The organism is Streptomyces sp. LaBMicrA B280 (assembly GCF_049222185.1).
Classification (GTDB): domain Bacteria; phylum Actinomycetota; class Actinomycetes; order Streptomycetales; family Streptomycetaceae; genus Streptomyces; species Streptomyces murinus.
Genome location: NZ_JBMJCT010000032.1, coordinates 1 through 56,804, shown reverse-complemented (window position 1 = coordinate 56,804; position 56,804 = coordinate 1). Strand labels below are relative to the sequence as shown.

Annotated in this window: 44 protein-coding genes and 3 pseudogenes; 25 read left to right on the top strand and 22 right to left on the bottom strand. The window is 72.0% G+C overall.

Annotated elements, in window-relative coordinates:
- The first annotated feature begins 241 nt into the window (after positions 1 to 241).
- Positions 242 to 784 carry an NUDIX domain-containing protein gene (locus ACLF5H_RS24960; RefSeq protein ID WP_421678262.1) on the top strand — a complete coding sequence of 181 codons (543 nt, stop codon included), beginning with the start codon at positions 242 to 244 and terminating at the stop codon, positions 782 to 784.
- Positions 785 to 796: 12 nt separating this feature from the next.
- Here ACLF5H_RS24960 and ACLF5H_RS24955 read toward each other — a convergent pair whose 3' ends face one another.
- Positions 797 to 1,069, bottom strand: a complete 273-nt coding sequence (locus tag ACLF5H_RS24955) for a hypothetical protein (protein ID WP_421678261.1) — start codon at positions 1,067 to 1,069, stop codon at positions 797 to 799.
- A gap of 129 nt (positions 1,070 to 1,198) precedes the next feature.
- On the opposite strand from ACLF5H_RS24955, the gene ACLF5H_RS24950 reads away from it, so the two are divergent.
- Positions 1,199 to 3,079 (top strand): propionyl-CoA synthetase, encoded by a 1,881-nt coding sequence (locus ACLF5H_RS24950; protein WP_421678260.1) that lies wholly within the window; start codon positions 1,199 to 1,201, stop codon positions 3,077 to 3,079.
- A 200-nt stretch (positions 3,080 to 3,279) separates the two neighbouring features.
- Positions 3,280 to 3,990, top strand: coding sequence for an adenosylcobinamide amidohydrolase (locus ACLF5H_RS24945; RefSeq protein ID WP_421678266.1), 711 nt, complete (start codon positions 3,280 to 3,282; stop codon positions 3,988 to 3,990).
- Here the strand turns inward: ACLF5H_RS24945 and ACLF5H_RS24940 are convergent.
- A complete protein-coding gene (locus tag ACLF5H_RS24940) occupies positions 3,964 to 5,463 on the bottom strand; it encodes an MFS transporter (RefSeq protein WP_421678259.1) in 1,500 nt (499 codons plus the stop codon). The genes ACLF5H_RS24945 and ACLF5H_RS24940 overlap by 27 nt on opposite strands.
- 225 nt (positions 5,464 to 5,688) lie before the next feature.
- On the opposite strand from ACLF5H_RS24940, the gene ACLF5H_RS24935 reads away from it, so the two are divergent.
- A complete protein-coding gene (locus ACLF5H_RS24935; RefSeq protein ID WP_421678258.1) occupies positions 5,689 to 6,597 on the top strand; it encodes a helix-turn-helix domain-containing protein in 909 nt (302 codons plus the stop codon).
- 13 nt (positions 6,598 to 6,610) lie between these two features.
- Here ACLF5H_RS24935 and ACLF5H_RS24930 read toward each other — a convergent pair whose 3' ends face one another.
- On the bottom strand, positions 6,611 to 7,024 hold the full coding sequence (locus tag ACLF5H_RS24930) for a hypothetical protein (RefSeq protein WP_421678257.1): 414 nt from the start codon (positions 7,022 to 7,024) through the stop codon (positions 6,611 to 6,613).
- A gap of 302 nt (positions 7,025 to 7,326) precedes the next feature.
- Here ACLF5H_RS24930 and ACLF5H_RS24925 point away from each other — a divergent pair, with 302 nt between their 5' ends.
- Entirely contained in the window at positions 7,327 to 7,830 is a 504-nt protein-coding gene (locus tag ACLF5H_RS24925) for a DUF4232 domain-containing protein (RefSeq protein WP_421678256.1), read from the top strand.
- A 63-nt stretch (positions 7,831 to 7,893) separates the two neighbouring features.
- On the opposite strand, the pseudogene ACLF5H_RS24920 reads toward ACLF5H_RS24925, so the two are convergent.
- The 4 genes and pseudogenes from ACLF5H_RS24920 to ACLF5H_RS24905 all read right to left on the bottom strand — a co-directional run bounded on the left by ACLF5H_RS24920 (position 7,894) and on the right by ACLF5H_RS24905 (position 11,634).
- Positions 7,894 to 7,988: pseudogene (locus tag ACLF5H_RS24920) on the bottom strand.
- A gap of 98 nt (positions 7,989 to 8,086) precedes the next feature.
- On the bottom strand, positions 8,087 to 9,097 hold the full coding sequence (locus tag ACLF5H_RS24915; RefSeq protein WP_421678255.1) for a DUF2804 domain-containing protein: 1,011 nt from the start codon (positions 9,095 to 9,097) through the stop codon (positions 8,087 to 8,089).
- Positions 9,098 to 9,197: 100 nt separating this feature from the next.
- Positions 9,198 to 10,703, bottom strand: coding sequence for an aldehyde dehydrogenase (NADP(+)) (locus ACLF5H_RS24910; RefSeq protein ID WP_421678254.1), 1,506 nt, complete (start codon positions 10,701 to 10,703; stop codon positions 9,198 to 9,200).
- A gap of 73 nt (positions 10,704 to 10,776) precedes the next feature.
- Entirely contained in the window at positions 10,777 to 11,634 is an 858-nt protein-coding gene (locus tag ACLF5H_RS24905) for an NAD-dependent epimerase/dehydratase family protein (protein ID WP_421678253.1), read from the bottom strand.
- 173 nt (positions 11,635 to 11,807) lie between these two features.
- Here ACLF5H_RS24905 and ACLF5H_RS24900 point away from each other — a divergent pair, with 173 nt between their 5' ends.
- Positions 11,808 to 12,728: a 5-dehydro-4-deoxyglucarate dehydratase gene (locus tag ACLF5H_RS24900; RefSeq protein WP_421678265.1), complete on the top strand. Its 921-nt coding sequence runs from the start codon at positions 11,808 to 11,810 to the stop codon at positions 12,726 to 12,728.
- A complete protein-coding gene (locus tag ACLF5H_RS24895; RefSeq protein ID WP_421678252.1) occupies positions 12,725 to 13,993 on the top strand; it encodes a glucarate dehydratase family protein in 1,269 nt (422 codons plus the stop codon). Before ACLF5H_RS24900 ends, ACLF5H_RS24895 begins: the two co-directional genes overlap by 4 nt.
- A gap of 50 nt (positions 13,994 to 14,043) precedes the next feature.
- Here the strand turns inward: ACLF5H_RS24895 and ACLF5H_RS24890 are convergent, their stop codons facing one another.
- A complete protein-coding gene (locus ACLF5H_RS24890; protein ID WP_421678251.1) occupies positions 14,044 to 14,835 on the bottom strand; it encodes an IclR family transcriptional regulator in 792 nt (263 codons plus the stop codon).
- Between the two features lie 326 nt (positions 14,836 to 15,161).
- Here ACLF5H_RS24890 and ACLF5H_RS24885 point away from each other — a divergent pair, with 326 nt between their 5' ends.
- Positions 15,162 to 16,682 (top strand): sodium:solute symporter family protein, encoded by a 1,521-nt coding sequence (locus ACLF5H_RS24885; RefSeq protein WP_421678250.1) that lies wholly within the window; start codon positions 15,162 to 15,164, stop codon positions 16,680 to 16,682.
- A gap of 112 nt (positions 16,683 to 16,794) precedes the next feature.
- Here ACLF5H_RS24885 and ACLF5H_RS24880 read toward each other — a convergent pair whose 3' ends face one another.
- On the bottom strand, positions 16,795 to 17,184 hold the full coding sequence (locus ACLF5H_RS24880) for a hypothetical protein (protein WP_421678249.1): 390 nt from the start codon (positions 17,182 to 17,184) through the stop codon (positions 16,795 to 16,797).
- An 85-nt stretch (positions 17,185 to 17,269) separates the two neighbouring features.
- Here ACLF5H_RS24880 and ACLF5H_RS24875 point away from each other — a divergent pair, with 85 nt between their 5' ends.
- Positions 17,270 to 17,872: a chloramphenicol phosphotransferase CPT family protein gene (locus tag ACLF5H_RS24875; protein ID WP_421678248.1), complete on the top strand. Its 603-nt coding sequence runs from the start codon at positions 17,270 to 17,272 to the stop codon at positions 17,870 to 17,872.
- A 76-nt stretch (positions 17,873 to 17,948) separates the two neighbouring features.
- Here the strand turns inward: ACLF5H_RS24875 and cpt are convergent, their stop codons facing one another.
- The 3 genes and pseudogenes from cpt to ACLF5H_RS24860 all read right to left on the bottom strand — a co-directional run bounded on the left by cpt (position 17,949) and on the right by ACLF5H_RS24860 (position 20,220).
- Positions 17,949 to 18,479, bottom strand: a complete 531-nt coding sequence (gene cpt, locus ACLF5H_RS24870) for a chloramphenicol phosphotransferase CPT (protein WP_421678264.1) — start codon at positions 18,477 to 18,479, stop codon at positions 17,949 to 17,951.
- 87 nt (positions 18,480 to 18,566) lie between these two features.
- Positions 18,567 to 18,662, bottom strand: a pseudogene (locus ACLF5H_RS24865).
- Between the two features lie 124 nt (positions 18,663 to 18,786).
- Positions 18,787 to 20,220, bottom strand: coding sequence for an NAD(P)/FAD-dependent oxidoreductase (locus tag ACLF5H_RS24860; protein WP_421678247.1), 1,434 nt, complete (start codon positions 20,218 to 20,220; stop codon positions 18,787 to 18,789).
- Between the two features lie 985 nt (positions 20,221 to 21,205).
- Here ACLF5H_RS24860 and ACLF5H_RS24855 point away from each other — a divergent pair.
- Entirely contained in the window at positions 21,206 to 21,694 is a 489-nt protein-coding gene (locus ACLF5H_RS24855) for a hypothetical protein (RefSeq protein WP_421678246.1), read from the top strand.
- Positions 21,695 to 21,965: 271 nt separating this feature from the next.
- Here ACLF5H_RS24855 and ACLF5H_RS24850 read toward each other — a convergent pair whose 3' ends face one another.
- The 5 genes and pseudogenes from ACLF5H_RS24850 to uppS all read right to left on the bottom strand — a co-directional run bounded on the left by ACLF5H_RS24850 (position 21,966) and on the right by uppS (position 28,133).
- Positions 21,966 to 24,404 (bottom strand): protein kinase domain-containing protein, encoded by a 2,439-nt coding sequence (locus tag ACLF5H_RS24850; RefSeq protein WP_421678245.1) that lies wholly within the window; start codon positions 24,402 to 24,404, stop codon positions 21,966 to 21,968.
- A 149-nt stretch (positions 24,405 to 24,553) separates the two neighbouring features.
- Positions 24,554 to 25,594 carry a LacI family DNA-binding transcriptional regulator gene (locus tag ACLF5H_RS24845; RefSeq protein WP_421678244.1) on the bottom strand — a complete coding sequence of 347 codons (1,041 nt, stop codon included), beginning with the start codon at positions 25,592 to 25,594 and terminating at the stop codon, positions 24,554 to 24,556.
- A 116-nt stretch (positions 25,595 to 25,710) separates the two neighbouring features.
- Positions 25,711 to 25,808: pseudogene (locus ACLF5H_RS24840) on the bottom strand.
- Between the two features lie 100 nt (positions 25,809 to 25,908).
- Positions 25,909 to 27,402, bottom strand: coding sequence for an oxygenase MpaB family protein (locus ACLF5H_RS24835; RefSeq protein ID WP_421678243.1), 1,494 nt, complete (start codon positions 27,400 to 27,402; stop codon positions 25,909 to 25,911).
- Positions 27,399 to 28,133: a polyprenyl diphosphate synthase gene (uppS, locus tag ACLF5H_RS24830; protein WP_421678263.1), complete on the bottom strand. Its 735-nt coding sequence runs from the start codon at positions 28,131 to 28,133 to the stop codon at positions 27,399 to 27,401. The genes ACLF5H_RS24835 and uppS overlap by 4 nt, the downstream gene beginning before the upstream one ends.
- On the opposite strand from uppS, the gene ACLF5H_RS24825 reads away from it, so the two are divergent.
- The gene (locus tag ACLF5H_RS24825) at positions 28,114 to 28,245 is read left to right on the top strand and encodes a hypothetical protein (RefSeq protein ID WP_421678267.1); all 132 of its coding nucleotides are present in this window, start codon (positions 28,114 to 28,116) and stop codon (positions 28,243 to 28,245) included. The two genes, uppS and ACLF5H_RS24825, sit on opposite strands and share 20 nt — an antisense overlap.
- 278 nt (positions 28,246 to 28,523) lie before the next feature.
- On the opposite strand, the gene ggt is transcribed toward ACLF5H_RS24825, so the two are convergent.
- The 3 genes from ggt to ACLF5H_RS24810 form a co-directional block, all read right to left on the bottom strand.
- The gene (gene ggt, locus ACLF5H_RS24820) at positions 28,524 to 30,371 is read right to left on the bottom strand and encodes a gamma-glutamyltransferase (protein ID WP_421678242.1); all 1,848 of its coding nucleotides are present in this window, start codon (positions 30,369 to 30,371) and stop codon (positions 28,524 to 28,526) included.
- Between the two features lie 219 nt (positions 30,372 to 30,590).
- Positions 30,591 to 31,598: a LacI family DNA-binding transcriptional regulator gene (locus tag ACLF5H_RS24815; RefSeq protein ID WP_421678241.1), complete on the bottom strand. Its 1,008-nt coding sequence runs from the start codon at positions 31,596 to 31,598 to the stop codon at positions 30,591 to 30,593.
- Positions 31,599 to 31,833: 235 nt separating this feature from the next.
- Complete coding sequence (locus tag ACLF5H_RS24810) at positions 31,834 to 33,726, bottom strand: arabinofuranosidase catalytic domain-containing protein (protein WP_421678240.1); 1,893 nt, start codon at positions 33,724 to 33,726, stop codon at positions 31,834 to 31,836.
- Between the two features lie 483 nt (positions 33,727 to 34,209).
- On the opposite strand from ACLF5H_RS24810, the gene ACLF5H_RS24805 reads away from it, so the two are divergent.
- The 12 genes from ACLF5H_RS24805 to ACLF5H_RS24750 all read left to right on the top strand — a co-directional run bounded on the left by ACLF5H_RS24805 (position 34,210) and on the right by ACLF5H_RS24750 (position 52,683).
- A complete protein-coding gene (locus ACLF5H_RS24805) occupies positions 34,210 to 35,328 on the top strand; it encodes an ABC transporter substrate-binding protein (protein ID WP_421678239.1) in 1,119 nt (372 codons plus the stop codon).
- 21 nt (positions 35,329 to 35,349) lie between these two features.
- Positions 35,350 to 37,128, top strand: a complete 1,779-nt coding sequence (locus ACLF5H_RS24800; RefSeq protein ID WP_421678238.1) for an ATP-binding cassette domain-containing protein — start codon at positions 35,350 to 35,352, stop codon at positions 37,126 to 37,128.
- The gene (locus ACLF5H_RS24795) at positions 37,125 to 38,093 is read left to right on the top strand and encodes an ABC transporter permease (protein WP_421678237.1); all 969 of its coding nucleotides are present in this window, start codon (positions 37,125 to 37,127) and stop codon (positions 38,091 to 38,093) included. The genes ACLF5H_RS24800 and ACLF5H_RS24795 overlap by 4 nt, the downstream gene beginning before the upstream one ends.
- Positions 38,090 to 39,109, top strand: coding sequence for an ABC transporter permease (locus ACLF5H_RS24790; RefSeq protein WP_421678236.1), 1,020 nt, complete (start codon positions 38,090 to 38,092; stop codon positions 39,107 to 39,109). The genes ACLF5H_RS24795 and ACLF5H_RS24790 overlap by 4 nt, the downstream gene beginning before the upstream one ends.
- A gap of 26 nt (positions 39,110 to 39,135) precedes the next feature.
- Positions 39,136 to 40,152 carry a LacI family DNA-binding transcriptional regulator gene (locus tag ACLF5H_RS24785; RefSeq protein WP_421678235.1) on the top strand — a complete coding sequence of 339 codons (1,017 nt, stop codon included), beginning with the start codon at positions 39,136 to 39,138 and terminating at the stop codon, positions 40,150 to 40,152.
- Between the two features lie 252 nt (positions 40,153 to 40,404).
- Positions 40,405 to 44,661 (top strand): HAMP domain-containing protein, encoded by a 4,257-nt coding sequence (locus tag ACLF5H_RS24780; protein WP_421678234.1) that lies wholly within the window; start codon positions 40,405 to 40,407, stop codon positions 44,659 to 44,661.
- On the top strand, positions 44,658 to 47,162 hold the full coding sequence (locus ACLF5H_RS24775; RefSeq protein WP_421678233.1) for a SpoIIE family protein phosphatase: 2,505 nt from the start codon (positions 44,658 to 44,660) through the stop codon (positions 47,160 to 47,162). Before ACLF5H_RS24780 ends, ACLF5H_RS24775 begins: the two co-directional genes overlap by 4 nt.
- Positions 47,163 to 47,457: 295 nt before the next feature.
- Positions 47,458 to 48,414 carry a GlxA family transcriptional regulator gene (locus ACLF5H_RS24770; protein ID WP_421678232.1) on the top strand — a complete coding sequence of 319 codons (957 nt, stop codon included), beginning with the start codon at positions 47,458 to 47,460 and terminating at the stop codon, positions 48,412 to 48,414.
- Between the two features lie 119 nt (positions 48,415 to 48,533).
- Complete coding sequence (gene gap / locus ACLF5H_RS24765) at positions 48,534 to 49,532, top strand: type I glyceraldehyde-3-phosphate dehydrogenase (protein ID WP_421678231.1); 999 nt, start codon at positions 48,534 to 48,536, stop codon at positions 49,530 to 49,532.
- A 193-nt stretch (positions 49,533 to 49,725) separates the two neighbouring features.
- Positions 49,726 to 50,079, top strand: coding sequence for a VOC family protein (locus tag ACLF5H_RS24760; RefSeq protein WP_421678230.1), 354 nt, complete (start codon positions 49,726 to 49,728; stop codon positions 50,077 to 50,079).
- Positions 50,080 to 50,135: 56 nt separating this feature from the next.
- Positions 50,136 to 51,719, top strand: coding sequence for an FMN-binding glutamate synthase family protein (locus ACLF5H_RS24755; protein WP_421678229.1), 1,584 nt, complete (start codon positions 50,136 to 50,138; stop codon positions 51,717 to 51,719).
- 235 nt (positions 51,720 to 51,954) lie between these two features.
- Positions 51,955 to 52,683, top strand: coding sequence for a restriction endonuclease (locus ACLF5H_RS24750; RefSeq protein WP_421678228.1), 729 nt, complete (start codon positions 51,955 to 51,957; stop codon positions 52,681 to 52,683).
- 13 nt (positions 52,684 to 52,696) lie between these two features.
- Here the strand turns inward: ACLF5H_RS24750 and ACLF5H_RS24745 are convergent, their stop codons facing one another.
- Positions 52,697 to 53,929 carry an FAD-dependent monooxygenase gene (locus tag ACLF5H_RS24745; protein ID WP_421678227.1) on the bottom strand — a complete coding sequence of 411 codons (1,233 nt, stop codon included), beginning with the start codon at positions 53,927 to 53,929 and terminating at the stop codon, positions 52,697 to 52,699.
- An 18-nt stretch (positions 53,930 to 53,947) separates the two neighbouring features.
- Positions 53,948 to 54,805, bottom strand: a complete 858-nt coding sequence (locus ACLF5H_RS24740; protein WP_421678226.1) for an alpha/beta fold hydrolase — start codon at positions 54,803 to 54,805, stop codon at positions 53,948 to 53,950.
- A gap of 76 nt (positions 54,806 to 54,881) precedes the next feature.
- Between ACLF5H_RS24740 and ACLF5H_RS24735 the strand changes: the two genes are divergently transcribed.
- Both ACLF5H_RS24735 and ACLF5H_RS24730 read left to right on the top strand, forming a co-directional pair.
- On the top strand, positions 54,882 to 55,754 hold the full coding sequence (locus ACLF5H_RS24735; protein ID WP_421678225.1) for a helix-turn-helix domain-containing protein: 873 nt from the start codon (positions 54,882 to 54,884) through the stop codon (positions 55,752 to 55,754).
- Positions 55,755 to 55,904: 150 nt separating this feature from the next.
- Positions 55,905 to 56,669, top strand: a complete 765-nt coding sequence (locus ACLF5H_RS24730; protein WP_421678224.1) for an alpha/beta hydrolase — start codon at positions 55,905 to 55,907, stop codon at positions 56,667 to 56,669.
- The last annotated feature ends 135 nt before the right edge of the window (positions 56,670 to 56,804 follow it).

The following is a 56,804-nucleotide window of genomic DNA, read 5'->3' as shown; positions in this document are numbered from 1 at the left end:
GGTCGTCGATGAACACGTACAGTGCCGCCAGAAGGGCGTCCAGGTTTGTCTTCACACACTGACCAACGGGCGCCCTTCGCCATGGTCGCGACCAGCACACACATCGGACTCACTCATCTAGGGCGGGCCGCCCGGGTCCGGATCCGGCGCCGGGTGGGGCCATGGGTCCTTTCCCGCGGTGTCATCGGCCCCCCTTGCGCTACCCGAAGGCGGCGCAGGGGGCGCTGCGATACTGCCCGCCATGACAGCCACCTCCGACGGGCCGACGGTCCCGTTCTCCCGCATCAAGGTCCGTACGGGTGCCCTCGTCTTCTGCGGCGACGAGGTCGCCCTCATCCGCCGGGACCGCGCCGACTCCGTCCACTACACCCCGCCCGGCGGTAACGTGGAGGAGGGCGAGGACCTGCGGCAGGCCCTGCGCAGGGAACTCGCCGAGGAACTCGACCTGGACATCGACCTCGCCGACGGCGGCGACCTGATGTGGGTGGTCGACCAACGGGTCACCCGCCCGGGCCCGACCCCGCCGCCGCGCAAGCTGCACCTGATCTACCGGCTCCACATCACCCCCGAACTCCGCGCCACCCTCGCCGAGCGGGAACTGGACGAACTCCCCGACGGCCGCCATGAGATCGGCATCGTCGAATGGGTCGACTACCGCAAGACCGCCGCCCTGCCCGTCTTCCCGCCCCTCGGACCCGCGCTGGCGGCGCTGGACCACCCCCGCGCCGCCGTCGGTGACGCCGCCCTGGACGCCGTCACCGACGAGAACTACACCTGGGTGTGAGCGAGGCCGCCGTCAGGGCAGTTCGACGGAACGACCCTCGCCCAGGATCCCGTACCCCACCCGGGCCCCCGCGGCCGTGATCTCCGCGACCGTCCAGTCCCCGGCGAGGGCGCGCCCCTTCGTCACGTGCTCCTTCGTCACGTGCTCCTTCGTCACGTGCTCCTTCGTCACGTGCTCCTTCGCCGCGGTCGCGCCGAGCCCAGCCGCCGGGTACGCCGCGACGAGCCGCCGTTCGGAGTCCTTCCGCCACGCCGTGCTGTCATCGAGAACGCTGAATTCTGTCACCCGGCGCACTCATCACGTTGCCAGACGCTCGAACGCCGTCGCACTCAAACTGGCGACAATATGAAGAGGTCTCCCTTCGCAGGACAGGCGGGCTGTCCGCGCGTGCTACCCCGAGGAGTGACGACGCAGATGGGCGTGTACAGCGAGCAGTACCAGCGCGGCATCAGCGACCCTGAGGGCTTCTGGGCCGCCGCCGCCACCGCGCTGACCTGGCACGAGGAGCCGTCACAGATCCTGGACGACACACGGGCGCCCTTCTACCGGTGGTTCCCGGACGGGAGGATCAACACCTGCTTCAACGCGCTGGACCGGCATGTGGACGCCGGCCACGGCGACCGTACGGCGCTGATCCACGACAGCCCCGTCACCGGCACCACGACCTCGTACACCTACGCCGAACTCCGGCGGCGCACCGCGCGGTTCGCGGGTGTGCTGCGCGCGCTGGGCGTCGGCCGGGGCGACCGCGTCGTCATCTACATGCCGATGGTCCCCGAGGCGGTCGTCGCCATGCTGGCCTGCGCCCGGCTGGGCGCGGTCCACTCCGTCGTCTTCGGCGGATTCGCGCCGCGTGAACTCGCCCTGCGCATCGACGACGCCCGCCCCAAGGCCGTGGTGTCCGCCTCCTGCGGCATCGAGGGCGGCCGCGCGATCCCCTACAAGCCGCTGCTCGACGAGGCGCTGCGCCTGGCCACGTACCGGCCCGACAACAGCGTGATCCTCCAGCGCCCCGAGGCCCGCGCCGAACTGTCCGAGCGCGACGTGGACTGGGACGAGGCGATGGCCGCCGCCGCACCGGCCGACTGTGTCCCGCTCGCCGCCACCGACCCGCTCTACATCCTGTACACCTCGGGCACCACGGGCCGCCCCAAGGGCGTGGTGCGCGACAACGGCGGCCACGCGGTCGCGCTCGCCTGGAGCATGGCCAACGTCTACGACATCGGACCGGGCGACGTCTGGTGGGCCGCCTCCGACGTGGGCTGGGTCGTCGGACACTCGTACATCGTCTACGCCCCGCTGCTCGTCGGCGCCACCAGCGTCCTCTACGAGGGCAAGCCGGTCGGCACCCCGGACGCGGGCGCCTTCTGGCGGGTCGTCGCCGAGCACCGTGTGAAGGCGCTGCTCACCGCCCCCACCGCGATGCGCGCGATCAAGAAGCTGGACCCGGCCGCCGAACTGATGGCCGGGTACGACATGACACCGTTCCGCTGCCTGTTCCTGGCCGGTGAGCGCCTCGACCCGGACACCTACGACTGGGCCCGTACGACGCTGGGCGTGCCCGTGATCGACAACTGGTGGCAGACCGAGACGGGCTGGCCGATCGCCGCGAACCCGCGTGGCCTGGAGCCGATGGAGGTCAAGCCGGGCTCCCCGAGCGTGCCCATGCCGGGCTACGACCTGCGGATCCTCGACTTCGAGGGACACGACCGCCCGGCGGGCCAGGAGGGCGCCATCGCGCTGCGGCTGCCGCTGCCGCCCGGGACGCTGACCACCCTGTGGGGGGACGACGACCGCTATGTGGACTCGTACCTGTCCCGCTATCCCGGCTTCTACCTCACCGGCGACGGCGGATACCGCGACGAGGACGGCTATGTGTTCGTCATGGGCCGCATGGACGACGTGATCAACATCGCCGGGCACCGGCTGTCCACGGGCGCCATGGAGGAGGTCGTCGCCGCCCACCCCGATGTCGCCGAGTGCGCGGTCATCGCGGTGTACGACGCCCTCAAGGGGCAGGTGCCGCGCGCCTTCGTGGTGCTGAAGGCCACGGCCGTCCGCGACGCCGAGGAACTGGAGGCGGAGATCATTCGCGAGGTCCGCGGCCGGATCGGCCCGATCGCCGCGCTCAGGGACGTCACGGTGGTGGCGGCCCTGCCGAAGACACGGTCCGGCAAGATCCTGCGCGCCTCCATGCGCTCGCTGGCCAACGGGGACGACGCCCCGGTGCCCGCCACCATCGACGACCCCGCCGTACTGGAATCACTGCGCCTCGCGCTGCGCAAGGAGAACTGATGCCGGATCATGGCCGCCGAGCAGGCCGCGGCACCGGTCCAGGCCGGTGCTGCTCCTGATGAAGCGGGCCACCCCCACGCCGTGCGCGGCCCCATGCCCTGAAGAACGCCCTCGGTACGATCATCAGCATCATCCGTTCCGAGGAGTCCGGCTCAGTGACCGTCGCCCCACCGCCCCGCGCCGCCACCGGCGTTCTTCCGATGCAGACGCTGACCCGCCTGGAGTGCGACGAGCAGTTGTCGGCCCTGCTCTGGCGGGCGGGAGCCGGCTGGCGGATGATCAGCAGCGCGGTGCTCGGCGGGGGCATCGGCGAGCGTTCCTGGGTCCTCAACGCCCAGGTCTCGCACGGCTACAGCCGCACCGACCCCGACGCCCATCTCGCGGGCCTCGCCCATGACGCCGGGACGCGGGGGCCCGGTGTCGGACTGATGACGGCCGCCGACGTCCTCCGGCACGGCCGCGCCCATGACGACGGCGTGGCGGCGGTGGTCACCGCGGGCCTCGGCGTCCACGGCTGGGCCGCCGCCCCCGCCCCCGGCACACCCCTGCCGCCCACCCCCGGCACCATCAACATCATCGCCGCCGTCCCCGCCGCACTGACCGACGCCGCCCTGGTCAACGCGGTCACCACCGTCACCGAGGCCAAGGTCCAGGCCCTCCTCGACTCCGGCTACGACTGCTCCGGCACCCCCACGGACGCGGTGTGCATCGCCGCCCGAACCCCCCGGCCCGGCGAGGAGCCACAGGCTTTCGCCGGTCCCCGCTCCCTGTGGGGCGCCCGGCTGGCCCGCGCGGTTCATGCCGCGGTGTGCGCGGCCGTGGAGCCGGTTCGCGGTGGATCCCGCGCGTCGGCCACCGCCGCGGCGGACCCCCGCCGACGCGGCTCAGTCCCGTGTCAGCAGCATCCGTGACATTCCCGCCGTGACCAGGAGCAGCGCGCCGACGGCCAGCAGCCCGACGCGCATGCCGGGGAGTGAGAAGCCGCCGTCGGAACCGGCGAGCAGGCCGCCGAAGAGGGCGACGGCCAGGGCGCCGCCCAGTTGCCGGAGGGAATTGAGCAGGCCCGAGGCCGTTCCCGCGCGTTCCGCCGGGACCGCGTCGATCAGCAGCGCGGTCAGCGCGGGCACCGCGACCGCGCCGCCCATGCTCAGCGGCAGCAGCAGGACCAGGACCAGCCACACCGGGGTGTCCCCGGCCAGCGGCAGCATGGCCAGCATCGCGGCGGTGAAGACCAGTTGGCCGACGACGATCACCGACCGCCGCCCGAACCGCTCCGCGAGACGCGGTGAGACCAGGTTCGTCGCCGTCACCACCGCCGACATCGGCACGAACATCAGCCCGGCCGCCGTCGCCGACATCCCCCGCAACTGCTGGTAGTACAGCCCGAGCAGGAAGATCCCGCCGTAGAAGGCGGCGTTGACGGCGAAACCGACCGCGAGCGGCACGGCCACCCGGCGCTCCCTCAGCAGCGCCGGTGGAATCATGGGCTGACGGTGCCGGGACTCCACCACGCGGAACACGGATCCGGCGCCGACGGCGAGCGCGCCCGCGCCCAGCACGGGCAGGCTGGTCCAGCCCAGATGACCGCCCTCGATCACCGCGACGGCAAGCCCGGCCAGGGCCAGCACGGCGGTCAACTGGCCGAACCCGTCCAGCGCGGCGGGCCGGCGCGGCGAGCGCGGCACCCGTATCAGCAGGCCGAGAATCACCGCGCCCACCGGGAGGTTGAGCAGGAACACCGCCCGCCAGCCCGCCGACTCGGTGAGCAGCCCGCCCAGTACCGGACCCGCGGCCATCGCCACCGAGCCGCCGACGGTCCACAGCGCGATGGCCCGCGCACGCTTCCTGCTGTCCTCGTGCGCCTGCCGGATCAGCGCCAGCGAGGCCGGCATCACGACCGCGGCGGCCCCGCCCTGCGCCACCCGCGCGGCGACCAGCACACCGATCCCGGGCGCCAGCGCGCAGCCGAGGGAGGCCAGGGTGAACAGGGCGACACCCCAGGCGTAGGCGCGCCGGGCACCCGCGCGGTCGGCGACGGCACCGGCCGAGAGCATCAGGGCGGCGAACATCAGCGTGTACGCGTCCACCACCCACTGGAGCCCCGCCATCCCGCCGTCGAGGGACTCCCGGATCGAGGGCAACGCGATGTTCACCGCCGACACATCGATGGTGATCACGGTGAACCCGAGCAGCGCGGCGACCAGCGCGACCCCGGCCCGCCGGGGACCCTCGGCACCGGCGCCCGCCTCGGCTGGTCGGGCCCGGTCCGGCTGTCGTCGTCGTACCTCGGGCAGCGGCGAGCCCGGCGCGTGCCCCTGGCCGGTGGTGGCGGTCGGGGACGGGGGAGGGGTGCCCGGCATGGTGGCCTCCTGGAGGTCAGGCACGGTCGACGGTGTCCGTCGGGGACGAATCGGCGGGCGGCCACGAACGCCGGGACCGCGGTCCGGTGTCACGCACCCCCTGGGTTCCACGCCGTCGGGCCGCCCGCTCCGGGATCAACTCTGCGCCTGTACGGCGGCGTTCGGCAGACCGCGCCGTACCCGGGGTGCGGCGTTCCAGGCCCTGACACGGCCCCCCAACACCCCCCTACCCCTGCCACAATTGATCGAATGGGAGCACCAACAGACGTACGGGGTACCGAACTCGGCAGATATCTGAAAGCCCGCAGGGCGCGGATCCGTCCGGAGGACGTCGGCCTCCCCAGCGGCGCGGGTCTGCGCCGCACCCCCGGACTGCGCCGGGAGGAACTGGCCGCGCTGGCAGGCGTGAGCGTGGACTACTACATCCGCCTCGAACGCGGCCGTGAGACCAACCCCTCGACCGCCGTCGTCGACGCCCTCGGCCGGGCCCTGCGGCTGCGCGGCGACGGCTACGAACGCCTCCATGAACTGGCCGAGTTGGCCTCCGGCCGTACCTCGGAGCTTCCGGCCTGCGCGGACCACACCGTCCGCGATTCCGTCCTGCGCCTGCTGGAATCGGTACGCCCGCTGCCCGCCTACGTCGTGAGCCGCTACAACCGCGTCCTGGCCGCCAACCCGCCGGGCCGACGGCTGCTGCCCGGCCTGTGGGACTGGCCGGAACACCAGCGCAACGTGACCCGTTACCTCTTCCTCCACCCGATGGGCAGGACGCTCTACGAACCCTGGGAGGACACCGTCGCCCTCTCGGTCGCGCATCTGCGGGCCGTCGCAGGAGCCGACCCGGACAACCCCGAACTGACCACTCTGGTCGGCGAACTGGTGCTGAAATCCCCGGAGTTCGCCCGGCTGTGGGAGCGGTACGACGTCTGCGAGCGGGGCGGCGGCCAGAAGAACTTCCGGCACCCCGAGGCCGGACCCATGACCCTGACCTACGAGGTCATGCGGATGGCACGGACGGGCGGTCAGCGGATGGTCGTCTACCAGGCGGCCCCCGGCACCGCCGACGAAGCGGCCATGCTCAGGCTGGAGGACCGGGAAGTCGCGGCCCCGGCCGGAGGGCGAACCCGAAGCCGAACGCCTGAACACCTGAACTGCTGAACACCTGAACCGGTCAGTGCCTGCCGCGGTGCATCCGCCGCGCCCAGCGCTGATGACGGCTGACCGGCGGGGCGGCGGGCGCGGGTTCCTCGGGGCCGGGTTCCGCGGCGGCGCGCGGCGGTGGCGCGCTGTCCTGGGGTGGGCGGAGTCCCTCGGTCGAGTAGCGGGTGGTCGCGATGCTGTCCACGATCTGCTGCTCGGTGAAGCTCTCCGAACCCGGTACATGGGGCACGAAACCTATGAGCACACCGTCACTGACGACCTCCGCGTCCAGCCCCGAGACCCCGTCGGTGTCCCACAGCGCCTCGATGCCCTCGTCCAGGACGACCCTGATCCCGAACTCGTAGACCCCGGCCTCGACGAGATGGGCCATGACCCCCCGGCCCCGCAACGCCGCCACCACGCGCTTGGCGCGATCCTCGTCCATAACGGCCGCATCCCTTCGAGATCGGGCCTTCTGTCTGTTGCTTGCCCGCGCTTTCCGGTCTAGCAAGGGCCGTGGCGATCCGAAACCGTCTTTAACGCGAATTTTGCAGAGAAATAGGGGGATTTTCGGCGGGGTGGCGCGGGGTCTGCCGCCCGTCGGCACGGAAAGCGGCCCCGTGACCGACCCGTGACGCTCGTACCGATACTGAGACATTCCGAACGCAAGATCGGGGGCAGGCTCAAGTCGACCATGGTCCTGGCGGAGAACACCCGCCGGGCCATTGCACGACAAGGAGTGTTCGTATGAGCAAGAAGCACGCATTCGCCGCCGTGGCCGCACTCGCGCTGGCGGTCACCGCGGGCGGGGGAATCGCCGTGGCCGCACCCACGACCGCCAAGAGCGTCGCGCCCTCGGCCTGTCGTCCGGCCAACCACACGGCGACGATCGCCCCGGCGCCCGCCAGCTCGGGGCACAGCCACTATCGCGTGACCCTGACCGCCCCGCGCGGGTACGAGTCGTGCGTGCTGGCCGGTTCGCCCACCGGCGTACGGTTCTCGAACCACGGCAAGCAGACCGGTGTCGCCGCCGGGCACTACGGCGACCAGACGACGAAGGTCACCTTCGGTCCGGGACACCCGGTGCACTTCGACATCCAGGTTCCGAACCTGCACCGGGGCACGGCCTCGGACGAGGCGTCGTTCACGCTCCGGGCCCCGGGCGGTGAGATCCCCGGCACGTCCTTCGCCGAGGGCAAGTTCTCCGTCGCCTCCGGCACCCTGATCGGCCCGGTCCAGCGCGGCGCCTGACCGACACCGCAGGAAAACCCCGAGTGTCCCGCGGCAGCACGGCCGCGGGACACTCGGGCGTTGCGGAGAGGGCAGGATTTGAACCTGCGTGGACCCTTGCGGATCCGACCTCGAGACGCGCTCGCCGGTCCCCGATAAGCCACTCCGGGCACCTCTCCTCGTTCCCGGTTCCCGGTCTGGCGGGCCCCGTTCACATGAAGAAGAGTGACAGACCCGGCTGACGCGGGACTGACGCGCACGGCTTGCGGGCGGGGGCTCACAGGCGGGCCTTCATGCTCTCGCAGACCCCGTGCACGTCCTTGATCTCGAAGTCGCCCTCGGCGCCGCGGAGTACACCGCGGTAGCGCCCGAAGAGCTGGAAGTAGTCGACCGCGAAGAGACCGAGGTTGTGCTTCACCTGCTTACGGCCCTCCGGCTCGAAGACGACATCGAGGCGGCCGTCCCGGGAGGCGATGCGCCAGACGGCCGACGGATCGGCCGACGCGGGCTCGAAGACGATGTCACCGAGCGGCTCGCACCGGCCCGGCGTCCACAGACAGGACTCCTCCGGCTCCCCGGCCAGTTCGGGCCGCGCCGCGAAGTTGGCCCCGACGACCGGCCCGGCGTCCGTCGACGTCGCGAACGTGCCCCAGACCCACGTGGTCCGGTACGGCAGCAGCGAGCGGTGCTCATCGAGTACCGCCAGATCGCGATCCGGCTCGAAGACGACCTCGGCGTCGCCGACACGGAGCACTCCGGAGGCGGGGAAGGCGGCCTTGTGCGTGTACATGCTCCCGCCCGGCAACCGCGAGCTCACCGAGAGCGGAGCGGTGGCCGCCTCGGCGTCGAGTTCGAGTGCACCGCGGACGGCCGGGGCCTTCGCCGTCCCGGCGATGTCGATCTCGATGCGATGCCGCGCCGACGTACGCGAAAAGGAATAGGCGACCCGATACCCGTCACGCTCGAACCGGCAGGCGCCCTCCAGCAGTTCGGCGGGCAACAGGGCGCTGCCACCGGCCGCGTTGGCGGCGTGCTGGTGCAGCACGCCGCCCGCCCTGTCATAGGCGTAGATCTCCGAACTGGCGAGATAGTGCGCGTCCTGGATGATCAGCGACGAGTACCACCGCGGATGCGACAGCGTGAACCCGACCCACTCCTTGAGCCGCACCTTCTTCAACCGCCGTGCGAGCCCGCCGTACGCCTCGAGCGGATCGACGACGGCGGGCCGGTCGGCCAGTCGGCCCCAATGCCGAATACCGTCCTCGACCAGGCGTTCAGGGGTGGGCATGGCGGGTAGTCTGCCCAGGCCCCGGCGCCGGGTCAACAGCCGCTCGGCATCGGTCGGTCGTGCCGGGCCGCCCCACGCGGAACACACCGGGCGGAGCCGGTCAGCCCACTCGGCGCGGGATTCCCAGGGGGTTCGCGTCCTGGAGTTCGGGCGGGAGGAGGTCGTCGGGCCAGTCCTGGTAGGCGATCGGGACCAGCCAGCGGTCGATCGCGGTGGCGCCCACCGAGGTGTGCAGCGGGGCCGTCGTCGAGGGCCAGGGGCCGCCGTGGTGCATGGCCCAGCAGACGGCGACGCCGGTCGGCCAGCCGTTGTGGACGAGGCGGCCCACGCGGTGCCGCAGCGCCGTCACCACCCGCGCGGCCGCCGCCGCGTCGTCGGCGATGGCGTGCACCGAGCCGGTCAGGCTGCCGGGCAGGGACGCCAGGACCTCGGTCAGCGAGTCCAGGTCCGGGTAGGTCACCACCAGTCCGGCCGGGCCGAAGCACTCCTCGGCCAGGGCGTCCAGCCGGTCCGCGAAGGACTTCAGGGACAGCCGCCATACGCGCGGGGCCACCGCGAAGGAGTCGCCGCCCGCGCTTCCGGAAGCCAGCCGGACGAGGTCCGCGGCCTCGTCCAACTCGGCGACCCTGGACCGGTATCCGTCCCGGATCCGGGATGTGAGCATCGCCCCGGTCGTGGCCGCGCCGACCGTGGCCGCGACGGCGTCCACCAGCGCGCCGCCCTCGGGGACGAACAGCAGCCCCGGGTTGGTGCAGAACTGGCCGGTGCCCAGGGTGAGCGACTGCGCGTACCCCTCCGCGATCTCCCGGGCGCGTTCGGCCGCGGCGCCGGGGAGGACCACCACCGGGTTCACGCTGCCGAGTTCGCCGTAGAACGGGATCGGCTCCGGGCGGGCGGCGGCTAGGTCGTACAGGGCGCGCCCGCCGGACTGCGAGCCGGTGAAGCCGGCAGCCTTGACGGCCGGGTGGCTCACCAGCGCCGCACCGGCCTCGAAACCGGTGACGAGCCCGAGGACACCCTCGGGCGCGCCCGCCTCGCGCAGCGCCCCGGCGACGATGCGCGCGACCGCCGCCGAGGTCGCCGGATGGCCCTCGTGCGCCTTGACGACCACCGGGCAGCCGGCCGCGAGCGCCGAGGCCGTGTCGCCGCCCGCCACGGAGAAGGCGAAGGGGAAGTTGGAGGCGCTGAACACCGCCACCGGCCCGATCGCCTGCCGCATCCGGCGGATGTCGGGACGTCCCGTGGCCGGTTCGGCCGGGGTGAGTACGGCCTGTACATGGCCGCCGTCGCGCAGCACCTCGGCGAACAGGCGCAGCTGGCCACTGGTGCGGCCCACCTCACCGGTCAGCCTGGCCTCGCCGAGCGCGGTCTCGGCGTCGGCGACGGCGACCAGTTCGTCGCGGGCCGCGTCCAGCGCGTCGGCGGCGGCTTCGAGGGCCCGGGCCCGGTCGGCGGCGGGCACCGCGGACCAGAGGGGGAACGCGTGGGCGGCGTCGCGGGCCGCGGCGTCGACGTCCTCCGCGGTGGACACGGCGACCGGATCGCCGACGGGCTCACCGGTACGCGGGCTGATTCCCCGCAGCGGGGCGGACATGGTGTCGGTCATCGATCGAACCTCCGGTTCGAACAGAGCGGTGGATGGTGGACTCACGGGGGAACAAGACGAGTCGGGCGCGACGTCAGCCGTTCGCACCCGTGTCGTCCGTGTCGTCCGTGTCGTCCATGTCGTCCGTGTCGTCATCCGCGTCCAGTGAAGGCGAGCAGAACGCTCCGCCCAAGTAGATCTCGTCCAACGGGTCATGACGGCCTTCGAGTTCCCCGGCGAAGCGCTCGGCGTCGTCCTGCGGCTCGTAGCCCAGCGCGCGAGCCTCGTCCAGTGAGAACCAGCGGCGGGTGTTGTCCGAGACGCCCCACACCACACGGAACCCCGGCGAGGGCGCCGCGATCAGCGCCTCCATCAGGCGGGCGCAGTCGTCAGGGGAGAGCCATGTGGCCAACTGCCGGGTCGCGATGGGGCGTTCGAAGCAACCGCCGATACGGACGCAGACCACGTCCAGACCGTAGCGGTCGTGGTAGAGGCTGCCCAGTGCCTCGGCGGCCACCTTGCTCACGCCGTAGTAGGTGTCGGGGCGGGGGAAGAGGTAGTCGGGCGCCTCGTCCTCGCTCCGGGGGTAGAACCCCACCGCATGGCTGCTGCTCGCGATGAGCACCCGGGGCACGCCCGCCCGGCGGGCCGCTTCGAGGACCGTGCGGGTGCCGTTGATGTTGATGTCGAGGATCTCGTCCCACGGCCCCTCGACACTCAGCCCGCCGAGGTGGATCACCGCGTCGACGCCGGTGAGGGCCTCGCACATCGCCGGCAGGTCCGTCACCGACAGCCGCATGGTCTCCACGTCCTCGCCCTCGGCCGCCCCGGGCACCGGCGCCACGTCGAGCAGCCGCAGGGTCCGGCCCGCGCGGGCCAGCCGGGGGCGGAGCAGGGTGCCGACCCCTCCCGCGGCTCCGGTGATCACGATGCGCTGACTCACTCGCCTCATCTCCTTCGTGGCGACTTCGTTCCGGTTCCGGGCCGGTTCCGATGCGGCTCCGGGGCGGCCCGGCGTCTCCGTGGGCGTCTTGACCGTACTCCGGGGCGAGTCTTACAGTTCAAAGGCAAGTTCGCAAATGTGAAGCCTGTCTGCATATGTAGACGACGGAGTGTCCCGTGCCCATGTTCGACGGCGTGCTGTTCTTTCCGGTGACGCCCTTCGCGGCGTCCGGGCGGGTCGACCGGGAGGTGCTCGCCGAGCATCTGCGTCGCGGCCTGGCCGCCGGCCCCGGCGGGGTCTTCGTCGCCTGCGGCACGGGCGAGTTCCACGCGCTGGGCCCCGAGGAGTACGGCGAGGCGGTGCGCACCGCGGTGGAGACCGTGGCCGGTCGCGTCCCGGTGTACGCCGGCACCGGCGGCCCGCTGCCGCTGGCCCGTGAGTACGCGCGCATCGCCCGGGACGCGGGCGCCGACGGCCTGCTCCTGCTGCCGCCCTACCTGGTCCAGGCCCCGGCGGCCGGACTCGCCGCCTACGTGCGCGAGGTCGCGGACGCCGGTGATCTGCCGCTCATCGTCTACAACCGCTCCAACGCCCGCTTCGACGCCGAGACCGCCGCGCAACTGGCCCGCCACGACAAGGTGGTCGGCTTCAAGGACGGTGTCGGCGACCTCGACCGGCTGTCCCGCGTCGTGACCGCCGTACGCCATGAACTCGCGGGCACCGGCAAGGAGTTCCAGTTCTTCAACGGCATGCCCACCGCCGAGGTGACCGTCCCCGCGTACCGCGGCATCGGCGTCACCCTGTACTCCTCAGCGGTCTTCTGCTTCGCCCCCGGGATCTCCAACGCCTTCTACCAGGCGGTCGAGAAGGGGGACGCGGCCCAAGTGGAGCGGCTGCAAAGGGAGTTCTTCCATCCGCTCGTGGCCCTGCGCGACCTGGTCCCGGGCTACGCCGTCTCGCTGGTCAAGGCCGGCGTGCGCCAACAGGGCCTGGACGTCGGCGGGGTGCGGCCCCCACTGGTCGACCCGGCCCCCGAACACCTCGACGCCCTGCGCCGGATCACCGACGCGGGCCTGGCCCTGGTGGAGGACTTCGCCCGATGAGCGACGCGATCCGCATCACCGACGTCACCCTCACCCCCGTCGCCTTCCGCGACCCGGCCCTGCTCAACGCGGTCGGCGTGCACGAGCCGTACGCGCTGCGCGCCGTCCTGGAGGTGCACACCGATCAGGGGATCACCGGCCTCGGCGAGACCTACGCCGACCAGGGCCATCTGCGCAGGCTGCGGCAGGCCGCCGACGCCCTGGTGGGCCTGGACGTCCACCGCCTGGGCCGGATGTACGCCGTGGTCACGGCCGCGCTCGGCGGGGACACCGGCAGCGACGGCCACGGCCTCACCGGCATGATCACCAGCAGCAGCACGGTGGACCGGGTCTTCTCGCCGTTCGAGGTCGCCTGCCTGGACATCCAGGGCAAGGCCGCCGGGCGCCCGGTCTCCGACCTGCTCGGCGGCGCCGTACGGGACCAAGTGCCGTTCAGTGCCTACCTGTTCTACAAATGGGTGGCACACCCCGGCGGCGCGCCCGACTCCTGGGGCGAGGCGCTCGACCCCGACGGCATCGTCGCGCAGGCCCGGCGCATGATCGACGACTACGGGTTCACGGCCATCAAGCTCAAGGGCGGTGTCTTCCGGCCCGAGGAGGAGATCGAGGCGGTCCGCGCCCTGCGCGAGGCATTCCCCGACCGGCCGCTGCGACTCGACCCGAACGCCGCCTGGACGGTGGACACTTCACTGATGGTCGCCCGCGAGCTCGACGGCGTCCTCGAATACCTGGAGGACCCCACGCCGGGACAGCAAGGCATGGCCCGGGTCGCCCGCGAGGCGCCCATGCCGCTCGCCACGAACATGTGCGTGGTCGCCTTCGACGAACTCAAGCCCGCCGTGGCCCTGGACGCGGTCCAGGTCGTGCTCTCCGACCACCACTACTGGGGCGGCCTCCAGCGCTCGAAGGTGCTCGCCGGGATCTGCGACACGTTCGAGCTGGGCCTGTCCATGCACTCCAACTCGCATCTCGGCATCAGCCTTGCCGCGATGACCCATCTGGCCGCGGCCACGCCGAATCTGACGTACGCCTGCGACACCCACTGGCCGTGGAAGACCGAGGAGGTCGTCGCACCGGGCGCCCTGGAGTTCCGCGACGGCTCCGTCGCCGTACCCACCGCCCCGGGGCTCGGCGTCGAACTCGACCCCGACGCGCTGGCCCGCCTGCACGAGCAGTACCTCTCCTGCGGGCTGCGCGACCGCGACGACACCGGATACATGCGGCGTATCGATCCGTCGTACGAGAAGAAGGTCCCGCGCTGGTGAGGTCCCCGGCCTGAGGGGCCCGTACAGGGCATTGACGTGCGGAACGGGCCTCAGCGGATGCCGTTGCGCCGCAGCGTCCCCGCCAGCGCCGCGGCATGCCGGGTGACCGCCTCCGCGACCCGTTCGATCTCCTGGTCCGTCGCATGGTCCAGCGGGATCGAGCAGCTGATCGCGTCGGTCGCCGGGATGCGGTACGACACCGTCGCGGCGACGCAGCACAGGCCGGGCGTGTTCTGCTCGCTCTCCAGCGCCCAGCCGCGAGTCTGCGTCTGCTCCAGCTCCTCACGCAGGGCCGGGCGGCGGGTGACCGTGTGCGGGGTGAGCGCCTCCAGGGGCTGCTCGGACAGCAGCGCGTCCACCTCCCGCGCGGTCAGCTCGGAGAGCAGCGCCTTGCCCAACGCCGTCGCGTGTGCCGGGAGTTGGCGGCCCACCCGGGAGGTCAGCCGACGGGAGTCCGTGGCCTCGCGGGTGGCGAGGTAGATGACGTTCGTGTCGACCAGGCGGGCGTAATGGGTGGTGTAGCCGACATCCGCGCGCAACCGCTCGATCTGGCGCACCGCGTGCGGCAGCGCCGGGTCCCGGTCCAGGTACGCCGTGCCGCACAGCAGGGCGCGCGGACCGATGCCGAATCCGGCCGCCTCGCCGCCCTCCTCGACCTCGATCCACTTGAGCGCCACCAGGGTGCGCAGCAGCGCGTACAGACTGGAGCGCGGGTATCCGGTGAGCTCCTGGAGCCGGCCCAGGGTGAGCCGCTCCGGTGCGGCCGAGAGCACCTCCATGATCTGGACGGTGCGTTCCGCCGACTTCACCGGCCCGCGCCCGGTGTCACCTGTCCCGGTCATGCGTGCCACCTCATTCCGGCCTCTCGACCGTCAACTCGGGCTTTCCTGACCGCAGTCGGCGCCCCCGCCGCGCCGAGCACGGCGCCTTCTCCCTGTCGCGTCAACGAAAACCTCCCGAAACATTGACCGCCCCTGTGCGCCAGGCTAACGTGCGCGCTGAAAAGCATGGATGAGAACTGAGTCTACATACGTAGACGCCTTGGTCAAGTCGAGCTTCCGTCCGTGCCGATGAAGGCCGGGGCCGTCGGCGCTCATCGACGGCCCCTCGCCCCTGTACCGCCCTACCGTTCGCTACCGCCGACGGCCGTCGGCATCGAGGAGTTCGCATGGCTTGGCCGGACTGGGTGGCCCTCGGCGGCTACTTCGTGGTGATGCTGTTCATAGGTCTCTGGTCGCACAGGCGCGTCAGCGATGTGAGCGACTACTTCACCGGCGGCGGCCGGATGCCCTGGTGGCTGTCCGGGATCTCCCACCACATGTCGGGCTACAGCGCCGCGGTGTTCGTCGCCTACGCGGCGGTCGCCTACAGCTACGGCATCACCATCTACATCTGGGCGTTCCTGCCGCTCGCCCTCGCGACCGGCGTCGGCGCCTGGCTGTTCGCCCCGCGCTGGAACCGGCTGCGCCGCCGCTACGACGTCGCCTCACCGCTCGAATACCTGGCCCGCCGGTACAACATCGCCACCCAGCAGGCGCTGGCCTGGAGCGGCGCGCTGCTCAAGGTGTTCGACGTCGCCGCGAAGTGGGCCTCGGTCGCCATCCTGCTGAACGTGTTCACCGGGGTCTCGCTCGACATCGGCATCCTGATCACCGGCGTCGTCACCCTCGTCTACTGCACGGTCGGCGGCCTGTGGGCGGACGCCCTCACCGACTTCGGCCAGTTCATCATCCAGGGCGTCGCCGCACTCTCCATGGTGATCATCACGCTGGACCATGTGGGCGGCTTCTCCGGCCTCGGCCCCCTCTGGCACCGGCTGCCCGCCGGTCACACCCACCCGCTGGTCGGCCCGTACACGGCCGGGTTCCTCACCGCGTACGTGGTCGTCAAACTGTTCGAGTACAACGGCGGCATGTGGAACCTGGCCCAGCGCTACATGGCCACGGACTCCGCCCCCGCTGCCAAGCGCTCGGCCCTCCTGTCCGCGGCCCTCTATCTGATCTGGCCCGCCGTGCTGCTGTTCCCGTCCGTCGTCGGCCCGGTGCTGATGCCGCACATCGCGGACCCGCAGCAGGTGTACGCGCTGCTGGCCGAGAACCTGCTCCCGGCCGGTCTCGTCGGGCTGACCCTGGCCGGCATGTTCTCGCACACCATGGCCATGGCCTCCTCGGACGCCAATGCCATCGCCGCCGTGGTCGTCCGGGACATCATCCCGGCCGTCGCCCGCCGGGGCCGGGCGCTCGGCGCCAGGAGCGGGCTGCTCGCCGCGCGTATCTGCACCGTCGCGTTCATCGCGGTGAGCATGGTGGTCGCCATGGAGGCGAGCCACTTCGGCGGCCCGCTCGGCATCATCACCGCCCTGGTCGCCGCGGTGATGGGCCCGATCTCCATCCCGATGCTGCTCGGCCTGCTGCCCGCCTTCCGCCGCTGGGGCTCCCTGGCCGCGCTGATCTCCTGGGCCTGCGGCCTGGCGGGCTTCGTCCTGGTGAAGTACGTCCTCGACAGCACCGACCAGACCCTCACCATCGCCGCCCCGCTGGCGACCTCCCTCGTCCTGTACCTGGTCATCGGCCTGGTCCTGCCCCAGCCGTCGGCAGCCGCGGACGAGATCACGGCGGCGGTGAGCGCGGCGGCGGACATCCCCGCCCCCGAGGGACCCACACCTCCACTGATCCCCGCGACCGACTGACCGACTGACCGACGACCGAGAGCCGCCGGCCCTGCCCGGTCCAGGTCCCGGTCCAGGCCCCGGTCCCGGTCCAGGTCCCGGTCCCGCCTCGGTTTCCTCCCGCAGGGACTCGTCAGACAGCGGGGCCGGGCACGGCGTCCCGAAACCGCTGAAGCAGCTCGAGGGCCGGAGGGCTGTCCGGGTCGAACGTGTGGATGCCGGTGAACTCGCCGGGTACGCCGGGTCCCCACAGCCGGGCGCCATGGCACTGGAAGCAGAAGGCGATCTGGAAGAGCGGTCCGGCGGCGCCATGAGCACGGACACCCCAGCCCGGATGGAAACAGCGGTACAGCTCGCTGTCCGGCATGGAGCCGATCAATGCCAGGGTCTCGCCGACCTGAGCCGCCTCCCAGATCGCGACCTCGTCACCGACCAGGTCCTCGGCGCTGTAATGCCGTAGCGGGTCGGTGATGCGGACGACTTCGATCAGCTCGGTCTTCTCATGAACGGGCGGAAGCATCATGAGCCAAGGATGACCGATCGCCGACGCCGGAACGGCTCGTGGACGACAATGATCAGACACCACTGGTCATAGCGAGGGAGCCCGCGTGCCCGAAGCCGCTCGGAACGGACTGATCATCTTCCTGAACGGGACGTCGAGTTCAGGCAAGTCCAGCATCGCCGGGGAGCTGCTGGAGGTGCTGGAGGAGCCGAGCTTCCATCTGCCGGTGGACGCCTTCCACGCGATGCGAACGCGCCGGGAGGTCGACCCGGAAGAGCTGCCCGCCATCCTGAGGCGCACCTGGATGGGCTTCCACCGCGCGGTCGCCGGCATGGCCGCGGCCGGCAACAACGTCGTGGTCGACCATGTGCTCAGCGAGGAATGGCGCCTGCTGGACTGCCTGGAGCTCTTCACCGCCAAGGATGTCGTCCTCGTCGGCGTGCGCTGCTCGCCGGCGGAACTCCACCGGCGTGAACAGGCACGCGGCGACCGCCCGGAAGGCCTGGCGGCACGGCAGTTCGAACTCGTCCACGCGCACGGCCTGTACGACATCGAATGCGACACCACCTCGACGAGCCCCCTGGACTGCGCCCGCCGGATCAGCGCCTTCCTGCCCCGACGTCCGACCCCGACGGCCTTCGAGCAACTCCGCGCGAAACTGCGCCCCGACCTGGCGTCCCCCGCTCCAGAGGCCGTCGGGCTGATCTGACCTCGCCGTCGGGACGCGGTGCTGTGCCGGATCGGCGTCACGGCCGTGCGCGCGCCGCGGTGTTCGGTCCGGCGAGTCACTCGACCCGTGCCGCGACGGCTCGGGCGCACTCCATCGCCTCCGTGTGCGTGGTGTCGACTTCCAGGTCGTACGTCACGCCTCGGTGGACCATCTCCGCCTGGGCGGCCGCCATCCCCACCGTCCGGTCACCGCGGGCGAGTTCACGGCCCGCCGCCACCGCGGCATCGCACCGGACACCCACCCACAGCACTCCCAGCCCGTCCAGGGCCTTTTGCCACCGGCGCTGTGAGTACGGCCCGCCGAGGAAGACCTCGTCGACGACGACCCGCGCGCCCGCACGGGCCATCGCGGCGATTCCCTCGATCCAGGCCGCTTCCAGTGCCCGGAACCCGGGCCCGACGCTGACCTGTCCGTCCGCGGCCAACTCGATCCCGCCGTCCGAGGCTCGCAGGGACGCGGGCAGCGCCTCCACCATGGTGTCCGTCCCGAGCGCCAGCCATGGATCGGGCAGGATCGCCTGGAGGCACCGGACGATACCGGACTTCCCCGAGCTGGAACCGCCGTTGACCACGATCACCTGAGTCATCACCGCGCCACAGTAGAGGCGTCCGGACGACACGGGAAAGGTGTTTCCGGCGAGCTTCGGCGGGCGCTGTCGGCTTACCGGCTGTTGCGGAGAGGGCAGGATTTGAACCTGCGTGGGCCCCTAGGGGCCCGACCATGAGGCGTGGCTCGGTGGTCCCCGATAAGCCGCTCCGGGCACCTCTCCCTGTTCCCGGCTCCGGGCGGCGCCCCGAACCGTTCACAGGAAAGAGAGTGACACGGCCCGCTGACGGGCGCCTGACGCGGCCCTGACCGGCATGCCTCCGACCGCGCGTGCCGTCCGCGCGGGTCTACGACCGCCCACGCACGCCGTCGAGAAGCCTCAGCTCCTCCGGGGTGAACTGCGGCCCCTCCAGCTGCGGGCGAAGGGGGCCGACCAGAGCGGAGAGCAGCACGCCGGGCCGGACCAGGGACGTGGGAGGAGCCTGCAAGGTCAGTACGTCGGTCAGCGCCGTGGCGGTGCGGAAGGAGCCGGTCGCGGTGAGGGAGAGACGGTTGACATAGCGCTGCAGCAGCCGGTCGGCGAAGCGCGGGTTCTTGCCGGTGGTCGTGGAGAAGTGGATGTCCTGCCCGACGGTCAGCGCCCACGCCGCCTCCACCGGCCGCGCGATCGCCCGCTGGGCGCGCCGCGACAACCCCGGGACCAGGCCGCCGCGGGCCAGCTCGCGCAGCGCCAGCGCGCCTTGCGCGATCACCGAAAGGCCCTGCCCGTACATGGGGTTGAAGGCCGCGACCGAGTCGCCCAGCGCCACCAGCCCCTCGGGCCAGGCCCTCAGCCGCTCGTAGTAGTGGCGCCGGTTGGCCGTGCTGTGCGTGATGCTGACATCGGTGAGCGGCTCGGCGCGTTCGAGGAGGTCGGCGATGATCGGATGCCGCAGGGTGCGCGCGAACGGCTCGAAGGCGTCCGCGTCCCGGGTGGGCTGCCCGCCGGGGGCACCCATCAGGCTGACGTGCCAGCGGTCGCCCTCGATGGGCAGGATGCCGCCGGCACTGGCGGGCCCGGGCAGCCGCGGGTCGGCGTTCACGCTGACCACCGGCCAGCCGCGGGTGGGGACGGGAGCGCGGTACATACGGCTGGCGTAGACGAGACCGGAGTCGACGCGGTCCTCGGCGAGCCCGCCGATCCCCAGCTCCGCGAGCCACTGGGGCATCCGGGAGGCCCGGCCGGACGCGTCGATCACCAGATCGGCACGCACTTCGGACTCGCGTCCGCCCCCCGCCTCCCTCTCACCCTCGCCCGAGGTCCGGACGCGCACTCCGGTGACCCGGCGCCCGTCGCCGAGCAGCCCGATCGCCCTGGACCGCGTACGGACGCTGACATGAGGTTCTTTGAGCACCTGCTCCCTGATGACATGGTCCGTCAGGTCCCGGCTCGCGGTCATCAGCCGGTGCGTGGCGCGCTGCCAGCGCCGATACCAGCCCTCGGGGGAGTAGATGATCATATTGGTGGTCACCGGAATGCGATGCGCCCCCGAGGCCGCCAACTGGTCGATCACGCCGGGCAGCAGCTCCTCCAGCGCGTCCACGCCACCGGACTGGAGGAGATGGATATGAACGGCCTGAGGGACGCCGACGCGCGGCTCGGGCCCGCCGGGAAGATCGTGGGACTCGATGATCTCCACCGATCCGACCTGGTCCTTGACGGCGGCCGCGGCGAGCATTCCGGCCATACTGCCCCCGATGACGACGACGCGGGCGGGGCTGTGCCGAACGGCTTCACTCATGGTCGGCTGCTTTCTGCGGGGAAACGGTGGTCTGCGGGGAAGTCTTGGACGACGGAAGAGGACCACGACGGTGCGTACGGCCAGGCTGTACGCGGCGACACACCAGCGGGCGGCGCGCCGGGTAAGTGCCGGGGCGCCGGGCGCCAGTGGATGATCGGCAGGAGGCTCGCGCCGGAGTACGCGGTGAGCGCCGCGTGGACGGCCAGGGCCGCGCGATTCGTGCTGCCGGTGGCCCGGTCGAGCGCGGCGACGGACCGCGGCGCGGGCCACAGCCCGTCGGCGGTCACCGGCGGGAAGGCGGGCGCGCTCACCGGTCGCCCTCGTGACCGTCGAGCTCCAGCAGGGCCTTCAGCGTCGCGTCGAGCACGTTCCAGCGCTCCTCCGGCAGTTCCCGTGCCTGCCGCAGCACGAGGCCGCGCACCCCGTCGCGTCCCGGCGAGGCCGACGGTACGACCGCCCGCGGAGACCCCCGACTGCCGGGAAATGGCGCCCGCGAGATCCGACATCCGCTGACCCGTGCGGGCCGGCCGGTCGTCCGCGAGCGCCTTGATCCGCGACCGTACCCGCTCGTTGACCGTCTCGGTGGGTGGCCGCCCACCCCGCAGCAGTGTGCCTACGACGTCCTCCGCCAACGCGGTCCTGACCGCCAGCCTTCCTGCGTCGAGGAACTCCGACCGTTCGAGGCCCTCCTGCCGGATCAGCGCGGCAAGACGCCGAAGGGTCTCGGGCAGCGGCGTCGACTCCACCGATGTGCTCCCAGAGCTCGCGGGACTGCTGCAATGCTCATGGCACCCTATGCGCACCTGACACGGGTTCAATGATCGTTTATTGGCCAAAGAACGATCGCTGACGACGGTCACGCCATTCGCCGCCGTGCCGTTGTCCTCGGCGGGCCTCACGCTCACCGGCGCGCGCATGCGGGAGAAGCCTGACCAGGGCGAGTCCGACAGAATGAGGTCTTCGACCGGCGAGGGAGGGCCCTGGGATGGGTTATGAAGTGCAGGCGGTGATCGCGGGGGACGAGTTGCTCCGTGCCGCGTCGAGGGACGTTCCCGGCGCCAGGGTGGCCTCTCTTCGCCAGGGCCTGGCGCTGATGCCGATGACGGACGAGGTCTTCGACGCGGTCACGGACGGCGGTACCGAGGGAGCCCTCGGCTTCTGGCGGCTGCCGGGGGGATTCGAGAAGCGGCTCGCTCAGTGGTCCGCCGCGGGCCCGGTGGCCTATGTGGAGGCCGAGTACTTCGGCGGAGCCGGTGAGCAACGCGCCGCGGCCTGGGCCGACGGGGAATTGGTTCTGGGACCGCTGGACGCTCCGACGAGGAGATGGTTCTCCCGGTCGGTCAGCCCGATCTCGGGGGCGCTGCGGCGACTCGGCGCGAGGAGGAGTCCGGGCGAGGACGAGTTCGACGCCGTGGGGCTGGGCCGCCATCGGAACAACGACGACTGGATCGGTGGGCCGCAGAGCGAGACGTGACGCCGAACTCCGGTGCTGCCAACCGCCGTTCAGCGGATACCCGCTGGACGGCCGCCCGCCCGCGGTCGCGGATCCCCGGGAAGAGATCGGCCGGTGCGGGCGATCGTGGCCATGTCGTCCGCGCGCACCCCGTGGCGGCGCGGCTCGACACGGCGGGCGAACCGGACCGCGTCCGGCGTGGCCGCCGCGCCTCGCAGCCCCTGAGGGCGGGCCCCCCGGGCTTGGATATTTCTTGGGCCGCCGTACGCCCTTCATCGCGGTCTTTTACAGGTCATGCCGGCATGCCATTACCTGTGAGGTAATCGCGGGGCTCGGCCGGGCACGGCACAGTCGAGGCATCGGGTTCCGGGCCGGCGCACTCCGGCCCGGAATCCGAGCGCCGCTCCGCCATCAGCGCCCGCGCCTCCTCCGGCAGACATGGCGCGTCGAGCCCGCCCGCCCCGGCCCCCGGGACCAGCGCCTCGGCCACGGCGTCCGCGCTCGGTCGTCGGTCCGGATCGGGGTGCAGGCAGGACCGGACCACCGCCGCGAGGTCACTGGACAGTCCGGCGAGTTCGGGGGTGCCGGCCCGGATGGCGGCGACCACGGCGGGCGTGCCCCACCCCCACGGGCTCCTGCCAAGTGCGAGGCGGGCGAGGAGGGTGCCGAGGGAGAACACATCGCTTGCCGGTGTGAACGTCCGCTGTTCGCGCAGCTGCTCCGGAGAGGCGTACGCGTAGGTGCCGACGAAGCCGCGCCGTGGCTCGGTGAGCCGCTCGATCTGGGCGATGCCGAAGTCGATGACGCGGGGGCCGTCCTCGGTGAGCAGTACGTTGGCCGGCTTGAGATCGAGGTGCACGATGCCCTCGGCGTGGATGGCACCGAGCGCGAGGGCGATGCCCGCACCCAGCGCCCGCACCAGGCCCGGCTCCAACGGCCCGCAACGGTCGGCGAGTTCCTGCAACGAAGGGGCGGACACGTACGGCACCGCCATCCACGGGACCGGCCCTTCGGTGTCCGCGGCGATCACCGGCACGGTGAACCGTCCGCCGACCCGCAGCGCCGCCCGCACCTCATGGGCGAACCCCCGCTTGATCGGGGGCGCCGCCGCGAGATGCGCGTGCAGCGTCTTGACCGCGACCATCAGTCCGTCGGGGTCCTGGCACAGATAGACCCGGCCGAAGCCGCCCTCGCCGACACACTCCAGCACCTCGTACGTGCCGAGGACCGGCGTCTCGTCCGCACCGGCGGGCCGTCGCGCCCGCTCGATCTCCCGCCAGGTCCCGATCGCCGCCGCCTGCGGGTGCAGGGCGATCCTGTCGGCCGTGGCCCCGGTGGGCCCGCGCTGTGGCGCCTCCCGTTCGGCCGACTCGGGACGCCCGTCCGGCACCAGGACGACACGTGCCGCCGTCGGCTCGCCGTCCGCGAAGACGTATGCGTCGATCCGCACGTTCTCCTCGCCCAGCCGGGACACATAGACGCCCGGCAGCCTCAACCGCTCGCACACAAGGGCCTCTTCGGGCGTCGGGCGCAGATCGTCACGGGCGAAGCAGAGGGCCGTCGCGTCGTACCCCCGCCGGGACAGATTCCCCAGTACGGCCGTCCATTGCTCGACGGTCCAGCGGCGCCAACTGAGGTCGTCCGCACCGGCGTTCACCACTTTCAGCCGGGTCGAGTCAGCCGCGCCGGGCTCGCGCGCCAGTACCGCGCAGAGCGTCTCCGGTGCGCCCTGGGCGCTCTCGCCGAGCAGCGTCGCGGTGCGCTGTGCGATACGGAGCACCGCGTGCCGGGCCATCCGGGCCAGCTCGTCGCGCTGACCGCGGAGGATGTCGTACTCCCGTGATCCCGGTCCCCGGCCCTGGAGTTCCATGCAGGCGAGGACCTTGCCGAAGGCGTCGACGGCCTTCGCGTAGTCCCCCGCCGTCACCGCGGCCCGCGCCCGGGCGACGAGCGCGGAGAGCGTGTCGGGACTGCCCGCCCCGTGCAGCTGCTCGCAACGGGCGGCGATCTGTTCGTACATCCGGGCCGCGCGCCGGAGGTCTCCCGCGGCCTCGATCGCGGCGGCCGTCGCGCGGAGGTCCTGGAGCCCGTCCTGGCCGCCCTCGTTGCCGAAGGGCAGGCTGCCGGCGACCTCGGCGTAGCGCTGACGTGCGATGTTGACGAGCTGGTGGTCGGGTCCGAACTCCTCCTGGGCGGTCTTCAGCAGGCGGGAGAACGCGCGCAGCGCGGCCGCGTTGTCACCGGACTTCTGCTGCCAGTAGCCCACATCGCACAGCAGGGTGAGCGCCGCCTCGGTGCGGTTCTCCCGCTCGGCGATCCTGCGCATCGCCTCGTACCGTCGTACGGCCTCCTCGGGCCGCCCCGACCGGCCGTGCCAGTGGGCCAGTTGATGCCGGGCCAGCTCGGTGTCCCGATGGCGCGGGCCCTGACCCTGCTCCCGATCGGCCAGCAATTGGGTGAACTGCCGTACGGCGGCCTCCGGTTGCCCCGATTCGCCGGTCCAGTGGGCCAGTTGGTGCCGTAACGCCCATGTGTCGGTGTCCCGGGGCCCCAGGTCGCGTTCCGCCTGCGCGACCAGGGCCGTGTACCGCGCGGCGGCCTCACTCGCATCGCCTTGTCGGCCGATCAGCTCGGCCGTCCTGCTGCCCTCCCGCAGGGCCCCGGCCGGCTTCTCGCGAGGACCGGCGCCGGGATCCCCTGTCCCCTCGCGCCGTCTGCCGAACCATCCCACCGAGCCACCCCCAACACCGTGCCGGACGTCTGTCGAGGGGTCAGTATGCGCTACCCAATCGTTTGCGCCAATCGTTTGGGCAACGATGTGCGCGGGGTTCTGGCGCACCGGTTCGGGGGTGTGAGCGGAGTGGGGCTACGGCGGCATGCTCATCGCAGGTCAGGACCGACCGGCGTGCCCGTGGAGGCCCGTGCCATGAGTTCCGGGGTGAGCGTCTCCGAGGCGACGGGTTCGTCCGCGATGCGGCGGAGCAGCAGCCGTACGGCCCGTCGGCCCTGTTCGGCCATGGGGGAGTGGACGCTGGTGAGCGGGACGGGCAGTTCGGCGGCGAGGGGGGTGTCGTTGAACCCGGCCAGGGCGAGGTGTTCGCCCAGCCGCAGACCCAGGTCACGGGCGGCGCCCATGGCGCCGATCGCCGCGAGGTCGTTGACGGCGAAGACGGCGCTGGGCCGGTCGGCGTCCTTCAGCAGTTCGAGGGCGGCCCGGCGGCCGCCCGCCGTGTCGAAGGAGCAGTGCCGTACCCGGTGGGCGGGCACGGGCAGACCGGCCTCGCGGTAGCGGTCGGTGAAGCCGGTGGTGCGGTCGGTGCCGGTGCTGGCGAAGGGCTCACCGGCGACGACGGCCACCCGGCGGTGCCCCAGGGACAGGAAGTGCTCGGCCATCAGCCGGCCGCCCTGGTAGTCGTCGCAAGTGACCGCCGGATGGCCGGAGTCGGCGCGGCGGTTGACGAGCACGAAGGGCGTCGAGCCCAGGGCCGGGTCGGCCAGCGCGGCTCCGTCCAGGTGCGCGTCGCCGATGATGACGCCGTCGACCCGGCGGCCCAGGACCATGGCGATGCGTTCGCGCTGGGTCGCGAGGTCGTCGCGGGTGTTGGTGACGAACGTGGACAGCCCTCGGGTGGTCGCCTCCTCCTCCACGCCCTCGTAGATGGTGGCCACCACGATCTCCGACAGCCGGGGGAAGAGCACACCGATGAGATTGCTGCGCCGGGTGCGCAGGCTGGTGGCGTGCGGGTTGGGGCGGTAGCCGAGTTCGTCGGCCAGATCGCGGATGCGTCGTACCGTCCCGGCGGACGCGGCGCGGCCCTGTTCCCCGGTGGGACCGTTGAGGACGCGGGACACCGTCGAGACATGCAGCCCGAGCCGTTCCGCGATTCCGCGCAGTGTGACCGGACCGCCGTCGCCTGCCATACCCGACTCCCACCTCGCCGTTTTCGAACCGGACCCATTCTCTCCGACGGTGGGGGCCGGGGAACGGGGTGGGCGACGGGTGGTGAAGAGCAGCGTGCCCCGGGCGGTGGGGCACGTGGCGGAGAGGGCAGGGTTTGAACCTGCGTGGGCCCCGGGGGGCCCGACCTCGAGTCGTGCTCGCTGGTCCCCGATAGGCCACTCCGGGCACCTCTCCTCGTTCCTGGCGGCGGGTGTACCTCCCGTCCGCCGTTCACAGGAATGAGAGTGGCAGAGGGTGCTGACGCGGTGCTGACACCCGCTGCCGGGGCGGGAGTTCAGGCCTCGGCGAGGAGGGGGTCGTAAGGGGTGGAGAGCTGACGGCCGGACATGAAGGACAGGAAGTCCCGGACGAAGGCACCGCGGCTGTAGACGGTGGTGTCATCGGTTGCATCAGTTGCTTCGCCGGTTGCTTCGCCGGTTGCTTCGCCGGCGGTGTCGCGGTGGAACGCGGTGCGGAACAGGGCGCGGTACTCGGCCTCGTCGATGCGCTGATCGCCGTCCCTGTCGGCGGCGTCGAAGAGGACCTCGGCGGTCCTGATCAGCGCGGGCCCGGCCAGGGAGGGCACGGCCGCCGCGTACTCCTCGGCGCTGACACGGCCGTCGCCGTCGGTGTCGAGGGCGCTCTGGAGCTCGCGCCACCAGTCGGCGAAGGCGTCGTAGAGCCGGGTCTCCGAAGGCTCGTCCAGATCGAGGCGGCCGCACAACTCCCGTGCCATGGCGGCGAGATCGGGCCAGGTGAGGTATCCGTCGCCGGTCTGGTCGAGCACGGCACGGAAGAACTCCTCCGCGCTGCGCTGTCCCGACGGCGTCGCGGGGGCGGGTGGGTAGGACGTGGGGGTGATGAGGCGGAGCAGGGCGCCGGCCCGCCGCATCCGCTCGTGCAGGGCCGCGACGGTCCGTGCCCGGGGGTCGTCGCTGCCGGGGGAGAGGGCCAGCAGGTCGGTGATGTTCTGGGCCCGTAGCCAGCCCTCGGGCAGGAAGCGGGCCAGGTCGACGGTCAGGTAGGCGCCCTGCATCAGGGCTCCCGCGCCGAGCAGCTCCGGCAGACCGGCCCGGCGCCGGAAGGATTCCGGGAGGGAGGCCACCGTGATCGCTCCGAGGGCAGGGCCGACCACGGCCCGGCCGAGCGCCCACAGGGTGGGAAGGCCATGAAACAGCGGGGGAGCGGGGAGATGGTCGAAGAGCTTGTAGAGGATGATCCGCATCGCCTCCGTGTTCTCCAGCTCCTCCTCCACCATCCGGTCGTAGTAGGTCCAGAACTCGGTGAGACTGGACGGCAGTTGACCTGTCTCGTCGCCGAAGGCCGCGTGATACGCGCGGAATTCGCCGTACAGCCGCTCCACGGCGCTCGGCGACAGCGGTCGGCCGCTCAACCGGCACATGGTGACGGCACTTTCGAACAGCGTCGCGACCACCCAGGCCCGTACACCGGGGTCCATCGCGTCGTACGGCCGGTCGTTCGCGTCCCTTCCCGTCAGCCGGGTGTGCAGGCGATTGAGGCGCGCGGCCTCCTTTTCGCGCACCTGCTCGTCGGCGCCGAACATGCGCTGGAGGCTCAGGAAGGTGTTGCGCAGCCGCCGCCAAGGGTGGGTGGTGAAGGTCGAGTTGTCGATCAGCGCGGCGCCGATCTGCGGGTGCGCGGCCTCCAGCACCGTGGCCCGGACCATGGCGAAGGCCCAGCGTGGGTCGTCGAAGAGCTGGTGGAACTGCGATCCCGGACCGAACAGGGGTGGTTGCGCGGTGTCGTCGGCTGCGTGGCTCACGGTCACGGCTCTCCGTTCTGCTTGGGCGGCAGGCCGCCGAAACGGCGCCGGCGCTGCTGGTAGGTGTGCAGGCAGTCGAGGAAGTGCGGTGCGCGGAAGTCAGGCCACAGGGCCGGGTGGAAGACCCATTCGGCGTAGGCGACCTGCCAGAGCATGAAGTTGGAGATCCGCTGCTCTCCCGAGGTTCGGATGACCAGGTCGACGTCCGGTGTGTCGGGGAACGGCAGATGCGCGGCGAAACTCTCCTCGGTGACGGCCTCGGCCGGCACCCCGCTGCGGATCAGCGACCGTGCCGCCGCCACGATGTCCCGGCGTCCGCCGTGATCGAAGGCGATGGTCAGGGTCATGCCCCTGTTCCTGCCGGTGAGGGTCGTCAGGTCGGCGAAGTCCTGGGCCAGCGCCGGGGGGATCCGCGGATGCGTCACGCCGAGGAAGCGGCAGCGGATTCCCCGCGCCTGCAACAGCGGGGCGTGCTTGCGCACCGCGCGCCGTACCAGCTGCATGAGGAAGGCGACTTCGGTATCGGGCCGACGCCAGTTCTCGGTCGAGAACGCGTACAGGCTCAGCCACTCCACCCCGGCCGACCGCGCCACCTCGATGACGTCGATCACCGTACGCTCCGCGGCCAGGTGACCTGCCGTACGCGGCAACGAACGCCGCGCCGCCCACCGGCCGTTCCCGTCCATCACGCACGCGACGTGCCGAGGAACCGGGCGCTTGCCTGAACCCTCGGGCAAGGAGCCTGAGCCCCCGGGCGAGGAGCCGGAACCCTCGGGCGAGGAGCCTGAACCCTCGGGCAAGGAGCCGGAACCCTCGGGCGAGGAGCCCGAGCCCTCGACGGCCGACTGAGACGCCATGTCTTCCCCCCACCACGCGCGACGACGACCGCCCACCACCCTGGGGTCCGCCCGCACCCGCCCCGACGTGTGCGTATGAGCCGATCACCCGATGGCAGAGTGCCACCCCGCGACCAGGTGCCGCGGGGTGGCAGGGGGAGATTCACCCTTGATGCAGACGTTCGAGCCGGGTTCGGCCGGTGCACGACCGGAGGTGAAGCCCGCCGCTCTCCCCGGGCGGCGGCGAAGCCTCGGTGAGAGACATCGCCTCCGCGCTGGGCGGGCGCGGGCTCAGGACGACGGGTGGACCACCATCGCCGACCCGCCGTCACGCCGCTTCGGCTCGGCGACCGCCGTGACCCTCCCGCGGGAGCCGAACTCCAGCGCGGCGACGGCGCCTATCTCCGGGGACGGGGTGAAGGCCGGGGGCGCGAGGACGAAGTGCTGGCCGAGCGCTTCGAGCGCGGGGCGGTCCGGCGAGTCGAGGAAGGCGGGCTCGGCCTCCGTCACGGCACCGTTGCGCTGCGAGATGCGCGGCGCGGCGACCGCCTCCGGCAGGGGCATCCCGAGGTCGAGACGGTTGACGAGGGTCTGGAGCACGGTGGTGATGATGGTCGCGCCGCCCGGCGAGCCCACGGCGATCAGGGGCCTGCCGCCGCGCAGCACGATCGTCGGCGCCATGCTGCTGCGCGGCCGCTTGCCCGCACCCGGCAGATTCGGGTCGGGCACCCCCGCCTGCAAGGGCGTGAAGTCGAAGTCCGTGAGCTCGTTGTTGAGCAGGAACCCCCGGCCGGGAACGGTGATCGCCGAGCCGCCGGTCTGCTCGATCGTCAGCGTGTACGACACGACGTTGCCCCAGCGGTCGGAGACCACCAGGTGGGTCGTGGACCGCCCCTCGTACGGTTCGGGGGCCCCGGTGCCCGGATCGCCGCAGCCCGTCGGGTCGCGCGGGTCGCCCGGGGCGACGGGGCTGGTCAGCGCGGTGGTGGGCCGGATCAGACAGGCGCGGTCCTTGGCGTACTCCTTCGCCAGCAGCTCCCGGCTGGGAACGTCGTAGAACGCGGGGTCGCCCACCCAACGGTTGCGGTCCGCGAACGCGATCCGGCTGGCCTCCAGATAGTCGTGCAGCGCCCGCACCTTGTCGGCCGGCGACAGATGCAGGTTCTCCAGGATGTTCAGCGCCTCCCCGACCGTGGTGCCGCCGGAGGAGGACGGTGCCATGGAGTAGACGTCCAGCCCGTGGTACGTCGTACGGGTCGGGGCGCGCAGGATCGCCCGGTAGGCGGCGAGGTCCGAACGCTCCATGAGGCCGCGGCGGACCGTGCGCGTGGAACCCGGGGCCACCGGCGGGTTCTGGACGGTGCGCACCACGTCCCGGCCGATCTCCCCGAGATACATGGCGTCCATGCCCGTACGCGCCAAGTCCCGGTAGGTCCGGGCGAGTTCGGGGTTGCGGAACAGGGTGCCGGCGACCGGCAGCCGGCCGTTCGGCAGGAACAGCCGGGCGGTCGGGGTGAAGTCGCGGAAGCGGCTTTCGTTCATCTCGGTCTGGGCGCGGAACTGCTCGCTCACGACGAACCCGTCGTCCGCGATCCGGACCGCCGGCCGCATGGCCTCGGCCAGGGAGATGGTGCCCCAGGTGTCCAGGGCCTTCCGCCAGGTCGCCGGAGTACCCGGAACGCCCACGGACAGACCGGAGTTGACCGCGTCGTCGAACGGGATCGCCTTGCCGGTGGCCGGGTCGGTGAAGGAGTCGGACCGCATGCGCGCCGGTCCGGTCTCCCGGCCGTCGATGGTGTGGACGGTGCGGGTGCGGGCGTCGTAGTGGACGAAGTAGCCGCCGCCTCCGACACCGCAGGAGTAGGGCTCGACGACACCGAGCGCGGCGGCGGTGGCGACTGCGGCGTCGACGGCGTTGCCGCCGCGGCGCAGAACGTCGATGCCGACCTGGGTGGCATACGGGTTGACGCTGGCGACCGCACCGCCGTCGCCGACGGCGACCGCCTGCTTGGCGGGCGGCTGGAGGCGCGGAGACGTCTTCTCCGGGGCGGCGGGGGACGCGGCGGCGGTGTGGGGGAGCAGGGGGAGAGTGAGCAGCGCTGTCGAAGCGGCGGTCACCACGGTACGGCGGGTGGTCACGAAACCTCCGATTTCACCCCTCCGCGGAGGGGGTCGCCGACGGGAGCGGGGTGCGCGAAACCCTTGCAGCCGACCGTGGGGCGGGCAACCGCGTGGATCAAGGTTTGCGGAAGATCTGAGGTTTCCCGGCGGTAGGGTCCGGAGGCGGGCGAGGGGCCAACACCGCAGGTTAAAGGGCCTGTTGCCGGCCCCGTCCGGAAGAAGTCGGCGGCGGAGCCGTCAGTCGTGTCCGAGGGTGCTCTCGCGGCGCACCAGCGTGTAGCCCGCGTGGATCCGGCGGGCCCGCTGCCGTGGGGCGCCGTCGAGTTGGGAGAGCACCGACTCGACCGCCATCCTGGCGATGGAGGCCTTGTCGGGGGAGACCGAGGTGAGGGTGACGGCGCCGAAGCGGCCCTCCACCACATCGTCGAACCCGACGACCGCGACGTCCTCGGGGACGCGCAGCCCGCGTTCGGACAGCACGCGCAGGGCGCCGATGGCGATGAGGTCGTTGTAGGCGAACACCGCGTCCGGACGGTGGCCCGCGTCCAGCAGACGCGCCATGGCCGCCGCCCCGTCGGCGTGCCCCCAGCCGTCGGTGGCGGCCACCAGCCGGTCGTCGGCCACGAGGCCCGCCGCGTCCAGCTCCTCGCGCCAGCCGCGCAACCGCAGATGGGCGGGCTGGCTGCGGCCGCGCCGGGCGCCCAGGAAAGCGATGTCCCGCCGCCCCAGGGAGATCAGATGGCGCACCGCCTCGCGGGCGGCGGCGACATTGTCGATGGAGATGTGGTCATAGGGCAGGTCGTACTCGCGCTCGCCGAGCAGGACGAGCGGGACAGGCGCCCGCTCGCGCAGATCGTCCGCCTCCAGCTCGATGGGACTGAGGATCAGTCCGTCGATCACCCGGCTGCGAAAACCCTGGCTGACCAGGGTCTCCTGATCGCGGCGGCCGCCCGTGTGGTCGAGCAGCACGGTGTAGTCGTGCTCCGCCGCGGCGTCGACGACCTCGGCGGCCAACTCGGCGAAGTAGGGGTTGCCCAGCTCGGGCAGGGCCAGCGCGACTATCCCGGTCCTGCCCTTGCGCAGATGCCGTGCGGTGAGGTTGGGGCGGTAGCCGAGTTCGTCGATGGACTTCTGTACGCGCGCCCGCATCGCGGGGGTGACATGCGGTTGGTCGTTCACCACGTTGGACACGGTCTTGATGGAGACACCCGCGTGCGACGCGACGTCCTTGAGGCTCACCCGCACGACGTTCCTCCCCGTCCGGGCAGGGGCCCCGGCCCGACGAACCTTTCCAGGCCCGGCGACCGGACCGAACCCGGCGCTCCGCAAGGGCCGACGCCGGATTTCCAACGTTATACGGGTCCCCGCTCCGTCCTGGCAAGCCCGGTCACCGGCGGGAGACGGGGAAGGGGGTGCGGGAACCACGGCAGGCTCCCGCACCCCTGGAACGCGGCGTGTCACAGAGTGACTTGACGACGCATCAACTCAACTTAAACTTCTGCGCCGCGGATCCGTTGCAGTCCCAGATCTGGAGCCGGGTGCCGTTGGCGGTCGCGCCGCTGGGGGAGTCGAGGCAGCGGCCGGACTGGGGGTTGAGGAGTGATCCGTCCGCCTGCTGCACCCACTTCTGTCCGCCGGCGCCATCGCAGTCCCACAATTCGACCTGGGTGCCGTTCGCGGTGCCGTTCCCGTTGATGTCGAGGCAGCGGCCGAGGGTGCGCAGCGAGCCGTCGGCGTGGTGGTACCAGTGCTGGTCGACGGCCCAGGACTGGCAGTCCCACAGCTGTACGGCCGTACCGTCGCCGCCGCTGTCATCGGCGGCGACGTCCACGCACTTCGACCCCGTGCCGAGGACCGGCGCACCGCCGTTGACGGAGAACTTCTGCGCGGCGGCGCCGTTGCAGTCCCAGATCTGCAGGCGGGTGCCGTTGGCGGTCGCGCCGCTGGGGGAGTCGAGGCAGCGGCCGGACTGGGGGTTGAGGAGTGATCCGTCCGCCTGCTGCACCCACTTCTGTCCGCCGACGCCGTCGCAGTCCCACAGCTCGACCTTGGCGCCGTTGCCCGTGCCGTTGCCCTCGATGTCCAGGCACCGGCCGATCGTGCTGAGGGAGCCGTCGGCGTTGTGCTGCCAGTGCTGGTCCTCGGCCCAGTTCTGGCAGTCCCACAGCTGTACGGCCGTGCCGTTGGTGCCGGTGTCGTCCGCGGCGACGTCCACGCACTTGCCGCCGGGCCCGGTGATCGTGCCCTGGGGCCCGTTGGGCACGTCCGTCTCACCGGAGTAGCCGACGGAGACCACGTTCGACTGGACGGCGTTCTCGGCCGCGTCGGTCGGGTAGCCGGCGACCATCACGCCCTCGAAGAAGGTCCCCCGGTTCCAGTTGCTGTTGTCACCGCCCGTGCCCAGGATGATGCCGCCCTCCTGGTGCATGGGCCGGTATCCGGCGCGGGTGGGCAGACCGCCGTCCCACCACGTACTCAGCGCGCCCGACTGGGAGTTGCCCCCCTTCAGCGCGTACTTGGTCTGCCCGTCGTTCTTCAACACGGCGGTGACGAAGGGGCTGTTGTTGCCCCGGTTGGCGGTGTTGGAGCCGTTGTCGCCCTGGAACATGCCGTTCTCCATGTCGGCCTCGATCCACGGCCCCGACCCGGTGCACGGCGCGAAGTAGCACGTGGTGGCGATGGACACGGCGTCCATGTGGCCGTTGCCGGTGTCGGCCGGGGTGCTCTCCGCGTTGCCGTAGTCGAAGCAGCAGTCGGAGCCGACGTGCGTCCCGCTGGCCACCATGTAGGCGCCCTCGGGCTGCCCGTTGACCGCGACGCCGGAGGCCACCCCGGTGTAGCGGTAGCCGACGCCCGGCGAGATCCAGATGCCGTACACCTTGTGCCCGCCCGCCGTCACCGCGATCTCACTCGCGTCCGCGCCGCGGTCGGCGCCCATGCCCGAGGTGCCGGCCGGGCCCGGGGTCAGGTCGTTGTGCCGCGAGGTCTGGTCGTAGACCTTGGTGATCCGGCAGGTGGTGTTCCGGCAGAACGTGTCCTGCTGCGCCGCGTCGGCGTATCCGCCCGCGGACAGCAGCCCGATGTCCGCGCGGGCCCCGTCCGAGGCCCGCGTGACCTGGTACAGAGGGCCGTTGTACGACGACAGCAGGGCGCGCGTCGTGCTGTGCGCGGCGACACAGGGGGTGCCGGCCGCGCCGTAGATGTCGCACGGCAGTGAGCCCGCCGCCTGCGAGACGCCCGGCAGGGCGATCAGGGCCCCGAGGACGAGCCCGATCGCCGCGACGGCGGACAGCAGATGCCGCAGGGGACGGAGGAACGCCCACCGCGCGGACCGGCGGAGACCGCCCGCCGCGGTGGATTTTTCTCTGCGCATGGTGTGCTCCCGGTGCTGGGGGAGAGGGGGGAATGGAGCTCGACCTGCCGAGGCGGCGGCAGGCGCACTCGGCTCGGCGCGTTCACTGCGCCGGGCTCTACCAACGTTGTAAACGGGATCCGCCACATGACAGCACAGCCTCCGCGGGGGCGTCCATCCCCGTGCGTGAATCCGGCCGGACACCCGGCCGTGATGCCGGAGAGGATCGTAAATCCGCTGTTCACAAGGGAGTTGGCGGCGCTGGTGCCCTGGTCACCGAGGAGTTCGGGTGCCCGGGAGTCCTCGCCGAGCCCTCTTTCGCGCGAACGGAAGGCCATGCTCGAAGAGTTGCGTACCGCGGGTTGACATCGGGTTTGACGTTCCCTCAATGTCTACAACGTTGAAAAGCCCGCCTGTCGTACCACCCTCCGCGATCGAGGGTCCAGGTGGCCTCGTCTCTTCAGCCCCGCCCCTTCGTTGCATCGTTGAGGATGTGATCGGCGCGTGAACGTCTCCCCCCGAGCCAAGGCTCTTACCGCCGCGGTACTCACCGCCGGTCTGTGTCTGGCCGCCACCGGATGCACCAAGTCGGACTCCTCCTCCGACGGCGACGTGCACGCCTCGGCGGCCTCGAACAACGACTCGGCCGCTTCCCAGCAGGTCGCCTCCCCCTCGGCGGCGGGCCCCGGCTGCACCTACAAGACCTACGGCGGCGGCGTTCCCCCGCTGGACATCACCGATGGCAAGACGATCGTCGGCTTCTCCCAGTCGGAGTCGACCAGCAACCCCTTCCGGGCCACCGAGACCAAGAGCATCGAGCAGCAGGCCAAGAAGCTCGGCGTCAAGCTCATCGAGCGCAACGCCAACGCCGATGTCAACACCCAGAACTCGCAGATCGAGGACATGATCGCGCAGGGTGCCAAGGTCCTGATCGTCGCGCCGGAGAACTCCGACGGGCTCGGCCCCGCCCTGGCCAAGGCCAAGTCCGCCAAGGTCCCCGTGCTCACCATCGACCGTACCGTCGGCGGCACCGCCTGCACGGATTTCATGGCCTTCATCGGCTCGGACTTCTACCACCAGGCACAGCTCGCGGCCGACGACCTCGCCGGCGCCACCGGGGTCGGCGACGCCCATGTCGCCATCCTCACCGGTACCCCCGGAAACAACGTCACCACCGACCGGACCAAGGGCTTCGAGGACCGGGCCAGGGCGAAGTACCCGAAGATGAAGGTCGTCGCCTCCCAGACCGGCAACTTCGCCCAGACCGACGGTCAGAAGGTGATGGAGCAACTGCTCCAGTCCCACGCGGACATCAACGCCGTCTACGCCGAGAACGACGAGATGGCGCTCGGCGCGATCCAGGCCATCAGGTCCGCGGGCAAGACGCCGGGCAAGGACGTCAAGGTCGTCTCCATCGACGGCATCGAGCAGGCCGTCAAGAACGTCGGTGCCGGGCAGATGGTCTCCGACATCGAGACCAACCCGCGCTTCGGCCCGCTCGCCTTCCAGGCGCTCCAGGACTTCTACGGCACCACGGGCGTACAGCCCAAGGTGATCATCAAGGACGGCCACTTCACCGCCGGCAACGCCAAGCAGGCCCTCGACCAGGGCCTCGTCTACTGAGCCACGGCCCGCATGAGGAGGATGACGTTGGTCCAGCAGGGCCGGACACCGCACAGCGACTGGATCCTCGAAGTCGCCGAGGTGGACAAGAGCTTCGCGGGCGTCCACGCCCTGCGCGGGGTGGACTTCCGCCTGCGCCCCGGTGAGGTGCACGCGCTCATCGGCGAGAACGGCGCCGGAAAGTCCACGCTGATCAAGGTGATGACCGGCGTGTACCGGCCCGACGCGGGGCGGGTCCGCCTCGCGGGCGAGGACCGCGCCTTCCGCAACCCCCTGGAGGCGCAGACGGCCGGCATCTCCACCATCTACCAGGAGGTGAACCTCGTCCCGCTGATGTCGGTGGCCCGCAATCTGTGCCTGGGCCGCGAACCGCGCCGCTTCGGCCTGGTCGATGTGCGGGCCGTCAACCGCATCGCCCGCGAGACGCTGAGGCGCTACGGCGTCGACGTGGACGTCACCCGCCCGCTCGGCAGCCTCGGTCTCGGCGCCCAGCAGATGGTGGCCCTGGCCCGCGCGGTGCGGACCGACGCCCGCGTGGTCGTGATGGACGAACCGACCTCCTCGCTGGAACCCCGCGAGGTCGAGACCCTCTTCTCGGTGATCCGCGGCCTGCGGAGCCAGGGCATCGCCGTCGTCTACGTCAGCCACCGCCTCGACGAGTTGTACGAGATCTGCGACCGCGTCACCGTGCTGCGCGACGGCGCGGTCGTGCACACCGGCGACATGGCCGGGCTGGAACGGCTGAAGCTCATCTCGCTGATGCTCGGCCGCGAGATGTCCACCGTGCGGGCCAAGGGCGCCACGGCGTTCGGTACCGGCGAGCACGGCCAGCACGGCCAGCACGGTCAGCGGGACGGGCACGGCGTAGATGGCGGGGACGGCGGGCGCGAGGCCGCTCCGGTGCTGCGCGCCACCGGCCTGACGGTCCGCCACCAGCTCCACGGCGTCGGCCTCGACATCCACCACGGGGAGGTCGTCGGGCTCGGCGGGCTGCTCGGCGCCGGACGCAGCGAGACCGCCAAGGCCATCACCGGCGCCCTCGCCACCGACGGCGGCAGCGTCGAGGTGGACGGCGTCCCCCTCACCCGCCGGAGCCCGGCCGCCGCCATCAGGGCCGGCGTCGTGATGCTCGCCGAGGACCGCAAGGCCGAGGGCATCCTGCCCAACCTCTCCGTCCGGGAGAACATCTCCCTGGCCCTGCTGCCCCGGCTCGCCCGCGCCGGAGTGGTCTCGCCGTCCCGGCAGGACGACGTCGTGCGCTTCTTCATGGAGCGCCTGCGCATCAAGGCGTCCGGCCCCGACCAGAAGGTCAGCGACCTGTCCGGCGGCAACCAGCAGAAGGTGCTGCTGGCCCGCTGGCTGTGCCTGGACCCCAAGGTGCTGCTCCTGGACGAGCCCACCCGGGGCATCGACGTGGGCGCCAAGGCCGAGGTGCAGGCGCTCATCGACGAACTCGCCGAACAGGGACTCGGCGTGCTGCTGATCTCCTCGGACCTGGAGGAACTGATCGAGGGCTCGGACCGGCTCGTCGTCCTCAAGGACGGCCGGGCGGTCGGCCACCTCCGGGGCGCGGACATCACCGAGCGGACCGTGCTGGACACGCTCGCCTCCGCGCCGTCCCCCGAAGATCCGGACAGTCCGTCTTCCGAAGATCCGGACGGCCCGTGCCCCGAAGAGCCGGTCGGCCCGTCTTCCGAGGATCCGGACGGCGACGCCCCCGCCGCGCCCCCCGGCGACAACCCGCCGCAGGCCCAAGGCCGCCCGAGCGCCCCGGCCGTGACGAAGGAGGAGCCCCGATGACCCCCACGGCCTGGGCCGCCCCCGGCCCGCCGGAGCGGGCCCGGCTGATCCGGCTGCTGCGGTCGTACGGCGTCTACACCGCGCTGCTCGTCCTGTTCGTCGTGGCCGCAGCCCTGGACAGCTCGTTCCTCTCCGCGGGCAACGTCCGCATCCAGCTCTTCCAGGTCGCCCCCACCCTGATCGTCGCCCTCGGCATGGCCCTGGTCATCGGCACGGAGGGCGTCGACCTCTCGGTCGGCGCCGTCATCGCGCTCGCCGCCTCGGTCGTCCCCCTCTACCTCGGCTACGGCGCGCCGCTCGCGGTGCTGATCGCCCTGGTCTGCGGCGCGGTCTCGGGCGCGGTCGGCGGCACCATGGTCGCGCTCGCCCGCGTCCAGCCGATCGTCGCCACCCTCTCCCTGATGATCGGGCTGCGGGGCGTCGCCGAGCTGATCAACGGCAACTCCGCCAAGCCGGTCACCGACTCCGGGCTGCTGGGCCTCGGTTCGGACGGGTTCGCCGGTGTCCCCGTCATGGCGTGGCTCGCGGGGGCGTGCGCCGTGCTGACCGCGCTGCTGGTACGCCGGACCACCTTCGGCCGGCAACTGGTGGCCATCGGCGACAACCGCCGGGCGAGCAAGCTGGCCGGTCTGCCGGTGCGCCGGGTGCTCGTCACCGTCTACGTCCTGTCCGGTGTCCTCGCGGCCCTCGCCGGCGCGCTGATCGTCGGGCACGGCGCCGAGGCGGACCCCGCCAACCAGGGCCTCAACATGGAGCTGAACGCCATCACCGCCGTCGTGGTCGGCGGCACCCCGCTCACCGGCGGCCGGATCCGGGTCCTCGGCACCGTGGCCGGCGCGCTGTTCATGCAGCTCATCACCGCCGTCCTCACCCAGCACAACGTGCACACGTCCTACACCCAACTCGTGGAGGCCGTCATCATCTGCTTCGCGGTCTACGCCTCACAGGAGCGAGGTACCCGATGACCCCCTCCGCGCTGCGGCCCGCCGCGGTGTCGCCGCGCCCGGCGTCCGACGCCGCGCAGCCGGGCGCCGTGCGCGAACGCCTGGCCTCCCACCTCCAGCGCCGGGGCGCACTGGCCGTGCTGGTGCTGATGGTGGCCCTCGCCTCCGCGACCTCGTCCACCTTCCCCACCTGGTCCAACATCTCCAGCATCCTCGGCAACAACGCCTTCGTGTGGCTGCTCGCCCTGGGCATGACCTTCGTCATCCTCACCGGCGGCATCGACCTGTCCGTCGGATCCGTGTACGCGCTCGGCGGGGTGCTCGGCGCCTACGGCGCGCACACCGGCGGCACCTGGCTCGCCCTCGTCCTGCCCCTGGCGGTCGGCGCGCTCTGGGGCACCGCACAGGGACTGCTCGTCGCCCGTGCCCGCATGGCGCCCTTCATCGTCACCCTCGCCGGACTGCTCGGCGCCCGCGGACTGCTCCAGGCGCTGACGAACGAGGGGGCCACCACCTATCTCGTCCCCGCCGACTCCGCCTTCCGCCGCCTGGGCGACGGCACCTGGATGCCGGTCCTCCTCGTGGCGGCCCTGTTCGGGATCGGCGCGCTGCTGCTCACCCGCACCCGGTTCGGCGCCACGGTCACCGCGCTGGGCGGCAACGAGAACGCCGCCACGCTCATGGGGCTCCCCGTGGTCCGTACCAAGGTCCTCGTCCACGTCCTGTCCGCCACCCTGGCCGCGACCGCCGGCGCGCTCGGCAGCGCCCGCCTCGGTTCCGGCGTCACCACCATCGGCGTCGGCTACGAACTCACCGCCATCGCCTCGGTGGTGATCGGCGGCACGCTCCTGACCGGCGGCAGCGGGTCCATCGGCGGCACGGCGAGCGGCGTCCTGGTGCTGGCCGTCATCCACAACCTGATCGACCACTACTTCTCCCAGTACGGCTCCGCGTTCACCGACACGGTCAACGGCGCGTTCCTGGCCGTCGTGGTCCTCGCCCAGACCCTGCTCAGCCGCACCCGGCAGCCGGACTGACGCCGCCGCCCTACCGAAGGAGTCCCGTGGGCGTCAGCCTGAAGGACGTCGCACAGCGCGCCGGGGTTTCCGTCAAGACTGTGTCGAACGTCGTGAACAACTATGTCCATGTCTCCCCACGCACCCGGGCCCGGGTGCAGCGGGCCATCGACGAACTCGGCTACCGGCCCAACCTGGTCGCCCGCCATCTGCGCAACGGCCGTACCGGCATCATCGCGCTGGCCGTCCCCGAGCTGGGCAACCCGTACTTCTCGGAGCTGGCCGGAGCCGTCATCGACGCGGCCGCCCGGCACGACTACACCGTGCTGCTCGACCACACGGCGGGGCTGCGGGAGAAGGAGATCCTCGTCTGCCAGGGTTTTCGCGCGCAGATCATCGACGGCCTCATCCTCAGCCCGATCCGGATGGCGACGGAAGACCTGCTCTGCCGCTCGGACACCTCGCCCCTGGTGCTCCTCGGGGAGCGCGAGTACGACGCCCCCTTCGACCACATCGCCATCGACAACGTGGCGGCGGCACGCGCCGCGGTGCAGCACCTCCTCGACACCGGCCGCCGCCGCGTGGCCTTCCTCGGCGCCCGCCACGAGAGCGCGCGGGAACCCGCGCATCTGCGGCTGCGCGGCTGGCGCGAGGCACACACCGCCGCCGGGCTGAGGCCACCCGAACCCCTGGTCATGGCCACCGACGGCTACGACCGCCAGGACGGCGCCGTGGCCATGGCCGCCCTCCTGGACCGCGGCGAACGGCCGGACGCCGTCTTCGCCTTCAACGACCTCGTCGCCCTCGGCGCCATGCGGGTCCTGGCCCGACGCGGACTGCGCGTCCCCCAGGACATCGCGATCGCCGGCTTCGACGACATCGAGGAGGCCCGCTACGCGGCCGTCGCCCTGACCACCATCGCCCCCGACAAGCGCGCCATCGCCCAGATCGCCGTCGACTGCGTCGTGGAACGCATCGCCGCCCGCACCGCACCGGTGCCACGCCGCATCCTGCCGGGCTTCGAACTCGTGGTGCGGGAGTCGACGGTGGAGCGGCGCGGCTGAGCCGGGCGCGGTGCCGGTACGACAAGTGTGGCCGTACTCGGCCCCTCGCCGGGCGTTTCCCTGACCGTCCGGGGTCGGGGCGGCTTTGTGCGGGGCCGGGGAGCTGGGTTAACCTGCGGCGTATTTTCCCCTCGTGTAAATCCGTGAACTGGGGAAATGCACACGTGAACCGCCGGGTCAGGCCGCGTGCCCGGCGATGGTTCCGAGCCCTCCCCTACCAGAGGGCTCCTTGGGGTGCGGAATGAGGCGCGCATGGCCGGCAAGGCTTCCGGGACGACCGATGCGGTACCGGGCGACGAAGAACTGAGGAGACTGCTCGCGGGGCTGACCGCGGTCCGTGACGGGGACTTCGGCACCCGGCTGCCGGACGACTCCCCGGGGCTCATGGGCGATATCGCCACCGTCTTCAACGGCATGGTCGACCAGCTGTCCGTGTTCACTTCCGAAGTCACCCGCGTCTCCCGCGAGGTGGGCACCGAGGGCACCCTCGGCGGCCAGGCGCAGGTGCCGGGGGTCTCGGGCACCTGGGCCGACCTGACCGACTCGGTCAACGCGATGGCGGGCAACCTCACCACCCAGGTCCGCGACATCGCCCAGGTGGCCACCGCGGTCGCCAAGGGTGACCTGTCGCAGAAGATCGACGTCCCGGCGCGCGGCGAGATCCTTCAGCTGAAGGAGACCGTCAACACGATGGTCGACCAGCTCTCCGCCTTCGCCGACGAGGTGACGCGCGTCGCCCGCGAGGTCGGCACCGAGGGCAGGCTCGGCGGTCAGGCCCAGGTCCCGGGGGTCGCCGGTGTCTGGCGCGACCTCACGGATTCGGTCAATTTCATGGCCGGAAACCTCACCGCCCAGGTGCGTAACGTCGCCCAGGTGACGACGGCCGTCGCACAGGGTGATCTGTCGCAGAAGATCACGGTGGACGCCCGGGGCGAGATCCTGGAGCTGAAGAGCACCATCAACACGATGGTGGACCAGCTGTCCGCGTTCGCCGACGAGGTGACGCGCGTCGCCCGCGAGGTGGGCACCGAGGGCCGCCTCGGCGGCCAGGCGGACGTCAAGGGAGTGAAGGGAACCTGGCGCGACCTCACGGACTCGGTCAACTTCATGGCCGGAAACCTGACCAATCAGGTGCGCAACGTCGCCCAGGTGGCCACCGCGGTGGCGCAGGGTGATCTGTCGCAGAAGATCACGGTGGACGCCCGGGGCGAGATCCTGGAGCTGAAGAGCACCATCAACACGATGGTGGACCAGCTGTCCGCGTTCGCGGACGAGGTGACGCGCGTCGCCCGTGAGGTCGGCACCGAGGGCCGCCTCGGCGGTCAGGCGCAGGTGCGAGGAGTCGCCGGCACCTGGAAGGACCTCACGGACAACGTCAATGTGATGGCCTCCAACCTCACCGGCCAGGTCCGCTCCATCAGTCAGGTCGCCACGGCCGTCGCCAAGGGCGACCTCTCGCAGAAGATCATGGTGGAGGCCAAGGGCGAGGTCGCCGCCCTCGCCGACGTCATCAACACCATGGTCGACACCCTCTCGGCGTTCGCGGACGAGGTGACCCGCGTCGCCCGCGAGGTCGGCACCGAGGGCCGCCTCGGCGGCCAGGCCCATGTGCCCAACGTGGCCGGCACCTGGAAGGACCTCACCGACAACGTCAACTCCATGGCCAACAACCTCACCGGCCAGGTGCGCAACATCGCGCTGGTGACCACCGCCGTGGCCAAGGGCGACCTGTCGAAGAAGATCGACGTCGACGCGCGCGGCGAGATCCTCGAACTGAAGACGACCATCAACACGATGGTGGACCAGCTGTCCGCGTTCGCCGACGAGGTCACCCGCGTCGCCCGCGAGGTCGGCACCGAGGGCCGGCTCGGCGGCCAGGCCGAGGTCGAGGGCGTCTCCGGCACCTGGAAGCGGCTCACCGAGAACGTCAACGAACTCGCCGGGAACCTCACCCGGCAGGTCCGCGCCATCGCCGACGTCGCCAGCGCCGTCGCCGAGGGCGACCTCACCCGCTCCATCACCGTCGACGCCTCCGGCGAGGTCGCCGACCTCAAGGACAACATCAACTCCATGGTGGAGTCGCTGCGCGAGACCACCCGGGCCAACCAGGAACAGGACTGGCTCAAGACCAACCTCGCCCGGCTCTCCGGCCTCATGCAGGGCCACCGCGACCTGCGCGTCGTGGCCGAGCTGATCATGGACGAGCTGGTGCCCCAGGTGTCCGCCCAGTACGGCGCCTTCTACCTCGCCGAGGACGCCGCCGCCGGCCCCGAGCTGCGGCTCGTCGGCGACTACGGCCGCCCCGACGACGACGAGCGCCCCGAGCGGATCTCCTTCGGCCGCTCGCTGGTCGGCCAGGCCGCGCGCAGCCGCCGTACGATCGCGGTGGACGAGCTGCCGCCCCGGTACGTCACCATCTCCTCCGGCCTCGGACAGATCGAGCCCACCGCCCTGTTGCTGCTGCCCATCCTCTTCGAGGAGCAGGTGCTCGGCGTCATCGAACTCGCCTCCGTCACCCGGTTCACCACCGTGCAGCGGGACTTCCTCCAGCAGCTCGTGGACACCATCGGCGTCAATGTCAACACGATCGTCGCCAACGCCCGCACCGACGAACTGCTCGAGGAGTCCCAGCGCCTGACCAGCGAACTCCAGGCCCGCTCCGCCGAGTTGCAGGCCCAGCAGGAGGAACTCCAGCGCTCCAACGCCGAACTGGAGGAGAAGGCCTCGCTGCTCGCCGACCAGAACCGCGACATCGAGGGCAAGAACCTCCAGATCGAGCAGGCCCGGCAGGAACTGGAGGCCCGCGCCCAGCAGTTGTCGCTGGCCTCCAAGTACAAGTCCGAGTTCCTCGCCAACATGAGCCATGAGCTGCGCACCCCGCTCAACAGCCTGCTCATCCTCGCCCAGTTGCTCGCCCAGAACCCCTCCCGCAACCTCACCCCGAAGCAGGTCGAGTACGCGGGCATCATCCACTCGGCGGGCTCCGACCTGCTCCAGCTGATCAACGACATCCTCGACCTGTCCAAGGTCGAGGCCGGCAAGATGGACGTCACCCCGGAGCGGGTCCCGCTGCGCCAGCTCATCGAGTACGTCGAAGCCACCTTCCGGCCGATGACCTCGCAGAAGAGCCTCGGGTTCACCGTCACCACGTCGGCCGGAGCACCCGCCGACCTGCTCACCGACGACTCCCGGCTCCGCCAGATCCTGCGCAACCTGCTGTCCAACGCGGTGAAGTTCACCGAACAGGGCGGCGTCGAACTGCGCGTCGAACCCGCCGTCGACACCGAGGTGCCGCGCGCCGTGGTCCGCGGCGGCGCGGTGGTCGCCTTCCGGGTGAAGGACACCGGCATCGGCATCCCGGAGCAGCAACTGGAGAGCATCTTCGGCGCGTTCCAGCAGGCGGACGGCACCACCAGCCGCAAGTACGGCGGCACCGGGCTCGGCCTGTCCATCACCCGGGAGATCGCCCATCTGCTCGGCGGCGCCGTCACCGTCGACAGCACACCGGGCAAGGGCAGCACCTTCACCCTCTTCCTGCCCGTGGCCCGGCCCGACTTCGACGAACACCTGCGCGGCATCCGCGGCACCACCGAACCGGACGAACCGGAGCACCCGGACGCGGCGGCCCCGCGCGAGCTCAAGGCGGCGCCGCCCCTCGTCTCCGCCAAGCGGCAGCGTGCCCGCCGACTGCTCGTCGTGGAGGAGCGTCCGCGCGGCCTGCTCACCCTGGTCGCCGAGAGCGTCGTCGGCGATCTCGACCACGGCCGCGCCGACGCCATCCCCGTCGACATCATCACCGCGGTCGGCGCCCAGGAGGCGGCCGGCGCCCTCGCCGCCGAGCCCTGCCACTGCGTCGTGGTCGAACTGGGCGCCCCCGACGGGGAGTCGGTCCGGTTCCTCCAGGCGCTGCACGGCGACTCCGCCCTCGCCGGGGTCCCCGTCCTGGTGCACAACGGCTCCCACCGCGCCGAGCACCCGGAGGCGGAGCCGGGCGGCTCGCTGGAATACCTCTCCAGCCTGGACGAGCTGCGCGAGCGGATCGCCCTTCACCTGTCCGCCGAGGAACCCGGCGAGGTGCTCACCTTCGTCCGCGGCGAGGAACTCCAGCACACCCCGGACCTGGTCGACGAGCACACCCGCGGCCGTACCGTCCTCGTCGTCGACGACGACGCGCGCAACCTCTTCGCGCTCAGCGGCATCCTCGAACTGCACGGCTTCCGCGTCCTGCACGCCGAGAACGGCCGCAAGGGCATCGAGACGCTGCTGAACAACCCGGACATCGAACTGGTCCTGATGGACGTGATGATGCCCGAGATGGACGGTTACGCCGCCACCGCCGAGATCCGCAGCATGCCGCGGTACGCGGAGCTGCCGGTGATCGCCGTCACCGCGAAGGCGATGCAGGGCGACCGGGAGAAGAGCCTCGCCTCCGGCGCCAGCGACTACGTCACCAAACCGGTGGACACCCGCGACCTCATCGCCTGCGTCCGGCGCTGGCTGCCCGCATGAAGCCGGACAACGACACCGCGCAACCGCCCTTCAGCAGGCCGAGGAGTACCCGTCCGGTGAACATCCAGCCGCCCGCCGACCCCGATACCGCGCTCGATGCGTCGAACGGGGTACCGGGCCAGCCCGCGCCGCTGCCGCCGGTGGACGTGGCGGCGGTGGCCGACGCGCCCGCGAACTCCCCGGTGGGCAGGCTCGCCGCCACCGTGGAGCGGTTGCGCCGCGAGGTGCGGACCGCGCAGGCGGAGGCCGAGGGCCGGGCGCTGATCGAACTGGCCAAGGGCATCCTGGTCGAACGCCTCGGCTGCGGTCCCGCCCAGGCCGCCCGGCAGCTCGCCGAGCTGACCGAACAGGCGCAGGTGACCCCGCTGGAACTCGCGGTGGACGTCATCAACCAGGCGGCCAGGGACCGGGTCGCCGAGGTGACCGAGGCGTTCCTGTCCACGACCGCCGACCCCGGCGGCCCGGACGAGGACTCCGCCGCCGTACGGCTGCGCGCCGCCGAGAGCGGGGTGCTGGCCGCCCACGACACCGAGGCGATGGCCGCCTCCCTGCTCGAACACGCGCTGCGTCCGCTCGGCGCCGTCGCCGTCGCCATCTGGGCGGCCGGCTCGGACGGTTCGCTGACCCTGGCCGGCAGCGCGGGCTTCGCCCCGGCCGAGGCGGCCCGCTGGTGCTATGTCCCGCCGGACGTGGCCACGGTGGCCCGCCGGGGCCTGACCGAGCCCGACGGACAGTGGCTGCCCTCGCTCGCCGAGTCCGGGCTGCCCACCATCGGGCGGCGCGAGTACGCCGACGGCGCCCGGATCGCCGTACCCGCCGGTGCGGGCGGTCGCATCCACGGCGTCCTGGAGATCGCCTGGCCCAAGCCCGAGGAGCCGCTGCCGCGCCCGGTGCTGCGTCAGGTGGAGACCCTCGCCGAACTGTGCGCGCACACCCTGGACGACTTCGTGCCCTCCGCCGTGCCCCGCCCGGAGTCCCGGGTGATGCCGGACGTGGCGGAGCTGATGGACCTCGCGGACGGACTGCACGATCCGGCCCTGGTGCTGGTGCCGCACCTCGACGACGCGGGCCTGCTCGTCGACTTCCGCATCCAGCACGTCAACAGCCGCTTCCTCGACCCGGCGGGCCGCCCCCGGGCCGTCATCGGCGGCGCCCTGCTGCTGGAGGCCTACCCGATGTCGGCCGGCACCAGCGAGCTGTTCCAGCGCGTGGAGCGGGTCTACGCCACCGGCGAGCCGTTCCGCGCCCAGCGGGTACGGCTCACCGCGCTGGTCGACCAGGTCCCGCTCTCCGCGGTCGCCGACATCAGCATCAGCCGCCACGGCTCCAGTCTGCTGCTCATCTGGCGCATCGAGGACGAGACCGCGCGCCTGGCCAGCCTGCTCCAGCACGCCCAGCGGCTCGGCCGGATCGGCGGCTTTGAGGAGAACCTGCTGACCGGCGAGATCACCTGGAACGGCCAGCTGTTCAGCCTCTACGGCCGCCCGGCCACCAGCTCCCCGGTCGCCCTGGAGGAGCTGCCCGCCTACTCCCACCCGGACGACGCCGTCCAGATCGGGCGGTTCCTGCGCACTCTGCTGCACCACCGCAGGCCGGCCTCGGCGGCGTTCCGGCTGCAGCGGCCGGACGGAGTGTCCCGGCACATGCGCCTGGTCGCCGAACCGGTCCTCGACACCGACGGCCAGCTGTTCGGTGTGCGCGGCGCCTACCAGGACATCTCCGCCCAGCACTGGACCGAGGTCGCCCTCGCCGCGACCCGCGACCAACTCGCCCACACCGAGCAGCAGGCCGCCGAGCGCAACCGGCTCGCCCTCCAGCTCCAGCACGCGATCATGCCCCCGGCCCAGGCGCCGCTGCGCGTGCCCAGCCTCCAGGTGGCGGTGCGCTACCGGCCGGCCGAGACCGAGCACCTGGTCGGCGGCGACTGGTACGACGCCGTGGTGCTGCCCTCGGGACTCATCCTGCTGTGCGTCGGCGACGTCGCCGGACACGGCATCGAGGCGGCCACCAGCATGGTCGTCCTGCGCAACGCGCTGCGCGGCCTCGCCGTCACCGGAGCGGGCCCGGCACAGCTGCTGTCCTGGCTGAACATCGTCGCCCACCATCTGACGGGCGCCGTCACCGCGACCGCCGTCTGCGGCCTGTACGACGGCGAGAGCCGCACCCTGCGCTGGGCGCGAGCCGGTCATCTGCCCCCCGTCCTGGTCCGCGGGCAGGAGGCCACCCCGCTGCCCACCCTGAGCGGCCTCCTGCTGGGCGCGCTCCCGGAGGCGGTCTACGAGGAGACCGAACTGAGCCTGGCCGCCGGTGACACCCTCCTCATGTACACCGACGGCCTGATCGAACGCCGCGACCGCTCGGTCGAGGAATCCCTCACCCACCTCCTGCACACCGCCCGCTCGGGCCCCCGCACCCTGGACCAGCAACTGGACAGACTGCTCACGTACAGCAGGTCGGACACCGACGACGACACGTGCATCGTGGGGATCAGGGTGGACTGAGGACCGCGCCGCGCCGCCACACCGTGAATCCGTGACGCCGAACCCATGGACGCCTCCGCTCCCCGGCGAGAGGATCGCCCATGACCTCGGACCACGACCTGGTGTGGCGTCGGTGTGCGTACCTGGCGAGCGTCCTGCTGCCGTTGGTGGACCAGGAGCCGTGGCGCCGGTCCCGCGATACGGTCCCCCACCTGCGGTGACGTCCTGCACCGGGCGGCCGAGGCCGGCCTGCCCCGGTGATCGCGGGCGGCGCCACGCGGGCGTACCGAGGCCATCCCCCACGTACCCTCTTCCTGTGTCCGCCCCCCGCCTGTATCGCGTCGCCGTCCTCGTCCTCGAAGGGGCGAAGCCACTCGACGTCGGGATTCCCGCGCAGGTGTTCACGACCCGCGCGAGCATGCCGTACGAGGTGCGGGTGTGCGGGGCGGCGCCCGGACTGGTGGCCGGGGGCGACGGGCTGGCGTACAACGTCGCCCATGGCCTGGACGCGCTCGCGTGGGCCGACATCGTGTTCGTGCCCGGGTACCGGTTCCCGGACCGCGAGGACCCGCCGCGAGCCGTGGTCGACGCGCTGATCGCCGCGCACGAGCGGGGCGCGCGGCTCGCCGCCATCTCGACGGGTGCCTTCGCGCTCGCCGCCACCGGCCTGCTCGACGGCAGGCGCGCCACGACGCACTGGCACTACACACAGGCACTCGCGGCCCGGCATCCGCTCGTCCGGGTCGACGAGAACGTGCTGTTCGTGGACGAGGGCAGCGTCCTCACCTCGGCCGGCGCCGCCTCCGGCATCGACCTGTGCCTGCACATCCTGCGCGGCGACGTCGGAGTGGCCGCCTCCAACCACGCGGCCCGGCGCCTGGTCGCCGCCCCCTACCGCAGCGGCGGCCAGGCCCAGTACGTGCCGCGCAGCGTCCCCGAGCCGCACGGCGAACGCTTCGGCGCCACCCGGGAGTGGGCGCTGCGCCGCCTCGGCGAGCCCCTCACCCTCGACACCCTGGCGCGGCGGGCGGGGGTCTCGCCGCGCACGTTCTCCCGGCGTTTCGTCGAGGAGACCGGCTACACGCCGATGCAGTGGGTGATGCGCGCCCGTATCGACCTGGCCCGCGAACTACTCGAACGCTCCCAGCGCGGTGTCGAACAGATCGCCGCCGACGTCGGCCTCGGCACCGGCGCGAACCTGCGCCTGCACTTCCAGCGCATCCTCGGCACCACGCCGAGCGAGTACCGGCGCACCTTCACCCGGGGCGAGTGACCCGCCCGGCGGCACCAAGGCGGGATCTTGGCGGGATCCTTTTGAACCATGGCGATCGCGCCACTGTCAGCGGCGCGCGCCGCGAGCGAGCCTGGTGGGGAACGGAAGGGACACCCCACATGACTCGCATCGCCATCAACGGGTTCGGCCGCATCGGACGCAATGTGCTGCGCGCCCTGCTCGAACGGGACAGCGCTCTGGAGGTCGTCGCCGTCAACGACCTGACGGAGCCCGCCACCCTCGCCCGGCTGCTCGCCTACGACAGCACGGCCGGCCGGCTCGGGCGCCCGGTGACCGTCGACGGCGACACCCTCGTGGTCGACGGCCGTCGGATCAAGGTGCTGGCCGAGCGCGAGCCGGCGCAGCTGCCGTGGGCCGAACTCGGCGTCGACATCGTCCTGGAGGCCACCGGCCGTTTCACCTCGGCGAAGGCCGCCCGCGCCCATCTCGACGCGGGCGCGCGGAAGGTGCTCGTCAGCGCGCCGTCCGACGGCGCCGACGTCACCCTCGCGTTCGGTGTCAACACCGACGCCTACGACCCGGCCGTGCACACGATCGTCTCCAACGCCTCCTGCACCACCAACGCGTTGGCGCCGCTGGCCGCCGTCCTCGATGAACTCGCCGGTATCGAGCACGGGTTCATGACCACGGTGCACGCCTACACCCAGGAGCAGAACCTCCAGGACGGTCCGCACCGCGACGCCCGGCGCGCCCGCGCCGCCGGTGTCAACATCGTGCCGACCACGACCGGCGCCGCCAAGGCGATCGGCCTGGTCCTGCCGAACTTCGAAGGCAAGCTGTCGGGCGACTCGATCCGCGTCCCGGTACCGGTGGGCTCGATCGTCGAGCTCAACACCACCGTCGGCCGCGACGTGACCCGGGACGAGGTGCTGGCGGCCTACCGTGCCGCGGCAGACGGCCCCCTCGCCGGTGTCCTCGAATACTCCGACGACCCGCTGGTCTCCTCCGACATCACCGGCAACCCGGCCTCCTCGATCTTCGACTCGGCCCTCACCCGCGTCGACGGCCGCCACATCAAGGTCGTCGCGTGGTACGACAACGAGTGGGGCTTCTCGAACCGGGTGATCGACACCCTCGCCCTCCTCGCCACCAGCTGACCCCGCGCGGGGCGATGAGGCGAACAGGCACCGGCAGCCGTCCGCGGAGCGCGTCGAAAGCCGGCGCGCTCGTGGAGCGCTCGGCGCAGGAGTGCCATGTTCGGGGCGGTCGCCCGCCACGCGGTGGTACGCGCGGGCGCTCTCGTAGCCTCGTACCCGTACCTGTCGCGTCCTCTTGCCCCTGGAGTCACAGATGAGCGTTCGCCGTGTCATGCCCGTCATCCATTCCGCGGCGGCGGAGGAGAGCCGTGACTTCTACGGCCTGCTGGGCTTCGAGGAGGTCATGAACCTCGGCTGGGTGATGACGCTCGCCTCGCCGTCGACCCCGGCGGCACAGATCAGCGTCGTGTCCACCGACCGAACCGCCCCGGTCACCCCGGACATGAGCATCGAGGTGGACGACGTGGAGGCGGCCTACGCGGCGATGCGGGCGAGCGGCGCGGAGATCGTCCACCCCCTGCGGGACGAGGAGTGGGGGGTGCGGCGCTTCTTCGTCCGCGACCCCAGCGGCCGCGTGATCAACGTCCTGAGCCACCGCCGTGCTTGAAGCGCTCTTGACGTGACCGCGGGAGTGGAGGGCGCGCGTACGGCAACGCGCAAGTGATGACACGCATCGTCACCGTCACCCTGATCCTCGCCGCGGGCGTGCTCGCGTCCCTGGCGACCGCCTGGCTCTCCCCCTGGTGGCTGTTCGCCGCCGCCCCGCTGACCCTGCTGGGCCTGCTGGGCGTGGCGGACCTGGCGCAGCGCCGGCATTCGGTGCTGCGCAACTACCCCGTCCTCGGCCACGCCCGCTTCCTGCTGGAGCGCCTACGCCCGGAGCTCCAGCAGTACTTCATCGAGCGGAACTTCGACGGCCGCCCCTTCGACCGGGACGTGCGCAGCATCGTCTACGAGCGCGCCAAGGGCACGGACGCGGAGGAGCCGTACGGCACCGAACGCGACGTGTACCGGCCGGGTCACGAGTTCCTGGTGCCGTCGATGGCGCCGTGCCCGGTGCCGAGGAGCGCGCCGCGGGTACGGATCGGCGGCCCCGACTGCGAGCGGCCGTACGACATGGCCCTGCTGAACGTGTCGGCGATGAGCTTCGGCTCGCTGTCGGCCAACGCGGTCCTGGCGCTGGGCGGCGGGGCCGCGGCCGGGAATTTCGCCCAGGACACCGGCGAGGGCGGGCTGTCGGAGTACCACCTGCGGCCAGGGGGCGACCTGGTGTGGGAGATCGGCACCGGGTACTTCGGCTGCCGCACCCGGGACGGGGACTTCGACGCGGCGCGGTTCGCCGACAAGGCGGCGCACGACCACGTCAAGTGCGTGTCCCTGAAGCTGTCCCAGGGCGCGAAGCCCGGCATCGGCGGTGTGCTGCCGGGGGCCAAGGTGAACGCCGAGATCGCCCGGGTCCGGGGCGTGCCCGAGGGGCGTACGGTCGTCTCCCCGCCGTACCACCGGGTGTTCTCCACCCCGCGGGAACTCGTGCGCTTCATCGCCCGCATGCGTGAGCTGTCGGGTGGCAAGCCGACCGGTTTCAAGCTGTGCGTGGGCTCCCGGCGGCAGTTCCTGGCCGTATGCAAGGCCATGCTGGAGGAGGGCACGGCGCCCGACTTCATCGTGGTGGACGGCGCGGAGGGCGGGACCGGCGCGGCACCACTGGAGTTCGCCGACCACATGGGCACCCCGCTCACCGAGGGCCTGCTCACGGTGCACAACGCCCTGGTGGGGGCGGGCCTGCGCGACCAGGTCAGGATCGGCGCGAGCGGCAAGATCGCCACCGGCGCCGATCTCGTCAAACGCCTGGTCCAGGGCGCCGACTACGCCAACGCCGCTCGGGCGATGATGTTCGCCGTCGGCTGCATCCAGGCACAGCGGTGCCACACCAACACCTGCCCCACCGGCGTCACCACCCAGGACCCCCACCGCGCCCGCGCCCTGGACGTCCGGGACAAGGCCCCGCGTGTCCGGCGCTTCCAGGAGGCGACCGTGGCCGGCGCCCTCCAGATCATGGCCTCCATGGGCGTCACCGACCCCGCCCAGCTGCGCCCCCACATGCTCCACCGCCGCATCGACCCGCTCACCGAACGCTCCTACGACGAGCTGTACGAGTGGCTGGCGCCGGGCCAGCTGCTCGACGAGCCGCCGGAGTCCTGGGCGACGGACTGGGAATGCGCCGACCCCGACCGGTTCACCGTGTGACCTGGAGGGCTGGCGCGCGGTATTCGGCCAGGTCCGATGGCTTTGTGCCATTCACGGGCAACCCGCCTGCGACATCACCGAAGCGCCGCTAGACAAGGAGGCCGGGGTGGGCGTCCTGCTATGCCCATGCGGTGGCCGGTCGGTGGGGGAGGTCTGGACAGGTGCTGACCATGAACGTGGCGGTGCTGCGGGAGGTCGTCGTCCGGCGGCCGCGGAGGCGTACGGAGGCAGGCCGATGAGCCCCCGTACGCGCGGGAGCCGGTCGAGCGGCAGGCGCCCTCCGGTGCGGCGCCGCCCGCGCGGACCGGGCAGGCGACGGCGGCGCGTGGAGGACCGGCTGATCGGGCTCCTGATCGCCGCGGCCCTGGGCGTGGGCCTGGTGGTGGTCGTCGTCAACTGGCTGCTGGCGCACTGGTGGATCCTGGCCGCCGCCGCGGTGCTCGCGGTGCTGGTCGGCGGTGGCCTGCTCCACCGGAAGCGGCAGCGGGCGCGGTGGGACGCGGTCCGCGCGCAGGGTCTGCGCTACGGGCTGGCTCAGCTGGACGCCCTGCACCACACCCGATTCGAGGACGCGGTGCGGGACCTGATGCACCGTGACGGCTGCCGGGACGCGGTGCGCGTCGGCGGCGGTGGGGACCTGGGCGCCGATGTGAAGGCCACGGACCCCTATGGGCGGCGCTGGGTGATCCAGTGCAAACACCGGCGCGCCGGCCTCGCCGGATCCGCGGTGGGCACTCCGGACCTCCAGGTCCTCAACGGCACCGCCCGCCAGGTCCACGGGGCCGACGTCGCGGTCATCGTGACGAACGGCAGGGTCACCGCCCCGGCCGTGGCCTTCGCCGGGCAGCAGCGCCTCCATGTGGTCGACCGGCACACCCTCGGGGCGTGGGCATCCGGCTCGCGGCCGCTGTGGGAGCTGCTCCGCGCGGTCCCGCCGCCCCGTAAACCGTCGGCCCTGTCCTGAGCGGCGGAACGGCTCAGGCCGACGGCCGGGCCGGGGCGGCCCCCGGCATCGGCGCGTAGTCGTCCACCGTCACCGACTCATACAGACGTCCGCTCTTCGTCGTGAGGCGGAGCAGCGCGCGACTCGGCCCCGCAGGCAGCGCGGAGATGAGCCGGACGCCTTGGGCCAGACCCCGCACGCCGAGGCGGGACGTGGGGATCAGGGTCTTGGCCGCGCCCAGGGCGGCCGCGCGGCTGCCCCGTACCTGTTCCGCCATCGCGCGCTCATAGGCGGGGAAGGCCCGCTCGTGATCGCCGCCTGCCCGGGCCAGTTCGCCCGCGAGGACGTACGCGCCGAGGACGGCCAGGCTGGTGCTGCCGCCGACGGCCGGGCCGGGGCAGTAGCCCGCGTCGCCGACGAGCGTCACCCGTCCCCGCGACCAGGTGTCCATGCGGAGCTGGGTGATCGAGTCGAAGTAGAACGCCGGAGTGCGGTCCAACTCGTCCAGCCAGCCGTCCACTTCGGCGTGCATACCGGCGAACGCGCCGCGCAGCAGCTCCTTCTGCCGGGGCACGTCACGGTGGTGGCAGTCGAGTTCGCGCTCGCTGCGGAAGAGGAACAGCGCCCGCGCCTCGCCGAGATGTCGCGCGCCGTACATGCCGACGGTGCGGCCGACACCGACGTGCATGAGGAGCTCGCCGTCGAGGTCGGACACGTTCGGCAGGGTCAGCACGCCGAGGTAGGCGCCGATGAAGGTGCTGAAGCCGGACTCCGCCCCGAAGACGAGGCGGCGCACGTTGGAGTGCAGCCCGTCCGCGCCGACGACGAGGTCGAAGCGGCGCGGCGGGGCGTTCTCGAAGCGCACCTCACCGTCGGGCGAGATCGCGGTGATCGAGTCACCGAAGACGTACTCGACGTCGTCGCGTGTCGCCCCGTAGTAGATCTCGCTGAGCTCGTCGCGCATGATCTCGACGTGCCGCTCGGAGGCGGCGCCGAAGATCTTGGAGAGATCCGCCCGGACCGGACGCCGCGACCCCTCCTGATGGACCGTCAATCGACGTGTCCCGGTGGCCCGTTGCTCGATGTACGGCAGCACGCCCATCTTCTCCGAGATGTCCATCGCGGGCCGGAACAGGTCGACCGCGTGGCCGCCGGTCCTGCGCGGCGCCGGAGCGCGTTCGACGACGGTGACGGAGAAGCCGTACCGGGTGAGCCAGTGGGCCAGGACCGGACCGGCGACGCTGGCGCCGGAGACAAGAATCCGCATGGCATCGCTCCCTTTCCCTCAGCGCCCGCGTACGGCGCCCGGCGCGGTGAAGGCCAGCAGGGCAGCGGCGGTGCGCGGCGGATCCTCCAGCAGGGGCGAGTGCCCGAGACCGGGCAGCGACTCGACCCGCGCGCCCGGCACGACGCGGTAGTCGGCGGCGGACGAGGACCGCCATCTGCGGTCGTCCGCGCCGAAGACCACCAGAAGCGGCTTGCCCAGGACCGCCAGCCGCTCCGGCAGCGCCCGTCGCTCCAGGTAGGAGCGGGTGGCCATCATTGTCGTGGTGAACGTGTGGTACGTCATCTCGCGTACGTCGTCCAGGAGTTGCGCCGGGATCCGGTAGCCGGGTCGGCTGAACCCCGTGCTCGCGAACCGCCGGAGCTGTTCGTCCGTCGGCGGCCATCGCGAGGGGTCGACGGTGGGGGTCTCCGTCGGGACGAGGGCGTCCAGGCCGGGCCCGGTGTTGACGAGGGCGAGGGCCGTCACCAGGTCGGGGCGCTCCTCGGCGAGGGCGGTGGCGACCACGCCGCCGCTGGAATGACCGGCGACCACGGCATGCTCGACACCGAGCCGGTCCAGTGCCGCGCCGACCCGGCGCGCCTGCTCCGGGACCGAGTAGTCGCGGTCGGCGGGTTTGGCCGAACGGCCGTGTCCCAGAAGGTCGATCCGGATGACGCGATGGCATCCGGTCAGCAGCGGAACCATCGGGCCCCACGAGCGGCCCGAGGACGCGGTCCCGTGGAGGAGCAGCAGCGCGGGCGCGTCGCGCGGGCCGTCCTGGCACACATGGATGTCGCCGTCGGCCAGGGTCAGGTGTGAACTCTCGGTGGCCTCGGAGCCGCCGGGCACGTGCGGGTCGCCGTCAGAAACAGTCATGAGCCCACTGTCTCCGCCGTACGCACCGATGGATTGGACAAATGTTCCCGTCAGGCGGCCCGCATAGCATGGGAGGATGCGGACTTTCGCGCGCGGTGCGGCCACATGGGACGTCGAGTGCCCGCGGCGGCCTAGCCCGGTGGCCGGTGTCACCATGGCCGGATTCCGCGTCCGCGACCTGGAGGCGCTCCGGATCGTCCCCTTCCCGGCCGTGACGCTGCTCCTGGAGTTCGGCGCCGGTTCACCCGTCCTCGACGGTGCCGCGGGGCGGCGGCAGCCGGGGAGCTTCGTCGCCGGACCCGGGCTCGGAGCGGGCGGCGCGGTCCGGGCGCGGGGGCGGAACGTCGAGTGCGTACAGGTACGGCTGTCCCCGGTGGTCGCACGCGCGATCCTCGGCGCCCCGCCCGCCGAACTCGACGGCGCCGTCGTACCGTTGGACGACCTGTGGGGCCGGGAGGCGGCACGGATCCGCGAACGGCTCGGCGATGCCACGTCATGGCAGGACCGCTTCGCGTTGGCGGGCGCGCTGCTCGCCCGCCGGTACGAGGCGGGGCCGCCGGTGGACCCGGAGGTGGCCTGGGCCTGGCGCCGGATCGTCGTCAGCCATGGCCTGGCCAGGGTCGAGGGACTCGCGGAGGAGGTCGGCTGGAGCCGCAAACGGCTGTGGTCCCGCTTCGTCTCGCAGCTCGGGCTGCCGCCCAAGCGCGCCGAGAAGCTGGTGCGCTTCGACCACGCGGCGCACCGCCTGGTCGCGGGCGAAGGCGCGGCCCGGGTCGCGGCCGACACGGGCTACGCCGACCAGTCCCATCTGTGCCGGGACGTCATGGCGCTCACCGGGGCGACGCCCACGACCGTGGCCGACGAGCCGTTCCTCGCCGTCGACGACATGGCATGGCCCCTCACACGGTCCCGGGAAAAGAATTGGACGGGGCGGCGAGCGGGCTTGTAGCGTGCGGTCGACCGTGACACCGCCCGAGGAGGTGAGACCCATGAACGCAGTATCGACGTGGGTGCTCCCCCTTTTCCGTCACGGCCGGCGATCGACCTAGGTGTCGCCGGGAGCGCCTCCACACCCAGGCACTCCCGAAAGGCAACACCGATGCATTCTCTACACTTCACCGCCGAGTCGTCGTCGGACGGCATGGTCGAGCGCGACTTCACCGTGGGTGACATCCCCGGGGTTCTCTGGTCGCCGGCCTCCGGCGGCGAGCGCGCGCCCCTGGTCCTGATGGGCCACGGCGGCGGCAGGCACAAGAAGGAGCCGGCCATGACGGGCCGCGCCCGCCTCCTCGTGAACGGCTGCGGCTTCCATGCCGCCGTCATCGACGCGCCCGGTCACGGCGACCGGCCGCGCACCGCACACGACGAACGGGACATCGCCGCGCTGCGCGCGGCACAGGCGGCGGGCGAGCCGGAGGGCCCGGTCGTCGTCCCGTACAACGCCCGCCTGGCCGAACTCGCCGTGCCCGAGTGGCAGGCGGTCCTGGACGCCCTCCAGCGGCTTCCGGAGATCGGCGCCGACGGCCCCGTCGGCTACACCGGCCTCGGTCTGGGCACCGCGATCGGGGTGCCGCTGGTGGCGGCCGAGCCCAGGATCACCGCCGCGGTCTTCGGCATGCACTGGCCCGACGCCCTGGCCGAGACGGCGAAGCGGATCACCGTCCCGGTCGAGTTCGACATGCAGTGGGACAACGAGCGGATCCCGCGCGAGGCCAGCCTCGCGCTGTTCGACGCCTTCGCCTCGAAGGAGAAGACACTGCACGCCAACGCGGGCGGGCACTTCGACTGGCCCAGGTTCGAGGCCGACAGCGCGGTCCGGTTCCTCGCCCGGCACCTCGACCGGGCGGGGACCTCGGCGGCCTGACGGTGAGCGGTCGCGGGGGGGGGGGGGGGGGGGGGGGGGGGGGGGGGGGGGGGGGGGGGGGGGGGGGGGGGGGGGGGGGGGGGGGGGGGGGGGGGGGGGGGGGGGGGGGGGGGGGGGGGGGGGGGGGGGGGGGGG

Excerpts from the sequence above, each read along its gene's own strand:
- ACLF5H_RS24960 (WP_421678262.1), top strand. The coding sequence starts at position 242 with ATGACAGCCACCTCCGACGGGCCGACGGTCCCGTTCTCCCGCATCAAG.
- ACLF5H_RS24950 (WP_421678260.1), top strand. The coding sequence starts at position 1,199 with ATGGGCGTGTACAGCGAGCAGTACCAGCGCGGCATCAGCGACCCTGAG.
- ACLF5H_RS24945 (WP_421678266.1), top strand. The coding sequence starts at position 3,280 with ATGCAGACGCTGACCCGCCTGGAGTGCGACGAGCAGTTGTCGGCCCTG.
- ACLF5H_RS24935 (WP_421678258.1), top strand. The coding sequence starts at position 5,689 with ATGGGAGCACCAACAGACGTACGGGGTACCGAACTCGGCAGATATCTG.
- ACLF5H_RS24930 (WP_421678257.1), bottom strand. The coding sequence starts at position 7,024 with ATGGACGAGGATCGCGCCAAGCGCGTGGTGGCGGCGTTGCGGGGCCGG.
- ACLF5H_RS24925 (WP_421678256.1), top strand. The coding sequence starts at position 7,327 with ATGAGCAAGAAGCACGCATTCGCCGCCGTGGCCGCACTCGCGCTGGCG.
- ACLF5H_RS24915 (WP_421678255.1), bottom strand. The coding sequence starts at position 9,097 with ATGCCCACCCCTGAACGCCTGGTCGAGGACGGTATTCGGCATTGGGGC.
- ACLF5H_RS24910 (WP_421678254.1), bottom strand. The coding sequence starts at position 10,703 with ATGACCGACACCATGTCCGCCCCGCTGCGGGGAATCAGCCCGCGTACC.
- ACLF5H_RS24905 (WP_421678253.1), bottom strand. The coding sequence starts at position 11,634 with ATGAGGCGAGTGAGTCAGCGCATCGTGATCACCGGAGCCGCGGGAGGG.
- ACLF5H_RS24900 (WP_421678265.1), top strand. The coding sequence starts at position 11,808 with ATGTTCGACGGCGTGCTGTTCTTTCCGGTGACGCCCTTCGCGGCGTCC.
- ACLF5H_RS24895 (WP_421678252.1), top strand. The coding sequence starts at position 12,725 with ATGAGCGACGCGATCCGCATCACCGACGTCACCCTCACCCCCGTCGCC.
- ACLF5H_RS24890 (WP_421678251.1), bottom strand. The coding sequence starts at position 14,835 with ATGACCGGGACAGGTGACACCGGGCGCGGGCCGGTGAAGTCGGCGGAA.
- ACLF5H_RS24885 (WP_421678250.1), top strand. The coding sequence starts at position 15,162 with ATGGCTTGGCCGGACTGGGTGGCCCTCGGCGGCTACTTCGTGGTGATG.
- ACLF5H_RS24880 (WP_421678249.1), bottom strand. The coding sequence starts at position 17,184 with ATGATGCTTCCGCCCGTTCATGAGAAGACCGAGCTGATCGAAGTCGTC.
- cpt (WP_421678264.1), bottom strand. The coding sequence starts at position 18,479 with ATGACTCAGGTGATCGTGGTCAACGGCGGTTCCAGCTCGGGGAAGTCC.
- ACLF5H_RS24860 (WP_421678247.1), bottom strand. The coding sequence starts at position 20,220 with ATGAGTGAAGCCGTTCGGCACAGCCCCGCCCGCGTCGTCGTCATCGGG.
- ACLF5H_RS24855 (WP_421678246.1), top strand. The coding sequence starts at position 21,206 with ATGGGTTATGAAGTGCAGGCGGTGATCGCGGGGGACGAGTTGCTCCGT.
- ACLF5H_RS24845 (WP_421678244.1), bottom strand. The coding sequence starts at position 25,594 with ATGGCAGGCGACGGCGGTCCGGTCACACTGCGCGGAATCGCGGAACGG.
- ACLF5H_RS24810 (WP_421678240.1), bottom strand. The coding sequence starts at position 33,726 with ATGCGCAGAGAAAAATCCACCGCGGCGGGCGGTCTCCGCCGGTCCGCG.
- ACLF5H_RS24800 (WP_421678238.1), top strand. The coding sequence starts at position 35,350 with ATGACGTTGGTCCAGCAGGGCCGGACACCGCACAGCGACTGGATCCTC.
- ACLF5H_RS24795 (WP_421678237.1), top strand. The coding sequence starts at position 37,125 with ATGACCCCCACGGCCTGGGCCGCCCCCGGCCCGCCGGAGCGGGCCCGG.
- ACLF5H_RS24790 (WP_421678236.1), top strand. The coding sequence starts at position 38,090 with ATGACCCCCTCCGCGCTGCGGCCCGCCGCGGTGTCGCCGCGCCCGGCG.
- ACLF5H_RS24780 (WP_421678234.1), top strand. The coding sequence starts at position 40,405 with ATGGCCGGCAAGGCTTCCGGGACGACCGATGCGGTACCGGGCGACGAA.
- ACLF5H_RS24775 (WP_421678233.1), top strand. The coding sequence starts at position 44,658 with ATGAAGCCGGACAACGACACCGCGCAACCGCCCTTCAGCAGGCCGAGG.
- gap (WP_421678231.1), top strand. The coding sequence starts at position 48,534 with ATGACTCGCATCGCCATCAACGGGTTCGGCCGCATCGGACGCAATGTG.
- ACLF5H_RS24760 (WP_421678230.1), top strand. The coding sequence starts at position 49,726 with ATGAGCGTTCGCCGTGTCATGCCCGTCATCCATTCCGCGGCGGCGGAG.
- ACLF5H_RS24755 (WP_421678229.1), top strand. The coding sequence starts at position 50,136 with ATGACACGCATCGTCACCGTCACCCTGATCCTCGCCGCGGGCGTGCTC.
- ACLF5H_RS24750 (WP_421678228.1), top strand. The coding sequence starts at position 51,955 with ATGAGCCCCCGTACGCGCGGGAGCCGGTCGAGCGGCAGGCGCCCTCCG.
- ACLF5H_RS24745 (WP_421678227.1), bottom strand. The coding sequence starts at position 53,929 with ATGCGGATTCTTGTCTCCGGCGCCAGCGTCGCCGGTCCGGTCCTGGCC.
- ACLF5H_RS24740 (WP_421678226.1), bottom strand. The coding sequence starts at position 54,805 with ATGACTGTTTCTGACGGCGACCCGCACGTGCCCGGCGGCTCCGAGGCC.
- ACLF5H_RS24735 (WP_421678225.1), top strand. The coding sequence starts at position 54,882 with ATGCGGACTTTCGCGCGCGGTGCGGCCACATGGGACGTCGAGTGCCCG.
- ACLF5H_RS24730 (WP_421678224.1), top strand. The coding sequence starts at position 55,905 with ATGCATTCTCTACACTTCACCGCCGAGTCGTCGTCGGACGGCATGGTC.